The following is a 57671-nucleotide window of genomic DNA, read 5'->3' as shown; positions in this document are numbered from 1 at the left end:
CACACTCGGACACCCCTTGCAGTTCCGCGCCCACTACACCCAGGACGTCGGTGCACTCGGCCGTGTCCTGAGCGGGTGGCGGGCCAAGAAGGGTGCAGGAGGCTCCGGAGTTACCGGAGACATCGGCTCGCACATCATCGATCTCGCGTCCTACCTCGTCGGTGACATCGATTCCGTCACCGCCATCATCGGCGCCAAGGATCCCGCCGAGAACACCGCCTGGCTGCCCGACGACGAACGCCGCCAGGGCGAGTACCTCGACGACGCCGCCCTGTGGATGGCCAAGTTCGCCAACGGGGCCATCGGCTCGTTCGCGTGCACCGTGTACGCCTCCGGCCGCAAGAACCGCATGTTCTTCGAGCTCGAATGCACGGGCGGCACTGTCGAATTCGATTGGAACCACTCCGATCACATCAAGCTCAGCCTGGTCAGCGATGAGCCGGCCCAACAAGGCTTCCGGACCATCACCCTCAACGAGAGCCACGAGGACTACCGCTACCCACTCGGCGGCATGGGGTCGGGCTACGTCGACGACGCTGCACTGCAGCTGCAGAAGTTCGTCCGCGCCATCGTCGACAAGCAGGCCGGCTCTCCCAACTTCGCCGACGCCACCCGCACCCAGCGCGTCATCTCCGCGGTCATGCAGTCCGCCGACAGCCACCAGTGGGTCACGATCGACGAGGTGACCGCATGACCCTGGACCTGCGGTGGAGCACCGACATCGTCACCTTCTTCAACCCCACCTACTGGGATCTACCCGCCGATCTCCCCTACCCTGAGTGGGAGAAACGCGTTGACGTCGACCCTAAGCCCTTCTTCGACCGCATGCTCGACGGCGCAGCGACCGCCGGCCTGAGCGGCATCGAACTCGCCCCGGCCCCCGGCGGTTGGGTGAACGCCCTGAACTCCTATGGATCCGCAGCAGCATTCAAGAAAGAACTCGACGCGCGCAACCTCGTGCTCTCGTCCAGCTACGCACTACCCGTCCACCTCAAAGCCGTTCTGGACGCACCCGACGAGTCAGCCAAAAAAGCCGCCCGCCAACAGCTTCACGACGACACCGCCGCCCATGCCGAGTTTCTCCGGGAAGTGGGCTGCCCGACGCTGATCACCAGTACGATTCCCCGCGCCGAATTCTCCGAAATCGAGGGCGTCGACGCACCATCGGCGGATTTCGACGCGCCCACAGATCCAGAACTAATGGGCGAGGTCGCTGAAGAACTGAACGGCATCGGCAACGTCGTGTCGCAATCCGGGTTGCATCTCGCTATCCACACCGATGCGTACTCGCTTGCCTCGCGCACCGCCGACATCGATGCTCTGATGGCGCAGACCGATTCCGCGCGGGTCAAGCTGTGCATCGACGCCGGGCACATTGCTCTCGATGGCGGGGACCCACTCGCCGTCGCACGTGGCCACGCCGACAGGGCACCGGTGTTGCACTGGAAGGACTGCGCCGTCCATCTGCCGCCGCACACCCTCAGCGGTCCTCCTATGGTGCGGCACGACGAGATGATCAAGTACTTCCGCGTGATGGGATCCGGCGGTGTCGTCGATTGGCGCGAGTGGACCCGGATCCTGAAGTCCAAGCAGTGGAGCGGATGGGGCGTCGCGGAAATCGACATGTCCATCGATCCGCTGCGTGAGATTCGAGAAGGAATCGAGTACTACGACCGCGAACTGTCCACTCTCTGAAAACGTTCTACATCGCGCCGTTTCGATATCGCCGCTGCTGCGAAACAAGTGCTGAACACGAGAAAAGGTCGACGTCGATGGCTTACGAGGACATCATCATCAACAGGCTGATGCGAAGCTTGGAAGCAAAGGAATCAGCCGAGCGCACAGATGCACGCGCTGAGGGAGTCACACCCTGCTCGGACAGCAGCGACGACGACATTCGCCTGCTCGAATCGTGGCTTTCGCTGGAGAGCCCACATCCGCGGACCAAACGAAAGTTGTGGCAGGTCTTCAGAACTCGCCACTGAAACCAGGGAGCGGTGTCAACCCCGCCGGCTGGACCGAGTCGAGTGCGCGACCACCATTCAGGACGAGGTGGTCGCGCACTCAGTCGTATTCACAGCCGGACCCCTGTCGCGGCGGGCCGGCATAGGAACATCCACAGAAAGATTTGCATGTGAAGAATATGCACGAGACATCCGTCGTCGGTGTCGTGCGTGAGTCCGCGGACGGCGAGCGCCGAGTGGCCTTGGTACCCAAGGTCGTCGCGTCGCTGATCGGTAAGGGCGTCGAGGTCGTCGTCGAGTCCGGTGCGGGTTCGGGAGCGTTGATTCCGGACGAGCTGTATGCCGCGGCCGGAGCAACGATCGGGGACCCGTGGTCCGCCGACGTAGTGGTGAAGGTGGCCCCGCCGACGGATGCCGAGATCTCGAAGTTGTCGTCGGGTTCGACGTTGATCGGATTCCTGGCGCCGCGTAACGCCGACAACAAGATCGACGCACTCGCCGCCGCCGGGGTGCAGGCGTTCGCGGTCGAGGCGATCCCGCGTATCTCCCGCGCACAGGTGATGGACGCACTGTCCTCGCAGGCCAACGTGGCCGGGTACAAGGCCGTTCTGTTGGCCGCGTCGGAATCGACTCGCTTCTTCCCGATGCTCACCACCGCCGCAGGCACGGTCAAGCCGGCGACCGTGCTGGTCCTCGGCGTCGGTGTCGCGGGTCTGCAGGCGTTGGCGACAGCGAAGCGTCTCGGCGGCCGGCCAACCGGTTACGACGTGCGTCCGGAGGTGGCCGATCAGGTTCGTTCCGTCGGTGCGCAGTGGCTCGATCTGGGGATCGACGCTGCCGGTGAGGGCGGATACGCACGTGAGCTGACCGAGGACGAGCGTGCCCAGCAGCAGCAGGCACTCGAAGAAGCGATCAAGGGTTTCGACGTCGTCATCACCACCGCGTTGGTGCCGGGTCGTCCGGCTCCGCGTCTGGTGACGGCCGCCGCTGTCGAGGGCATGAAGCCCGGCAGTGTCGTCGTCGACCTCGCCGGTGAGACCGGCGGCAACTGCGAGCTGACCGAGCCCGGCCAGACCGTCGTCAAGCACGACGTCACCATCGCCTCGCCGCTGAACTTGCCGGCCACCATGCCCGAGCACGCCAGCGAGCTGTACTCGAAGAACGTTTCCGCACTGCTGGAACTGCTTCTCGACGAGAACGGCGCACTCACGCCGGACTTCTCCGACGAGGTCGTCGCGCAGTCCTGTGTCACCAGCAGTGTCGTTTCAACTGAAGGGCCTGACGCCTGATGTACACCGCTCTTCTCGCGAACATCGCGATTCTCGTGTTGGCGGGCTTCGTCGGATTCGCCGTCATCTCCAAGGTTCCCAACACGCTGCACACGCCGTTGATGTCCGGCACCAACGCCATTCACGGCATCGTCGTGCTCGGCGCGCTCATCGTGCTCGGCCGTCTGCCCGAGGATGCGTCGTGGGGTGTGCGGATCATCGCGTTCGTCGCGCTGATCTTCGGCACGCTCAACGTCGTCGGCGGCTTCCTGGTCACCGACCGCATGCTCAGCATGTTCAAGTCCAAGAAGGCACCCGTTGCTTCTGATCCTGCGGCGTCGTCTGATTCTGGCCAGAAGGGTGCCGATTCCTGATGAACAATGTCGTCAACATTCTCTACATCGTTGCGTTCGCGATGTTCATCTACGGTCTGATGGGCCTGACGGGCCCGAAGACCGCCGTCCGCGGCAACTGGATCGCCGCTGTCGGTATGGGTATCGCCGTCGTCGCGACCCTGATCGAGGTGCGCGACGCCGCCGCGATCAACTGGATTCTCATCGCCGCCGGTCTCGCGATCGGTGTGCTGCTCGGCGTTCCGCCGGCCAAGCGCACCAAGATGACGGCCATGCCGCAGCTGGTGGCGCTGTTCAACGGCGTCGGCGGCGGCACCGTCGCGCTCATCGCGTGGGCGGAGTTCATCGAGACCGACGGGTTCTCGGCGTTCCAGCACGGTGAAGAGCCGACGGTGCACATCGTCGTCGGATCGCTGTTCGCCGCAGTCATCGGTTCGGTGTCGTTCTGGGGTTCGCTCGTGGCGTTCCTCAAGCTGCAGGAACTGCTGAACAAGAACGTCGAGAAGGCGTTCGTGAAGAATGCGCGCATCTTCCAGCTCACCAACATCGTGCTGCTCGTCCTCGCCGTGGCGGTCGCGATCTACATCGGTGTCAAGTCGACTCCGGGTGAGGGCACCTCGGTGTGGTTCATCGTGCTGGTGCTCGTCGCAGCCGGGCTGATGGGTCTGTTCGTGGTGTTCCCGATCGGCGGCGCGGACATGCCCGTCGTGATCTCGCTGCTCAACGCGCTCACCGGACTGTCGGCAGCGGCTGCCGGTCTTGCGTTGAACAACACGGCCATGATCGTCGCGGGCATGATCGTCGGCGCATCCGGTTCGATCCTGACCAACCTGATGGCGACGGCGATGAACCGGTCCATTCCGGCGATCGTGTTCGGGTCGTTCGGTGGCGGTGGCAGCGATGCCGGACCGGGCGCGGACGCATCGGGTGGCACGGTCAAGTCGACATCGGCCGCGGATGCAGCGATCCAGATGGCGTACGCATCGCAGGTCATCGTCGTGCCCGGGTACGGCCTCGCTGTCGCGCAGGCTCAGCATGCCGTCAAGGACATGGCGTCGATCCTCGAGAGCAAGGGCGTCGAGGTCAAGTACGCGATCCACCCCGTTGCCGGCCGTATGCCGGGGCACATGAACGTGCTGCTCGCCGAGGCCGACGTCGAGTACGACGCGATGAAGGAAATGGACGACATCAACGGCGAGTTCAATCGCACCGACGTCACCATCGTCATCGGCGCCAACGACGTCACCAACCCGGCGGCGCGCAACGACCCGTCGAGCCCGATCCACGGTATGCCGATCCTGAACGTCGACGAGTCGCGGTCGGTGATCGTGCTCAAGCGATCGATGAGCTCGGGTTACGCCGGTATCGACAACCCGCTGTTCACCGCCGATCGCACCTCGATGTTGTTCGGCGACGCGAAGAAGTCCGTCAACTCGGTGATCGAAGAACTCAAGGCATTTTAACCATAACGAAGTAAGGAAACCCGTATGACAATCACGACGGCCTCCGTCGCTGACATCCCTGACAGCGAGATCTTCCTCGGCCATCTCGGTGGGAAGCTCTCCGTCGAGCTCGCCGCACCCCTCGAGACGCAGCGCGATCTGTCCATCGCCTACACCCCCGGTGTCGCCCAGGTGTCTCGCGCGATCGCGCAGGACGATTCGCTGGCCAAGCAGTACACCTGGACCGACCGCCTCGTCGCCGTCGTCACCGACGGGTCCGCCGTTCTCGGCCTCGGCGACATCGGCCCGCGCGCATCGCTTCCCGTCATGGAAGGCAAGGCGGCGTTGTTCAAGAACTTCGCCGGACTCAATTCCATCCCGATCGTCCTCGACACGAACGACGTCGACGAGATCGTCGAGACCATCGTGCGTCTGCGCCACAGCTTCGGCGCGGTCAACCTCGAGGACATTTCGGCGCCGCGCTGCTTCGAGATCGAGCGACGCGTCGTCGAAGCGTTGGATTGCCCGGTCATGCACGACGATCAGCACGGCACCGCCATCGTCGTCCTCGCTGCCCTCAACGGTGCGGCGAAGGTGCAGGGCCGTGACACCGCAGGACTGAAGGTCGTCATCTCGGGTGCAGGTGCGGCAGGAGTTGCGTGCGCGAACATTCTTCTCGCCGCGGGCGTGTCCGACGTCGTCGTGCTCGACTCGAAGGGCGTCGTCTCGTCCGATCGCACCGACCTGAACATCGTCAAGACCGAGCTCGCGGCCCGCACCAACCCGCGCTGCGTCACCGGCACCGCGGCTGATGGGCTCGCCGGAGCGGACGTGTTCCTCGGTGTCTCGGCCGGCCAGATCGACGAAAGCTTCATCGCGTCGATGGCACCGGAGTCGATCGTCTTCGCTCTGTCCAACCCGGACCCGGAGATCCACCCGGACCGCGCGGCGCAGTACGCCTCGATCGTTGCGACCGGACGTAGTGACTTCCCGAACCAGATCAACAATGTGCTCGCCTTCCCCGGCGTGTTCAAGGGCGCACTCGACGCCGGAGCACGCCGCATCACCGAAGGCATGAAGCTCGCCGCTGCCGAGGCAATCTTCTCGGTTCTCGGCGACGAGTTGGCGACGGACAAAATTGTCCCGAGCCCACTCGACCCGCGTGTCGCCCCGGCCGTTGCGGACGCAGTTGCGGCAGCAGCGCGAGCAGAAGGCGTCGCGTAGCAAAGGCGAATCGATTTGGGGCGCAACAAGGTCAGAGCGTGTTGGACGCCGTCGCACGCTCTGGCCTCGCCGCAACTTACCTCTCCCATCCTTCCCGTAATTCGCACTGGAAGGCGAGCGTCAGACTGTGAGTCTGGGTGGCTTGATTTGGTCTTGCTTCCGGTGCACACATCCTGTGCCCGAACGAATCCGAGCCTGCACGAACGAAATTCGAGTTTTCGAGCTCGAAACGTCTGCGAAACAGATCCTCGATAGGCTAACGTCCGTTCGTAAGCCTGAAATGTCCGGATGAAGCCCATATTCATGCGTCTCATCGGTACAACACGTTCCGGGGTTGCACTACCGTCGCGCAACCGACCCCCATCTATCGAGGATGAACTGTGAGAAAAACCAGAAGCACGCACCCTGCGGTGTCACGCCGACTCAAATGGTCGCGGTTGGCAACATTTTTTGGATTCTTCCAATTGGGCGCCGTCATCGTCATGTGGTCGACGAGCACCACATCGCTTCGGTTCAGCCTCGGTTGGGAAGGCGATGACGGTGACGCGAGCTTCGGCTCACTCGCGTTCGCACTCGGACTCGGCTTCGCTATCGGTTGCGCGATATCGGGTCCGCTGATCGACCGTTGGGGATGCCGCAACGTCGCGATTCCGTCGTTGACGATCTACCCTCTCCTGTACTTGCCCCTGGCATTTCTCGACGGCATGGTTGTACTCCTCGCGTTCGGGTTGCTCGCAGGCACACTGCGCGGGTTCGTCGACATCGTCATCAACGTCAACGGTGTTCAGCTCGAACGCCACTACGGTCGACCGATAATTTCGTCCTTTCACGCCGCCTACCCCGCTGGCGGTTTCCTCTTCGGCTTCGTCGGCAGCGCTTTCGCCCGATCCTTCACCGAAAGCGCCGTAGTCCCCTTCCTCGCTATGGGACTTACGATGTCGATCCTCGGCTATGTCTTCGGACGAATGTATCTTCGCCAAGACGAAGAAATCGACGTTCCGGCCGCCGACGCACCTCAGGAAGCTGCCGAGTCTGCACCCAAATCGACGTCGCCCGCCGCCAAATACGTGGGCATCTCCGTCATGGTCGGATTCGGTCTGTTGGCCTTCGTCTCCTACCTCGCCGAGAACGCAACCTACGACTGGGGCCAAGAGTTCGTTCGCCGAACCCTCGACACCACTGCCGGGACCGCTGCGATGGCCGTGACCGTGTTCTCCGGTGCGCAATTCGTCGGGCGCATGATGGGCGACAAGCTCACCGAACGGTTTGGCCAAAAGGCGGTCATGGGTGGCAGCGGGGCTGTGGGTGCACTCGGAGCTGCGTGCATGATGACCGCAACCTCCCCGGTGCAAGCACTGGTGGGATTCGGTCTAGTGGGACTCGGGGTATCGTGCATCGTCCCGATCATGCTGTCGGCTGCCGGGCGTATGGACCCTCAGAACTCCGGCCGAAACATCGGTTTGGTCAACGCGATCGGCGTGTCAGGAATGTTCATTGGTCCAGCAGCTATTACCGCTGTCGTCGACACCATGGGTATCGCCTGGATGCCTCTCCTTCCACTCGTGCTGTTGATGTTCATCGCGATGGTCGGTCCTGTTCTTGTGCGCAAAGCACCCCGCTTCACGGCATTCGAGACGCCCGGACAGGCCAAGGAAGCTATCGACAAGTGACTTTGCGTCTCTTGCTGTTTCGACGCCAGGACTGGCCGGTGATGCCGGATAAGTGTTCTGTACAGGGACATCTGGCCGGGTACCGTCATCGGATGGGGTTGATTTTCCGGTGATTCGCACCGTGATCGCAGTGTCGGCGATCACGGTGCGATGTTGCTGGTGATTCGAGGGCCGACAAGAGCTTCATTCACTGTCAGGTTCACCGCCCGAGACCTGCGCGGTGTGAACGCGCTCTCACACCGCGCAGGTGGATCGGTCACTTCGTGGCGGAGTCGTGGAACGGGGCTACTCCTCCCAACTTCTCCAGCACGTTCCGGGTGATTTGGCGGGCTTCGAAGCATGCGGGGTTCACCGGTCGCGGGGTGGTGTAGATCTCGGTGTAGTCGTTCAAGTCGATGAGCGTGTGCGCCCAATCCGTCACCGGTGCATTGAAAATCTGACCCTGGCCGCGCTGGGCATGAATCATCGTGACGAATCCGCCCGCCGATGCGACGATGTCGCGGCCGTTGACGCCGGGCGGCATAGATTCCAGGTCGTCGGCGGTGATTTCCCAGTCGCTGCAATCGGCGTAAGCAAGGATGGTCGTGTCGGTGGCCACGTCCGGGCGCAACGGCACCGGCACATCGCGATCGAGCCATTCGACGTCGAGACCGTCGCATTCGAATCCGACGATTTTTTGCCTCTCGCCGAAAACCTGGCCTTTCTCCAGCCCGGTGCCTGCCAAAGCCCAGTGTTCGGGAACACTGACGGTGAAGCCTTTCGGAGGTCTGGGTGGACCATAAAAGTTTTCCCACCACCACGCTGCACCGACGGTCGGGACGCGAGCACCGTCCCCGTCGGTGGCAAAGGCCCTCATTTCGGTGCCGATCGTGCTGATGGGTGATCGGTCTATCGGGTCGGTCCAGAATTCGACGGTCACGCCGCTGTTGTCGTACCCGGGGTTCTCATCCGGCGCACGGTATATCGGGTCGAGCGGCTCTCCTCCAGAGAGGTGGGTAGACCGTTTGTAGCATTCGTAGCTGGCGAGGTCATCGGCGTAGCGGATCTGCCAAAAGCACAAGTTGCCGCCGAAATATGCTGCATTGCCACCGCGTGCCAGGAACGCATCGACGGCATCGCGCTGAGGACCGGACCAGTACTCATCGTGTCCTACTGTCAGCAGGAGATCGTAATTCGATAAGTCGACGGCGCCGGAATGAATATCGATGCCAGTGCAGTAGTCGATGTCGATGTTTTCTTGTCGCAGAAATTCGATGAACGGCACCGTGTACTGGAACGCGATCGGTGGGAAGGTATGAATCCGGCTACGCCCGGACAACCCGATCCCGGGGCGTTGAAACGAGACGATCGGTGTGCGCAGTTCGTAGCTGTCCTCACCGTGGATGTCACCGACGTCGCCCATGTACAGGTTTTGATCGTTCCAGAGATGGTAGGCATTCCACGTAGCCACACCCAGCTGAAGCAGAACACGGTGCTTGTGGTGGCCACCGCGGACGACGAACAAGGCGCATGCGCCTCCGGGCCCACCGGCCGCACGCGGGTTCGGTGACTGCATCGTAAAGGTCCGAGCCGGCTCCGCTTCGGTGGTCATTCGTGCCAGATACAACCCCGATTTCCAGTCGCGCGCGACAGCGTTGAGCACGCGCTCCCCCGGCCAACCACAACCGTGAGCATCGGCGCCGCCCACCGTCGGCGGGCCGGGCTGAGAGGAGGAGTATCGGACGGGATTTATCGGAACTCGAGCCTGCCATTGCATGCGGGGATAAAAGCTGGTTCCCTCGTTTCCGACGATCCGATAGATGTCGAGATGCCACGTGTCGTGGCCTCGCGCCGCGGAGTGGACGGTGAGTGGTTCACCGGGGGCAACGCTCATTGAGCTGAAGTAGCACGCCGCCCGTTCGTAATCATCGGTCACAGCAAATCCTTTCTTGCATGCGTCGTCATCAGTTGTGTGCCCGTGGCCGTCCGGACATGAGGTCGATCAATTCATGCTCGGTCAGCGCGTCGACCGGGCCGTCGTGGACTTTCCGACCACGGGCAAGGACGACGACGCGGTGGCAGATCTTCTTCACAGAGGCCACATCGTGAGTGACCATCAGAACTGCGGCACCTTGCCTGGCAGTGGTTTGCGCCAGTCTCAGAACGTTTTCGGTTTGTGTCACCCCCAGCGCGGCGGTCGGTTCGTCGAAACACACGAGCCTCACGTTGTCGCCGATTGCGCGTGCGATCGCCACGGCTTGGCGTTGACCTCCGGACAGGGCATCGACCTGCGTGAGCGGGGAGAACGACCGAGTTGCCAATTTGCTGAGCTTGGCTGCCGTCTCGGTGGTGGCCTGCCGATCATCTCGTATCCTGACTCCGAGCCGACGTCTCGTCGCCTCCTTACCCAGTGCCATGTTGTGGACGATGTTCAGATTGGGGCACAGCGCCAAGTCTTGATAGACCGTCTCGATGCCGACCCGACGGGCGTCGGCGGGTTCGGTGAATTCGACCGGCTTGCCGTCGAGCACAAGCGAGCCCGCACTAGGCTGCACGGCCCCGGAGATGATCTTGGTCAGCGTGCTCTTGCCCGCCCCATTGTCGCCGAGAAGCGCAACGATCTCCCCCTTGCGCAGGGACATCGAGAGGGGCTCTAGAGCCTGCATAGCGCCGTAGCTCTTGCAAACGTCCTTTACCTCGAAGACGACCTCGCCGGGAGCTTGCGAGTCGGGAGTCAACGGTGCGGAGGCTGCTGCGGTGGTCTTGGTGTTCTGGCTTCCAGCGACTGATGAGGAACTTGGTACCGGCCCACGTGCGGACTTGCGAGCTCGGTGAGCCGTGCTCGCCTGATCTGCTGCCAGTGCCAGTAGGAGAATGGAACCCTTGGCCACTTCCTGCCACCAGTACTGCAAGCCTTCGAACACCAAACCCGCGTTGAGAACACCGATGGTCAGGACTCCGATGACGATGCCGATCGGTCGTCCGGACCCGCCGTCGAACGCGACGCCGCCCAGAATCACTGCGGTCAGAACGTCGAACGAGAAGTTCGCACCCAGCGCAGGTGATGAGCTGCCCAGCTGTGCGGTGGTGAGAATTGCGGCCAGACCGATCAGGAGCCCGTTTGCGGTATAGACCGCCAGGACTGTACGTCCGACCCGAACGCCGGAACGCTGGGCAGCCAATTTGTCGCCGCCGACCGCGTACAGGCGCATTCCGCCGACAGTGCGGGTGAGGTAGAAGCCAACCAGGATCACGGTCACGATAGCAACGATCGTGGGAATAGGTATCGAGGCCAGACTGCCGCGCCCGATTGCCAGGAACCCGTCGCTGAATCCGAAGATGGACTGGCTGCTCACTACATACGCAGCGCCCCCGTACACGGACATCAGGCCGATCGTCACGATCAACGGACTGATTTTCAGCAGACGAACCAGGGCTCCGTTGGTGAAACCGAGGCACGCGCCTACGAGTAATCCCGCCAGTACGGCTGCGGTCATTCCGGCGTGTACTGCAACGAATGCGACAACCATCGAGATCAGCGCATACATGCCGCCGATCGAAAGATCGATGTGGCCGCTGATCAACAGCATTGCCGAACCCATGGCAGCGATGGCAATGCTGGTGATGTTCAACAGAGTCGTTTGTGCATTGTCGAGTGTCAGGAACGAGCTGTGGCGAATGCTGAACAGCACCACGAGTAGTGCTACGACGACGAGAAGCCCAAGTCGTCGTGTATTCGGGCCGGGCGCGATCGTCGAGGGTGTCGTCCGGGCGAGGAAGAGAGCGTTCATGTTCGTTGACCTCTCGTCTACTGGTCGCCGCACGTGGTGGGCGTCCAGGTGTCGGTGAACCACTGATCTCGGGTCTGGTAGGAGATGGAACCGAGGAACGTCAGGTATTTCGAAAGTCGTTCGGGGTTTTCGTACGTGCCCTTGAGGTCATTCATGTCGTTCTCGAAGGCAGAGACCGCGGCTGGGGAATCGAGTACCAACGGAACGATGCACATGCCCTGCGGAATTGCCTTGCCGTCGACCCAGTCGGCCGCGTGGCGTGCCATCGAGTACGCCATGATTGCGGGTGATGTACTCACCACCGCTCGGTATGCCGTTCCCTTGGCAATGTTGTCCCGTGGTTCGTTCGACGCGTTCGTTCCGCCGATGAACACCTTGCTCAAATCACGTCCACTGGCTTGCATAGCTGCCAAGGCGCCGACTCCGAAATAGTCTTCGCCCAATACGACGTCGATCTGTGGATCTTTCTGCAACAAAGTCGACGTCGTTTCGTACCCTGCCTGGCTGTCCTGTGTTGCCGGCTCTACGTCTCCGACGATGTTCGCACCGGGGATATCACCGAGAACGTCTCGAATTGCCTGGTAGCGCGGTCGAACAGATTCCACAGAATCGATGTTGAGAATCGCTACCGTCGCTTCACCATTGAGTGAGGTCTCGATGAAATCGCGGGCAGCCAGCGCAAGCGCTTTTCCGATTTCGTATTGAGGTGCGTTGGCTGTCGACGTCGATGGGCCCATGACCACTGTCTGGACAGCCATGCCTTGTTCGATGGCGGCGAGCAGACCAGGTTCTTGCGCAGCCGGATCGAGGACACTCGTCACGATCGAGCCGACACCGGAGGTCCGGAACTGGTCGGTTATTTGCGTATGGCGTTGGGGATCGCCATCGCTTACCGCTGCCTGAAGTTCCATCCCAGTGTCGGCGGCACCAGCTCGTAGACCGGTGGCGATATCGTTGTCGTATTCATTCGTGGTGGACTGCGGAAATCCGATGCTGCGAGGCAAGTTGGTCGGTTGCCTCTCATCGGCCGATGAGACGAACGGTGGGAGGGCGGATGGTGCCGAAATACCCACTCCTGAACCGGAATCGGATGGCGCCCCGGTGCTGCACGCCGCCGTCACGAGAATTGCTGCCGTCAGCGAAGCCCACAGCACTCTTTTGCCGGTCTTCGAAAGCTCGCCTGCTCGGTGAGCCGATGAATTGTCCATTGTCTGTAACCCTTCTTTCATGAGTGTCTGTCGTCTCGACCGTCCGACAGCGGTGTTTTTCACCCGAAGTGGGTTGTTCGTAGCGAGTGGTGGGGTTTCGTCACTCCTGCGATGTCAGAGCACTTCGAGACCGCGCTCGGCAGTTGCGGCAGTGAGCCCACCGTCGACGGTCCACACCGCTCCATTGGCGAATGCTGCGAGGTCACTGGAAAGGAATGCAATGACCTGGGCTATTTCAGTGGGTAGCCCGATTCGCCCCATCGGATAAATGGCGGACAGTCGTGACTCCACCATGTCCTCGCTGTGGTGGCCGATCCACGATGCCAGACCCATTTCGGTTCGAATGGACCCTGGGCATACAGCGTTGACTCGAATCCTGCCCCCGTATTCCAGTGCGGCGAGTCGTGTCAAGTTCACGACAGCGGCTTTCGACACTGCGTACACACCGGTTCCGAGTTCGGCGCCGAAGCTCATGATCGAACCGAGATTGACAATCGCTCCTTCGTACCCCCGCGAGGCGAATTCTTGCGTGAAGAACAGCGGCGCAAACACATTGACTTCGAAGACCTGCCGTGACTCGTCAGGTGTGGTGTCCGAAAGGGTCCGCTGAAGTGCAATTCCAGCGTTGTTGACCAGGATGGCGTCTTTCGGTGCTGATGCCAAGAAATCCAGTGCCCGACTTCGCACCGCGATGTCCGTGACGTCGCCCTCGACGAATGCGTCGGCCGATGTCGAGGTAGGGGTTGTGAGATCGACTCCCACGACTGTTGCACCAGCAGCTTTGAGGACATCGACCGTGGCTGCGCCGATGCCGGACGCGGCGCCTGTCACCAACGCATGCCGTCCCTTGAGGTTGATGATGGTTCGCGAATCTTGTTCAGCAACAGTGCTCATCGATGTCTTCCTTTCTGAGGAGCAGGCTCGGGGCCTACTTCGATCTGTGGTTCGAGTGCATTTGGTCAGCGCGCAAAAACTGGGCACCTGTGGCCGAGAGCTCTTGACGCCGTCGATGCCGGCTGAAGAGGAATGCCAGTCGCCTACAGCGTCGAAGATTCGCGGCCGGGACCTGTGGCGTGATCGTGGTGCGAGAATGTACTGCAACCGGAGACAGCAGCATATTCGATCAGACCTGGAGGTCAGCCGATACGAGGTGCGTGGCACTCCGCGTAGCGGAAGATCGAGTACTTGCCTACGCTTCGTGGGCGGACGGGAATTGAGGTGGAATCAAATTCAATCCATTCTGGACGTTATGAGTCGCGCTCGGTCAAGTTGTCCCCTGACGGGGTTGTTTCACTGAGCCCCACCAGCTCGGTCGACGGCGTCCGCTGGGGTTCTGGTAGTTCAGAACTTAGCACCGAATGAAACGGTATGGGCTAATTTTCGTTAGCTTCTTACAGCGGCGTAACGAGCGGCGTACGAGCCGCCCGTCGCCGGAACCGAACGAGATGTGGCGCGACGCCGCAACGAGCAGGGATGCAGCTCGATCCTGGCTTCGTCCGCGGGGCTTGCGAGTCGGGGCACAGGAAGGTTAGTTACGTGGCGCTGCGGAGTTCCTCTGCGGTCGAGTGCGCTGCAAGTACAGCTCGGACGGTAGTCAGCGCGGCATCCGCAGCAGCGTCATCTGTCATGCCAGGGCTATTACGCGTCCAGGAACTCACCCCGTCGAGCACCGTGATCGCGATGTCCCCCACGAGAGCGACCTCACCGACGAAGCCGATATCTCGGATGGCGGCGAACAACGTACGGCGGTAGACGTCCGACAGGTCGAGTACCTCATCGCGGATGCTCTCGGGAAGAGTAGTTCCCGTGATTCTGTCGGACGCAACGATGAGGTCGAAGATGTCATTCTGAACCAGTGCGAACTGCTGCAGTGCATGGTTGCGCACTAGTGCATCGAAAAACTCGTTCGGATCGTTGATGCCGTCGACCGCTTGCACCGCACTCTGGGCGAATGCGAAGCAGTTCCATCGCAATGCTTCGGCGGCGATTTGGTCACGGCCCCCGGGAAAGTGGCTGTACAGGCTCGGCGCCTTCATGTTGAGAGCGCCCGCCAAGCCACGCATCGTCACCCCGCTGTAACCGTCGACCACAGCGATCCGCATGAACGAGCTGAGCACGGCCAACCGGGACGGTGACATCGGAGTTGTTGCGTCCACGGATTGATGTCGGAGCCGCACGAGAGCGGCGGATCGAAGATTCTCCGGCTCTGGCCAGCGAATACCCCTCAGCTCTAGGGCAGTCTTGCGATCGAGCAGACCGACCGAGACCGCCTTATCGATCGCCCCCGTCAAGCAGTCAATGTCCATACCGTCGGCAGCGCAATCACGCACAGTGCGTTCGATGGTCGTAACTACAACGCCGACATGTTCAGTGACGTCGGAAGCATTCAGATTCCTACGGCGGATACGATAGCGGTCCGATCCTGCCGATCGTGGGTAGTTATCGCGCGGAACGGTGATGCAGATTGGAGTAGGGCGCTCCTTGAGCAGTCCGTACAGGTGCAGCGCGGACGCATGGGACACGACACCACGTCCGAGCGACCACGCGACCGCTTCTGCCAAGTCGTCGTGAGCTGCGGTTGGCGTTGAAAGAACGCGGTAGACCCCGCGAGCATGGTGCTCGAGTTGACCCCGAGCCGTCAGCAACCTGAGCTGAGTCGGGTCGATACCAATATGCCTCGCCTGACGTGTGGTGATGTACCCGCGGCGGTCCGCCGTGAATTCGACGATCCGATCGAGGATGGTTGCCATGCGTCGAAAAGTATCACACTGATACGGATCTGCACACAGTGGTACGCGTATCGAACACGCTTGTGTTGACACATCCGTTCGTTCGCGAGCCACATGTAGCGAACCTGTGGTGTCTTGCGCGCAATCACAGCGCCGACCGGTTTCTCCGCCCGCCCCGTCCGCAAAGAAAATTTCCGAAGGTTGGCAGGGATGCCTATGGTGGTCGAGTCGACAGCCACCTCCGACCGCGACGTGGCCTGAACCAGGTCTCCATCAGATCCAGGGTGGTTCACCAACACCAACCCGTCGCCGCGGACGTCGCACACGGTGAACAGCACAGGGTGTGCGCCCGCGGTGAAGGCACACCGGTCGCCGATGTGCATTCGTACCCTAGCTGGATCGCGCTTGAGCCGCGGCTGGTAAGCACAGTTACCGCACTGTCAACAGTGGCTCGGCAACCAGAGGCCACCGCGAGGCGCAGACCCATCGATCTAGCTTTCGCCTACCCGTCGCGGAGTTCTTGATCAAACGGCTGGCCAGCTGTGCCGGTCAATCAAGCTCCAGAGAGAACCTGCCAAATGTCTCTTAGGTCGGATCCGGCCAAGAGCGATCCCCGAGGAACGTGCCGGTTCCATTCGGCGTCGCTGAGCTTCGATAAGAACACCCGAGCGTCTGATGGGCGGAGCGACCCCGCGTCGCGGTGTCGAGCGAACTCCTCACCGAGCGAGTTCGCCACAGTTCTAGGAACCGAGCTCATACGCATGACGACACCTGCCTCAGTGTCGACACCGTGGTAGAGCATCGCTCCTAACAGATTTATTCTCCGTAGGTCGGATTCGTTGACGTTTTCGAAGTCGATCCCGCTGGTGGGTAGTTTAGACAAGGCTGAGATCCCCCACGTTCCGGCAGTCGCCAGGTTCCGGTAGATCGCCTTCGTCGCTGCTGTCAAGGCCGCAGTTGGCGTCGATTCCTCGCTGAAGTAACGCTCTGCAATAGTCCTAAGAGACACGCCTGCAACCCAATCGGTCGCGATTTTCGACGCGCGATCGCCAATGCCGGAGCCCACACCGGCGAGTTCGTCGATGCTGTCTCGGATTTGCGGCAGTTGGAGCATTACGCGCATCAACTCGGGTAGGGCGCTCGTGCCAGCGTCTCCAAACAGGCTGTCTGGTTGCCAATCACTTGCGTCGAGTGCTTTGTTCATCCTCCGCATCTCACCCATCGCCGAACGGATTCCTTCAGGTGTGAAGCCAGTGCTGTCTGCGAGGGTCGCCGTTTCAACGTTCTCGGCGAGTTCAGCCGCGTAGGAGCGCGTGGCTTCAAGGAGCCTGAACCCTTTCTGTCGCTCGGCAGGACTTGCCTCTGCCAGGGAGGAATATCCATAGGTGTTTCTGAGTAAAAGCTCAGTCTCAGAAAGCACCGCATCCAGATTCTTCTTCTGCGCGAAGAGATGGGCGACATAGCTGCGAAAGTCCGCCCATTGATCGTTGTAAAGCGAGCGTTCCAAGTTAAGAAGTCGTCCGGCATCCTCGAGTTCGTCGAGAAGAACTACCAATCGCGAGACGAGGTTGTCGGCCTGTTTGGACAGAAACTCGGCGTGAGACTCTCGATCTCCCGCTTTGCTGGAGATCCCGACAAACCCAATACTATCTTGATCAACCCTGCCAGCCCTGCCAGCCAGGTTCCAGAATTCACGAGAATTCATAGGACGGTTAAACTTCCCGCTGGGCAGGTTTCGACTAGCGAGTAGTATTGATGTAACGGGAAAATTCAGCCCCTGCGAAAGCCCCGTGGTCGCCACTAGAATCCGCAGCTTTCCCTGCTCGGCCAGCCACTCCATCAGCGCTCGGGTTTCATCGGACAGTCCAGCGTGATGGACGCCAATTCGGCGATCTAGCAATCGTATTAGACTATAGTCTGGACTGACTTCTGTGGCTAAGTAACGTTGCACTAACGAAATTTCCGAGTCTTTCGATTCGGGCAACTGGATGGACAACTCTTCGGCAATCTTCCATACAGTCGGGATCGTTGGGCAGATTACGATTGCGGTTCCACGTTCGGATAGCGTGATCGCGGAAGCCCCGGCGATACCGGTGAGGTTTTCCTTGATATTCGAGTAGGTACGATCCAGTTGTGGTGCGTCGCCAAGACGATACCGTCCGGAAACCTTCATGGACGAGCCGCTAGTAAGCAGTGGTTCGAAGGACAACCCCCACTGACGGCCTCTCCCTCCTATGGGCGGGACGACGGAGACCAGACCTATCAGGCGATCGTTCGGTTGCCAGGGTGTGGTGGCCAGGCTGATGCTCTTCCCTGTTCTGGGCGCGAGCCATCGGGCAAGGTCATTACCGTTTGGCACGTGAGGCATCATCAACAAAAAGTTCGCCTGAGTGCAGTCACGTTTTACAGTTGCCAAAAGGAGTTCGATCCGAATACCACGATCCGCGTCTTCAATATTGTGCGCTTCATCAAGTACGAGCAATGCAAGTGGTCTAGATACAGCAGCGTTTCTAATCGCAAGATGCAACTTCTCAGGTGTTGCGACGAGAACGTCGTAGGACGACTCGCTAAGCATTCCCGCTTCGATATCATCAATCTCGACCGCAGAGGTCAATTGTTCTACTCGGATTCCGCCAGGTTCGAGATCGCGGCGCAGACGTCGCGTTAGTTGAGCAACTAGAGCGCGAGTCGGAGCCACATAGGCTACCCATCCCTTATCCTGTTTGAATTGGCTAACCGCTTGGACAATTTTAAATTCGGCTAGCACTGTCTTTCCGGCGCTGGTAGGTAGGTCGACGACTACCGCGGCGCTTGCCGGATCTAGTAGGCCCTGTTCTTGGATAGCTATCCGCTGCGGGGGCAGCATTTCGAACATTGAACGGTATCGAGTAGCAGACTCGACGATGCTGCGAACTGCTGGCCCAAGTCTGGTTACCGACCACAGTGCGCCGGCAACCATGCGATGAGCCATCGCGCGCTGCCACTGAAGAACGACGACGAATGCGGGGTCCGCAGACTGCTGCGCTGCGGAGATTGCCCGATCGAAGTGATAGTCCAACTGCGTCGCGATATCCGCTGGTTCACCTTGCATGAGGTAGGTGGCCACAATTTCGGATAATTTGGCCCAGTGGTACAGCGCAACGAGGCGCCATCCGGCGGATTGCAGGTCCTCGGGACGAGATACCGCGTTGAACAGCAGCCCCTCGTTCTCGCTTTGCTCAGCGCGAAGACGTGCGACTATCTCCGCAACTCCTTCGAGGTCGCCCCACCCATCTTTACGCAGAAGACGGGTCCAAACCTGTCCAAGGTCGCGTAGCACACGCGAGTCCCAGGATTCTGTGCTTTGGAAAATTTCGGGATGCACATCGCGCTCGCGCATCCACGCACGGAATTCCGCCCACCGGTCCGAACAGTAAGCAAGCGCACCAAGTTGCAAAACTTGGTGGACAAGTGCTTCCATCGATTTAAGGTTCAGCGGAAGAGCCCGGAGGAGGCTGAAGGCTTCGTAGGCAGCAGCCTCCGCAACGTCGCCTTCCGTCGTGGCGTTTGCAAGCGCGTCGATTCCTTCACTTGCCACAATTTCATAGGCGAACGCCACGTCTTTTATAAGGGCCTGAGCGTTAGGATTCTGCTCTTGATTCAGATGAAGCTGCCGCCCTAGGTTTGAGTTCACGTACATTTCGCTCGCAGCGTTATGTGCTGCGTTTACGCGGTCGCGCCCAATCGCTTCGAGCACCCAGTGCGTGTTGACGCGGGTAATTGCCTCACGGGAAATCGTCATGCTGCGGTTTCCAGCACGACCGGTGCAGCAGCGAGCAGACTTAGATGTTCGGCCTTCAGATATATTGCTATCAGCTGCATAGTCGTCGGATTCACGACCGTGCGCGAGAGGCTGGAAGCCTGAGCTCGTAAATCGGCGCGGTTTGGCTCAGTTGCGTGGATGAGGACGCCGTAAAGGACGACGTCCAACCCATTTGCTAGATAAGTCACCATCGCCTTGCGAAAGTCGGCATGCCATGGCTTGCCGACCGAGTTCAGCGCGAGGTACCGAATGGCCCATCTGCTTCGTGCGTCACCCGCGTTCAGTCCGGACAGCTGAGTGTGCAGCCCATGTGTGCGGCTCGTCAGAAGACTAGGGGGCCATGCTTGCTGATGGCTGGTCTTGACTTCGGCGAGAACGAACCGGACTCGATCACCGGCATGGATGCCAATGAGATCGACACCACCGCTGCTGCTATTTGGGTTTCGGGTAGAACGACTATCTGGCCACGGAAACATGCACCCGACCTCCTCTGTAAGGTGTCGTTCAGCAAGTGCTTCTCCCACCCTCCACTCATCGAAGGAGCTGGGAGCTGCGAGCAGAGCCTGTAGCCGATCGCTAGCAAAATCTGTCGTTGCCAAATCTGCGAGTGCATCGCGTGCTTCTTGAACACCGGTGTCATCGCGCAGTATAGATTGCACATCGTCAGCAATTGCTTTGACGTCTGCATCGTCGAGCAAGTGACCGGAAGCACATACCGAGCCGTGGTCTACCGTATAGGCCACTGAACCAGCCACTACACCGCCTTTCGATTGCGCCAAGAGGGAACAGTTCTGCGTTGCGCAGATCCTACAGTTAGCCCGCTAAGGCCATCAGAAAGGCAACGCATTGTAGGCTTTTAGAGCCCGATGTCAATAACTGCGTTGCCGATCAGAGGCGCGTGCTCGCGGCGGTACACCTCGACGGAATCGAGTCGGGCGTGTCCGGTCTGGCGGGCGATGGCATGGCCGTCAGCGCCGTTACGGGTGCTCTGGGTCACGAACCCAGCGCGCAGCGAATGTCCGCCGAGCCTGGTGAGGGCGGTGGGATCGTAGCCGGCGTGCGCGGCGCGCCTCCGGATAGTCTTGTGGATCGCCGCCCCGGACAGCGGGGTGGCGCTGAGGTTGCCGTTCTTTAGGACCGCTCGCAGCAGCGGTGCCCGGGCGGCGGTGCGGGTTGTTCCCGCACGGCACACGTGGCCGTCGAACGGTTCCCGTGCCCGCAGCAGTCGGATGACGGATGGGCGTCCGCCAACGTCGTAGGCGGCGACAACCTGCACCCAGCGGACGTAGGCGCAGGGCGGGCAGGTCTCGTGGGAGTCGGTGTACGGCAGTGCTTTCACCGCTCCCCTCCCCTCTTGGTCGGTCTTCGACTTCCGCATTCGGATGTGCAGGCCGTCGAGGCGATGCAGCGTGACGTCGCCGCACTGCAGATCGGACAGTTCGCTGCGGCGGTAGGCGCCGGCGAACCCGAGCAGCAGGATCGCCGAGTCCCGGCGTTCGAGCACGTCGTCGGCCCAGCCGCGGCAGCGCTCCCGCGCCGTCTCGACGAGGATCTTGATGTCGTCGACCAGCAGCGGTGCCCGCCGACTCTGCGGGCGGTCGCCGGAGGTCGCGTATTCGCGGCGGATCCCCGACAAGGTCGCGGTCACCAACTCATGAGTTGTCGGGGACAGGTGCCCCGTGGCGCGGTGCCGAGAGTTGATCGCCGCGACCCACGTGCCGAAGGTGGCGGCAGCGTAGGCCCGCTCCCCCGTCTCGGTGCGGTTATCGGCGGCATCGACAAGGTAGGCGGCGACGGTGACCGGGTGCGCCGGCAGCGCGATGTGTCCTTCTCGCTCGCACCAGGCGGCGAAGCGGCGCCATGCAGTCGCGTACGTCCTCTGGGTGCCCTCCGAGCGGGACGACTGCACCGCGCTTTCGATCCGTTTGGCCACGGCAGGCGGAATCTCGGGCTCCACGGCCGTCGATACCGGCTCTGCTTTGCCTGCTGCAGGCATTCGGGCTGGTCGAAAGTCCATTCGCGCAGCCTAGCGCACGTCTCCGACATCTTTACGGAGTGAAAACCGTGCTGAACTGGCGTTTCGGGGTAGACGGCGCGGAAAATGCAATTTGCGTAGCCAACATCCACAAACTCATGGGTGACCATGACTGGATGGAAAGAGCCCAAGAACATCGTGGTGCTGGACGAATGTTTGCTACCGAATGTGAATCGCTTGACTTGCGGCGTTCCTAACGCAGTCAGCGCAGTTTCCAGCCGGTGTCAGTAACAACGATCTGTTGCCTGAGGTATGAGCTGGGGGTTTCAGGCGGTTAGACGCGTATTTCAGGTATCAGCCGCGGAATGGCCGTGAAACCTACCAGGGCCGCACTACCTGTGTGGCTGGGGTGCATCCGAGCAAGCGTGAATGCGACGTTGCGAAGCCGGCTCGGCATCACGCATCCCGGCACCGGCCGCACCACTTCGCATAGGCATCGCATGCAAAAGCCCGAAGCCGGACGCTGCTGCTGATCGTGTCGACGAACAGGCGACTATCGAGTCACGCCACACCTGTAAAAAAATGGCGGCGCGCCAGACCCGATCAGAATCTGACCGGTGCCGGAATCATATGTCCCCCAGGACGAGAGCGCGCGGCGGCGCCTACATCAACGGAGAGTATCGCGTCGCTCACGATGGCTCTGAGAGGGTTGTTAGTGAAGGCGTGCTAGCAGGCAGTTGGACGATAAGCCGCATGATTCGTCACTGTGACGGTATGTATCCGACGCGACCCCTGGTCCAGCGCCCCACATGAATTTACCGCTTGGTCTCGCTTGCCGCATGTATACAGATGGTTACCATCCTTTTTGTAAGCCCATATGCAAGGCCATACACTAGGCGATACGCCAGCACCTACGTACGGGCTGCAACATGGCCGTAACCTTTCGCCGGGAGGTCCTGCCGGTGCGCGCTTCGTAGCCGTAAGCACGCTTCGACTGGGGGTCGCGATCGCCGCTCCGGGCGACAAATACTCAAGCCCATACAGACCGCCATACGTATGCCCATGCGTACAGCAGTAGCGTCCCAATTTTTCGAAGCTAACTCATCGGTTGTCGGAGTTTATCTGCGCAGCTCTCGCCTCTAGTCAACCGACGCTCTGGCGCGTATCAACCTTGTCTTCTCGGTTTGCTGCTTGGTATCTCCACTAACTGGGTGCGCAAGTTTGATGCGCTGAACCGAAAACGCCGTCGTTGGTGTAGACCGTCTCGTCATTCTCATCCGGAGGTACCTGGCACCAGTCGTTGTCCGAAATGATCTAACTAGTCTGCGATCAGTGATCATCGTGGGGATGTGCGGTTCTAGTTGTCCGCCAACGAACCCGCTCAAAGTAGAGTTCGCGACGAGATATGACTGGCATTGGCATTCTGTTTCCCCCGCTCAGTTGTCGCCTGCGGCATCCGGGGCGCGCTGGGTGAGCTAGATCTTGCGGCGCGGAGGGTTCCAGGATTACGTCTCGCCGAAGCCGCGATTCTCTGGAGTTGGAGGTGGCGCATTCGACCTGGCTCCGCTCCTTCCGGCGGTGCTACAATTTGTACCGGTTAGTGCTCCTGAGCTGCTGGTTTGCTTGCTCCCAAACGGATCGCCATACCTAAGACCATACTCACTTCCATATAGATTCCCATCTCTATGGTCATACGAAAGGGCTGAATATAGGACGTAGCACGGGTGCTGCAACTGGCCGGTCATGTTGCCATATCACTGGGCAGTGATGCGCTCATTGTTATGTCCATGTAACCGCCCATATCCCGATCCGCACGCAGGACTGTAATTACAGTTATTTAGAGGGTCGGTGCAGCGTCCAACCAAATGGACGTTGATATGTGCATCACAACGTCTGTATCACAGGCAGGTTTTCAGTCTGTGCCTAAGTCTCTATCTGCAGCCGCAGCTACAGCATGCTCAACGTCCGCGTGACCAGACGTGCAACCGGACCGTAGTTTGGCTGTGCGCAACGCTGTTCTGTCGGCTAGTTCCAAAGCACCACACCTTGACGGTGGTCGGGCTGCAACCAAAGCCAGTGGCAAGTACGTAGAAAATGTCGAGGCAGTGGCTGTACCTCCGATCGGCCGAACGACCTGACAGCCAGCTGTTTTCACGACCGACCAAAAAGCCGCTGTGACGTCCGTACAAAAAGTCGTTGAACAGCGCGTGTCGCAGGACCCGTGACTTGCAGCTCTCCGGTACCTTCATGCGGGTGACGACAACCGGAACCTCTCGGACAGTGCTGGTCGCCAACCAGAAAGGCGGCGTCGGCAAAAGCTCAATCGTCTCCGCCGTAGCGGGCATGGTCGCCGCCGCAGGAAGGCGCGTACTAGTCGTAGACGCGGACCAGCAGGCCAACGTCTCGGCATCCGACCTGGGAGTCGAAGGGGACGGTGGACGCGGTCTCAGCATGACGCTGCAATTCGCGCAGGCACTTACCCCCGTTCGGGATGTCCGCCCAAACCTGGATGTCATCGCTGGCGGGCCAGCACTGGCCGTCGTCGCATCCGTCGCAGCGACCGCCGCACAAACAGGAATCGATCTGCGAAGCAATCTGACTCAAACACTCAACGATCTGAACGACGCTGAAAACTACGATCTGGTGCTTATTGATTCCGGACCGGGTGACGCACCACTCCTTGAAGCCTTGCTAGGAACAGCCCGCTACCTCGTCGTCCCCACGAAGGACGATGACGCCAGCTTGTCTGGCGTCGAACTGTTAGCGATGCGGTACCTAAAAGCACGGAAAGCCGGGTCGTTGATTCAGCTGCTGGGCGTGGTCCTTTTCGACACGAACCCCCGCGCAACTGCGCGCAACCGTGAGGTATTCGAGCAGGTACACGATCTCCTCGAAGGCAGCGGCGCGGACCCGTTCGAGACATTCATTCGATCTGACCGTGCTGCTGCGGTTGACCTGCGGACCCGCCATCTCACTCCATTGGAACTCGTGGACGTCGCCGAATCAGACCAGAAGAGTCGATTGCAAAGGCTACGTCAGAAAGGCAAGTCCAGTGATCGGTTGTGGTCGCGAGATCCATCCGGCCTTGCGTTGGACTATCAGGGGCTTACCCGCGAGATTTTGAGCCGTGTTGCAAACGCTGAACGTGACACGGTTGCAGGCGGTGCCGCATGAGCACAAGGAAACGGCGTGCCGCGTTTGATCCGAACGCGCTTAACGATCTTGACGACCTACTTCCGCCCCTCAACCTAGTCCGTGATGCCGCTGCGGCTGGCGGGAGTAGCGCTCCGCAATTGGCTGAGAATGCAGACGCCGACCATCAGAAGGCAAGCGAGGGCCGAAACACCGCTGATGGGCCCGCAAAGTCCGATCCTCCCCGCAAGGAGCAACCCCAAGCGCTAGCGATCGTGGGGGCGGACGAGGCTCATGTAGCCGTGGAAGGCACTTCGGTTGTCGTCGAAGACGAACCTGCGGCGAGCGACAAACCAGCCCCGAGTCCGCAAGAGACTAGCCCCTCCGCCGTCGGAGAAGCCGCTTCACATGAAGCTGTGTCCGAAGTCAACGACGATAGACAAACCGTCACCCCACGTCGGGCAGATGCGCGGCGGAGGAACACAAAACGAGAATCGACGGCAAACGCAGTTCGTGTAGCTCCACCTGAAGTGGCACTGCCACACGAGGTCTACAGCGCTCTCCGGACGCTCACGCTTGAAGAACGGGGCGCAAACCCTACAACAGCGCGTTCTTACGGACAGGTCGTACTCGATGCGGTCGAAAAGCACGCCGACGACCTGAAGGCGCACTGGTCAGCCGCTGCCGCGACAGCGGGCACAGGCATGTTTAGACGCGCGGAGGCGGGAAGGCCCACGCGCAGGCGGCACAGCGCACCGCTATCTCGGGTTCCGCTCGCGGGCGTAATTAACTCGGACGCGGCGATCCTCGACCAGTTAGCTGCCGATTGGGGCGCTGGCAGTCGAAGCGCACTCGTCGAGCAGGCGCTGCGTCTGTACCTGCAGCAACTATGAGCGCACATCTCGCCGCCTGGTTTGACCTACAGATGACAACCGCGAAGCAGTGCGGCTTACGACGAACGACCGCCGCAGTGAACAAGAAACCCGCAGCCGCGCGTCCCAAGAGCCTACCTGCGCTTGTTTAGCCATCCCATTCACGCACGCCGAATGGGACTCGGGACGTAGGAGGTCTGCGAAGCTCCCACCTCGGAGCAAGCAGCCGACGTCTAAGACTTGTTCGAATGCGCAAATCCGTTGAGAGGCAATACATCTACTGGATCCCTAACCCGACTGGCAGCAATGTACGCACTGATCCTCTAAAACGCTGCGGGCGAACACAATTCAACCTTGCGCATCCATCCAAATCAGGCGGGCCATCACAACGTAAATTGCATTTTCCGCACCATCTACCGCAAACCGCCAGTTCAGCACAGTTTTGCGCTGGGGGACCGTCGGTGACCTGCACTAGGCTGCCCGTATGGACATTCGACCAGCCCGGACATCTGCGGTAAGCACTCCGGACGGCGCTGCAGGGCTCGCGTCAACGGCTGTGGAGCCCAAGATCCCACCGGCGGTGGCCGCGCGAATTGCGAAAGCAGTCGAGTCGTCTCGGTCCGAGGGCACCCGGCGCACCTACGCCGCAGGATGGCGACGCTTCGTCGGTTGGTGCGAGCGGGAGGGGCATGGCGCGTTGCCGGCGCACCCGGTCACTGTCGCCGCGTATCTCGTCGACGCCGCCGACACCCGCACCGAGGCGGGGGAGCGGGCCTACGCTGTTGCAACATTCGGTACTTGGATCGCGGCGATCAACCATCAACACCGCACCACCGGCCACCTGTCCCCGTCAGCCCATGAGCTAGTTACCGCCACCTTGTCCGGGATCCGGCGTGAGTACGCCGCGGCGGGGGACCGGCCCCGCACCGCGCGGGATCCGTTGTTAGTGGACGACATCAAGGTCCTCGTATCGACGGCACGGGAACGGTGCCGGGGATGGGCCGATGAGGTGCTCGAACGCCGTGACTCTGCGATCCTGCTGCTCGGCTTCGCGGGCGCCTTCCGCCGCAGCGAGCTGTCCGACCTCGTCTGTGGCGACGTCACCGTGCACCGCCACGACGGACTGCACGTGCGGCTACGGAAGTCGAAGACAGACCAAGAAGGCAGGGGAGCGGTCAAAGCCCTGCCGTACACCGACTCACACGAGACCTGCCCACCCTGCGCCTATGTCCGCTGGGTACAGGTCGTTGCGGCATTCGATGCCGGCGGACGGCCGTCAGTGATCCGCGTACTCCGCAGGCGAGAACAGTTCACCGGGCACGTGTGCCGTGGGGGAGTGCCCCGCACCGCCGCCCGCGCACCGCTACTGCGGGCCGTCGCGAAGAACGGCAATCTAGGCACCTCACCGCTGTCCGGGGCTGCGATCCACCAGACCATCCGCCGTCGCGCCGAGCACGCCGGCTACGACCCCACTGCACTCGCCAAACTCGGTGGGCACTCCTTGCGCGCAGGCTTTGTCACCCAGGGCACCCGCAACGGCGCCGACGGATCCGCGATCGCTCGGCAGACCGGTCACGCCAGCCTCGACTCAGTAGAGGTGTACCGCCGCGAACATGCCCCACTCGTCGGAAACGCAGTCACCGAAATTGGACTCTGACGGTCAACCAAGCCCCTCGCGCGACTGCGTTGCTACCCGGGCGCTGGAAGCCAGAGTTGGACAAGACCGGGTCTATAGGGTTACTTTTAAAGGCAAAATTTGACCATTGTCCGTTAAGGGAGCGCACATGACCTCGATCGACCCAGTTAGATCGTTCGTCGCCACGCAGACCGCGCTACTCGCGCCCACTATGCACGAGGCAATGTCGTCGGCTATCCACGGTGCACGGACACGCATGCATGGTCTGGACCTCACGAAGTATCCAACGCAGTTCTCTGGCCTAGTCAGAGCCGAACTGCGCGAAGACCTTGAAACCCGCTCTCTACTCGACGGATGGACAGTCGGGGGCGACCCCCGTCAGATGGCACAATTAACCTTGGTTAACGACGAAAATGCTCTCGTATTCCGCTTTTTGAAAGAAAACCGAGGTAACGCCGGCGGCGTACCGCACGCGGGTCCCAGCCGAGCGCGGCAACGTGCATGGAACCAGCTACATCTACCCTTCGACCCTGATCCGGCGGTCGAACCCTCTTCTCGGGCGTCTGGGCAACCCGCGACATTTCTTCTTCTCTGGGCGTTGAAGAACGCTCACGATCCCGAACTTGGATTCACACTTCGCCTCGTCCATACGATCGATTCTGGTACGCACAGGCACGGTGCGACGTGCGACATGGAGATCGAACTTCGACCCGGTGGCTCGATTTTCGATCATCTGGCGTTCCGCGGATCGGACGAGTCGGGCGACCTGTTCACGATCGAAATCGCTGAGGAGAACGATGGTGGGTGACGCACCCAACGGCGAACGCCTGCTGACGTTGCAGCACTTACGCGGTCTCACCCAGGGCGAACTTGCGACACGATTGGGAGTCTCTGGCGGGTTTCTTTCCCACGTCGCCAAGGGCACGAAGGCGTTTCCAGCAAGCCTTGTGCAAAGTGCGAGCTCGGAGTTTAGGGTTCCGCAGTCATTCTTCTACGTCCGGTTGGCGCCTGAAGACGTAGGACCAGTGACCTTCAAGAAAACGTCTACGGCCAAAGTTCGTGACGAGAAGCGGGTCGTGGCTCTCTATACCGAGGCATCCCGACTCTTCAGGCATGTGTCGGATCGTTCCGGATATCACGTCAGCAAACTCCCAAGCGTTGAGTCGCATGAGGATCCGGAAGACGTGGCGGCAACCGTTCGATCTATAGCGGGTTCTCCACCCGATGCACCGATCACCAACACGACACGCCTGATAGAAAGGCTGGGCGTCGGAGTCGTTCACACCCTGGATCCCGACGGACACGCCGACAACGCACATGCTGGCGCCTCGCGACCAAGCCGCATATCAACGCGTCCTCTGATCGCGCTTGCGTGCCAACTGCCCGGGGCGGAACAGCGGTTCACGCTCGCACACGAACTGTTTCACGTCATGGCAGATCGAGATCTCGACCGAGGATTGACTCTGATTCGTGATCCGCGCGAACTGCGCGCCAACAGGTTTGCCGGCGCGTTGTTACTTCCTCCGGGGATCGCGAAGAAGCAAGTCAGCGAAACACTCACTCTCCATGGCTATTTGAAAATCAAGGCTGAATTCGGATTGTCTGTTGGCGCCATAATCCATCGCGCTCACGATCTTGGTCTCATCAGCGATCATCGAGCGAAAATGCTATATATTCAGTGGTCATCCGCTGGCTGGCGCCGCAATGGCGAACCTGTGCCAGTGCCCCAAGAAAGACCGTTACTGCTCGACCAGGCACTTCAACGCGCGTACGGGCGTAGCTACGCAGCCAAAGCCTCCCACGATACCGGTGTATCGGCTGATCTAATCTCGTCGTGGATCGAGAAATCGAGCGAAGTCCAAGCCGGCGTCGCTGAGGTGATCAACTTGTCAGACCGACGTAATTGAACTCGAACACTGTCGAATCTGAACCAAAAGCACGCCCCGTCCCGACTGGTACATAGTGACCCGCGGGGCATACGAAGGGAAAGTAGATTGGCACGTTGGGCAGCCGACAAACGCCTGGTTCCATACTCACTGCGAGTAGAGCTCGACAAACGGTTCGCTCAGGCGGACCCAGAGGGGGAACCCTTCGTAGCCAACTTCAACAGTGCCGGCGCCGACCTGCTCCATTTCATGAGTGCTTTCGTATCGGCACTGCCGGCAGATGAACTGATCGAACGTGACACGCGGCATTTTGGCCAGCCGACGGACGTGACTCGTGGAGGTAGAACTCTTCTGTGGCGTATGGATGGAGGAGAGTCTGGGCGATCGTCGACGATTAAGTTAAAGAAGACTGGACGTAGGCGAACTCGTGACCGGAGCGGAATCGAGTGGGCTCCCTTCTGGGTGATGGCCATCGTTCCCAAGAACAGCAACCAGGGCTGGCTTTTGATCGAGAAAGACGGCCGTTATACCTTGCCGAGCGAATGGCGTACAGAGCTGACCAGGGTCTTTAGTCGTACTTATCCAGGCTATCGACTGGTTCTCAGCACCATCCGCGATGCGTCTCTATGGAACCAGGTCGAGAACTCGACCGAAGAGCGCCTGCTCAGATTCGAGGTAGCGTTAAGGTCAGCCGAGACCACTCCAGCGAACAAGGGAGCGGAAGGATTTTCTCGAGGGATGGTCGAAGTTCAGAAACGGATCTTTCACCCCGTGCAAAGCAAAGCGGAGGGACGCCGGCTCAGAGAGTTGCGTCGGGCGTTCACGCGCAACCTCACCCCGCAAGGCCTCGTTGAGATCGCACTACCCCTCGAAGCGGATGATCTGAGCGATGACCGTGTCAAGATCCGACTCCGCGACGACGTCCACGAGATCAAGGCAACGGTCTTGAACGACGACGGTATAGAGAGGACCATTGTCTTCGAAGGACTTGATGCTCAGCAGACGTTCGTGATCGAGAATTCGGGAGGTCTAGACCTTGGTAGCGACCAGTTCGCTCAAGAGTGTCGTACAGCGGTGAAAGACTTAGCTACGGCAGGCGGGGTCACTCTCCCACCACACTGGGAGGCTGGCAGATGGACGCATCCGGTAGACGCGCCGGCAGTTCGGATCTACAGCGATGACAACGTGGACCCAGAAACAACCGGGTAGGTCGTACGTCGCGCTGACGCGATGGGCGATCCAAGGACTCGGCCGTCCCAAGGACGGAGTCCTGACGAGAACGCGGTTTCTCGCAGCGTTCGTATTTCCCGCATTCGTGCTGGGCTATGCAGCCTCGGCACAGCCGGAAGTCGAGACGTCGACTCTTTTGTCTGGGGCCTCGATTATATCCGGCGTCCTGCTCGCTCTGTGTACGCTCAGCGTGACCCGTGTCAAAGATCTAGCCGCAACGGACTTGGATGGTTCCTACGTCGGTTCGGACCCAATGGTCGCGGGATACGGATTCGCCCGGTCGGCCACCGCTGCAGCGTACGTCTCGGTGTCACTGACTGCTGTCGTCTTTGCCCAGCTGCTGGTCAGCGACGGGCCGATACTCGTTGCGTTGACTATTGCTACATTCACCGCCGCCGCGCACCTGGGAGCGAGGATTTGGTTTCTTCTTGGCGCCATTCGCTACCAAGTCGACTCGATGGCAGGTCAGAGGGCCACCAAGCCACAGAAGTTGCGACGAGCCGGTTGACACGGCCTTTCAGCCATACTTCGCCGATAGTCCCGACCAGATTTCTTTCGCCAACTGGTCGCACTCGCAGCCCTAGCCGTCAGTCGTCAACATGTCTTGACGGTGCGGTAACTGCGTTTCGTGTCAGTGTTGGTCACTCGCTGCAGCTCAGCGACGTGTGGCGGCGCACGTCACACGGCCACTCACCTGCATGACGGTTCTGACAGCACGTGCCCCTGGTCTGAGAGTTGGCGAGACGGCACCGCCACAGTTTCTCGTGCGAGTATTGAACCGATGAGTGCACGTGAGGATCGGGTCGAGCCCACTGGATACGGCGACCTGCTCGAACAGATCAAGACGCAGGTTCGCCACGCCCGCGTACAGGCCGCACGGGTAGTCAACTCCGAGCTCATCACGCTGTACTGGCGAATCGGTGCGTCGATCCGGCAGCGCCAGGCCCATGAGGGGTGGGGTACGAAGGTCATCGCCCGCCTCGCCGACGATCTACGGACCGAGTTTCCCCACATGCGCGGACTCTCACAGCGGAACCTCGTGTACATGCGCACTTTCGCCGGCCGATTTTCCGAACCAAGTGCGCAACACCCTGTTGCGCAATTGCCGTGGGGCCATGTGACCGTCTTGCTCGACCGGGTCCCAGACGCTGAGGCGCGCAACTGGTACGTCGAGCAGGCCGCGCATCATGGGTGGTCGCGAGCTACGTTGACCCATCACATCACGTCAGGGCGACACCTGCGGTCCGGGAACGCACCCAATAACTTCCCTGCCACGCTGGCCGCGCACGAATCCGATCTGGCCCAGAGCATTCTCCAGGACCCGTACAACCTCGACTTCCTCAACCTCGACTCCACGCACAGTGAACGCGAACTCGAAGACGCCCTGATCGGTCGCCTCACGCACTTTCTGAGCGAACTCGGAGCCGGGTTCGCGTTCGTGGGACGCCAATACAAGATCACCACCGGTGATCGAGACTATTTCTTGGACCTGCTGTTCTTCCACCTGGGACTGCGTAGGTTCGTGGTGTTCGAACTGAAGGTAGGTCAGGCAGAACCCGAACACATCGGCAAACTGAATTTCTATGTCAACGCTGTCGATGATCAACTCCGCAGACCGGAACACGGCGACGGAGCGACCATCGGCATCTTGTTGGCCGCCACCCGAGACGACATCGTCGTCGAGTACGCCCTACGGGGGATCGGATCACCTCTGGCGGTGAGCACCTACACCACCTACGGGGCGCTTCCAGATGACATCCGTCCGTCGCTGCCCACGGCCGATGACCTCGCGGATGCTCTCCGTGATGTGGCGCGCCCCTAGCCGCTGGAGCAAACAGAACAGCTGGGACATCCTTCCGTCCTGTAGATGCCTATTGGTCCCACCCAAAAAATGAGGCGCATCGGGCGAGGAACGGTTCGACAACAAGTCCACACCAAGGCGGCGACAGGCGACGGGGACGCGGCGACGTGCTGTCACCGAGCAACGATTACCGCCGCACCTACTTCGCGCGGCAACTCTCGGCCAGTATCGGGGACGTGACCGTCGGTGCAGACGCGCCACGAAGTGCTCTCGACATGCTCCCGGCGCGCTACCGCCGCGAACGGCACCGTTACTGTGGCGACGCCGACGGTGTGCGTGGTATCGCTGCATTCCCCCAGCACCTCATCGTACGAGTATCGACCCAACGTGGACACCGACTACCCTCAGCGGCGGTAGCTCGACCGATTGTGATGCACAGGTGAGGTGATCACCCTGTACGGCGGGGCCGGACGTCGATCCGATGACGGCGCGGCGGGGCTCGGTAGCCTGGAGTTTCATTCGTAGGACAGGAGAGACCGGCCATGGCACCAGTACACGCTGACGTCCGTGTCCCTCAGCAGCGTCGTGCCCGCATCACTCGTGAGGTGATCGTCGAGGCCGCTGCAGCTGAATTCTCACGTCGCGGCTTCGGCGGTGCATCGGTGAACGCGATCCTCGAAGCGAGCGGCCGCACCAAAGGTGCGATGTATTTCCACTTCCATTCCAAGCATGATCTTGCCGTTGCTGTCGTCGATGCAGCCGCGCACCGCTACACCGCCATCGCCGAGCCGTGGCGCACGACACCGCAGGATCCAGTGAACGCACTCGCCGGCCTGATCGGCGAGCTCACCGCCGCCATCGCTGAAGAGCGTGTCCTGCGCGCGGAGCTGCGGCTCGGGATCGATCCGGACTTTCCCTCCGACACCGCGACCCACGCGAGCCAGGGCTGGGAGACAGTGGCCCACGAACTCGCCCACGCCGCCGAGCACGCGGGATGTTTCACCGCGCCGTTCGGTCCCCCGCGGTTCGTTGCCGCTATGGGCAGCATGCTCGCCGGGTGCGGCATCATGGCCGACATCACCGACGACCCTATCGCACTGCGAGGCCGGTTCCACGAAGCGTCCGACGCGGTTGTGGTAGCAATGACCACCCCGGACACCGCAGCACGCTACCGATCCCGAACACCCCAGGCTGCATCCACCGCCTGACGTGCGGCCGCGTTCGTGGACTTACTCCGGACGGCCCGATGCAGCCCAGGTGGGTCACACTCGCGGTGCCGTCACGAATCCTCGCCGCTCGTGCGGCACATGCAGCGGGCGCAGGCCAGATTCCATCGACCGCATCACCAGATCGATGCTGCGAGCAGCTTTGCCGTTGGAGTCCTGGCCATCGCGCCGCGTCGCGGCGATGATCCCAGCGAGCGCATCGACCACTACCCCGGCCATGTCCGACCCCTGCGTCATCCAAGCATCGCCCGTCCCCGTCCCGGTTCCTGTTCCTGTTCCTGCGGATGGCACGGCATCGGCCTGGAGTGCGGCGACCAGAGCATGGGCCAGCCAGTGCTCCCACACCTGATAGATACTGGGCAGGCCGGTCGCCGCCGCGACCGGCGACACTTCGAGAGCATGCATGGCCTGGACCAGCGGGTTCGATACCGCTGATTCGATGGCTGCGTGCGCGAACGCACGGACACGGTCGAGGCCGGCGCCGATCGGCACTCCCGCCCCGGCGCCGAGACCGGTCGACGAATCAAGATCTCGCAGTGTCGTGCTCGGCGATGTCGTCTTCGGTGATGTCGTGCGCGGCGCGGATGTGTGTGAAGCAGTTGTGGATGACGCTGGTCTGCAGAGTGCGCCTGCGTGGTGGTGCCCGCGCCGATACACCTCGGCGAGGAGCTCGTTCTTGTTGGGAAACAACCGGTACAGCTGGTCGCGGGCCAGTCCGCTCTCGTGCTGCACCATGTTCATGGTGACTGCGCCGTAGCCTCGGGTGACGATGGCGTCGGCGCACACGTGGAGAATCCGGGTGCGTTCGAGGGTGCGCTGCAGACGGTCGGATCCAGGTCGACGATACGGAGCCGTCGGCTGATTCTGCCAGTTCGTCGAGGTCATGGTTGTAGCCGATCGAACCGGACGTCGTCGTCTTCGCCGTCGTGAGCGAGATCAGCCGCAGGTGCGCCTGTGCCCGCCAGCAGCGGCGATGCCAGTCCGCGCCGGCGAGTGCCTGCGGTACGCGGCGCGGCAGGGGGCCAGGTGACCACCACGGGATCTGCCGTGTATGCGCGGTCGCGGCCACCGGTTTTCGCGTGGTAGAGCGCCCCGTCGGCGGTGCGGCCGACGATGTCGATGACGGTTTCCACAGGGTCGAGTGATCCTTCGTTCGGCTCGCAGAGTTGCATGTCCGGCTGCCGGCGGCCCGATGGCGGCGGCTGCATCGACCCGTCGGCAACGGGAGATAGTGCGGCGGTGACGGTTCCGATGCTGGCAGTGACGGCGGTGTCGGCGCGAACACGACCCAGGATGCGGCGCTCAAGCGCCTGATCGAGGTCGGCAGGGACGAGGACAAGAAATTCTTCGCCGCCGATCCGGGCGAGCACAGAATCGAGCGGAGCGAAATCACCCAGGACAGCGCCGATCGTGTTCGCCACGGCGATGAGGACTCGGTCGCCACCGGTGTGGCCGAGGGTGTCGTTGACCTGTTTGAAGTGATCGATGTCGATCACCGCAGCGCGGATCCCGGTTCCGCGGCGATGCACGGCGTCGAGCAATGCCCGGGTGGGGGCGAGCATGCCGCGCCGATTCAGCAGACCGGTGAGGGGATCGGTATCGGCGAGGGCCTGCAATTCGAGATTGACCGTACGCAGTGAGCGGGCGAGACCGCTGATCACCGTCACCGGTATCAGGACGGTGGTCACAGCGGCACCGATGGCGATGAGAGAGACCAGGGGCCCGGTCGCGGCGAGATCGGTGGCGGTGACGATCGTGGCCATGACGACCGAGAGCGCCGTCAGGCTGGTGGTGACCCGCGGCGGGGACCCCGATGCTGCGATAGCGGGCACGATGGCGAGCATCGCGGTGACCGACCGGGTCGCTGCCGGGTCGGCGATCACGTAGGCCGAGGTGGCAACGCCGAGCATTCCGCCGGCGCCGAGCACGGTGAACTGCCGATCGGTGAGCCTTCCCACTGCCGCCGCGATGAGCACGGTCACCGCGGTGAAGAAGGTGATCAGGCTGAGCACCGGTAGTGCGCCGGGTTTGAGGAACGTCGGGGAGATCACGGCGATGATCAACATCGGGAGGGCCCCGGACGCGCTGACGATGACCATCCTGGTGCGCATGTCCCACCGTGGTCCGGCGGGCGGCACGGTTGCCGCGGTCACCTTATGATCGCCTGGGATGGCGGCGGGTACCTCTGGTGCGTTGCCGGATGCGCTCATCGTCGAGACCGGTCCCGCCTGGTGTTTTCGGATGTCCCGTGAGCTGAACGCGCCGTGATCGACCGTCCTCGCACTGCCTGCACTAGTGCAGCCACCGCGAAGGCGGCAAGCCCGGCCAGTGACACCACCAGAATCACCAACGCGGTGACGAGGACCGGAATCAGAATCGAGTACACGGCGGGCTCATCGCCTGTCCGTCCCGGCTGCCGGGACGATTCTGCTCGCCGCGCCGGAGTTGGACGATGTCACCGTCGATGCCATCAGTCGTTGTGACCGGACACAACCAATTCATTCGTGCATTACAGCAGATGCCGAAACGTCACGGTTGTCGGAGCCTCCGGCCAACCGATCCCGCAGATGCGCCGGCTACCTGCACACCTGTCCCTGTCGGAGGCGGGTGGGTGTGAGATTCGTCAGGCGATCCGCGCGCTACAGGTCCTGTGGCGCGGAGGTGGCGGCCTTGGCACCACGTACGAAGTGTTCGCAGCGCGGCGTGCACCCTCCGTCAGCGCTGCGAGGATGGTGTCCGCGGCGGTCCATGGCGGGTCGATCGGTGCGATCATGATCGGCCTGACCGGTCCTCGGGAGATGCGCAGTGTGCGTGGCGGACGTGTGCGTCGGTTCGGCCGCACTGCGCGTTATATAGCGCGGCCGGGTCGCCGCAGCGCGGCGGCGGAACCGCGATGTCAGCACGAGCGCGGTGAGGGCGGCAGTGACGAGGGCGGCCTCGCGGTTGCCGGCGATCGCCCCGAGCACCACGAACATCGACACCGCCCCGGTGCCGTCCAGGACGAGCTGCACCGCAGGTATGTCGAGGAGGATTCGTGCGCCAGGGCTTGTCGGCGCGCTCACGACCCTGTCGGGCAGCGCGGCCGTCACGGTGTGTCGGCGAACTCGGTATCACCGGCAGTGGCGGCATCGGTAGCGGTGGTGTGAGGGGCGGCGGTGAGATCGTCGTCGTCGGCGAACATCAACGTCCCGTCCGCGGCGGCGATCGCCCACCGCTGCGGTGATGCCCAGTCCCGCCCGAGCCGGTCCGCCGGTACGAGATGGTCACCGAAATCCTCGACGAGTCGGCCCGTCACCACGATGCTGCGTCCGCGCCGCAGTTGTACGAGGTCACCAACAGAGAACGTCGGTGTGGTGAGATCTCTCGAATCGTTCACTGCGTCAGTGAAACAGATGCCCGCAGAGGTCGTGGACATCGCCTGGCCGAACCTTGCTGACAGAGACGATTTTACTGTCTCCGCGTCGACGCACGATCCATGCTGGACGCCCGCTACCGTTGGCCGCGTGCACAACGAGACCGGATGCTCTGCGGGCAGGTCTTACCGTTACGAGTGGGCCCTGTTCGCCGACTGGTGCGCCGCCGCAGACATGACCCCGCTCCCGGCGACGCCGGTGACTCTCGCGGAGTTCCTCGGTGACAATCCCGCCGGTGACCGGGCCCAGATACGGCGGGTCTCGGCGATCAACCGTGCTCACCGCGATGCCGGCCACCCGGAGCCGGGACTGGTGACCGCGCTGCGGCTGGCCGTCGATTCGGTTCGGGCGCAGCGCCGACGCGACCTCGCGCAGGTGTTGGCGGCCGCCGCCGCGGATCTACCGTTCACCGGTTCGACCGACGCGCTGTTCGGGCGCCGCGACACTGTCCTTCTGTTGCTCACTGCCGCCGGGTTGTCCTACCGGGCGATCGCCGAGCTTCGGTCCACCGACGTCACAGTCGACGACGAGGACAGTCTCTGGATCGGCGGAAGGCACCGGGTGCGGATCGACGACGTCGCCGTGCCCGGCTTTCGGCCCGCGCAGGTGTGGCGACGGTGGAACGAGGTGCTGGTCTTCGCCGACCGCTACCCCTCCACAGCCCTGATTCTTCAGCATCTACGCCGAGACACGTTTCCTGATACGACCGGCTGGCCGGGGCGACAGTCTCCGGTAGCGGTATCGATCGACCGGTGGGGACACCTGCCGTTGCCCGCCGATGCGATGACGCCGGCGGCGATCGCCGGTGTCATCGCGGCGCACCGCGTTGGGGCGCCGCCGCGCCGCACCCTTATCCGACTCCGTGGCCACGATCGCGGCCGCAGTGACGACGACACGGGCCATGTCGTCGAACCCGCCAGGCCGGAGTGGGATTCGCATGCACTTGATACCGGGTACTACGAGAGCGGCGTCGCGGCCCGCCGCAGCGCGCACACTGCCCTGGCCGAGATACCCGAGCTGTACGACGAGGTCGAGGACCGCATCGATGCCCTCCTCACCCGCACTCTGGAACTGCTCGAACAGCACAACAGCACTCCCGACCCACGACATTGACACCGCCGGAGAAAGCCGCGCCAGGCGGCGTGCCGCACATCGGCACCGGATGGGTTCGAGGGAGTCGGCCGGTGCTCGTGGTTCAGTGGGCTGCGTCGAACGCGTCGACGATGTCGGCGGGAATCCGGCCGCGATCGTTGATCTCGTACCCCTGGTCCGACGCCCACTGCCTGATGGCGCGTGTCTGCGCCGGATCCCGCTTCGCTGCCGCTGAGTTCGACTGCGACGCAGTGGAGGACTTGGCGGCCGAGGACGCCCTGCGTTTTCGGCCACCGACCCGTGTCGCATGCTCGATGTAGTAATCGAGTTTACGGTGAAATTCGGTGGCATTCTTGGACTTCAAGTCGATCGAATATTCGACGCCCGATACCGCGAATTCGATCGTCTCACCGGATTCGTCGTTGATGATCGAGCCGTCGATGTCGTCGACCAACTCGGTGAATACTCTTTTCGCCACGGTAGTTCCGATACCTTTCTACGCCCACGGTTGTGAAGAAATGTCCCAGCCGATGGTTGGTGACTGCTGCCCTGCGCGGGGAGTTTGAGCCTTTACACCGGACTGACCGTATCGCTTTCAGATGCCGAAATCAATTTGCGTCAGAGGCATCCGGTTCCAATTCTTTCTGGGCGCAGGTGCTGGGGCCGGGCATCCGTGCGTCCAGTGTACGAGTTACCCGCATCGGGTCGAACAGACTGTTTCTCACCCACAAGTTGAATAGGCCAGATCTATCGTAGATAAGCGCATCGAAGACGTGGCCGCTGCACTTCGGGGGATGGTAGGTCGCGGCATCAGGTGAATCCTTGGGGGCTTGTCAAAAGCGTCGGTGCGGGTTCCGAGACGGTCTAAGGTCGATGTAGGACAGGGTTTTGTAGCAGCGGTCGGCTGAAATCTGATCGACCATTCAATACGATCTATACCCCTTGGAGAAATGGATTTGGCGCGCAGAGGCGCGACTTCCGGGGCCTACAGATTCGAAAGCAGGATCTACTGGAGTATCTGTTGAGAGGCTTGTATGCACGGAGACCCCCAGCGACAAGTGGTAGAAACTCGTCGAGGCTTTAAGAAATTTTGCCCATAAGGCGGCTTTCATCGAGGTATCTCCTCATGTGGTGATGGCTGCTGCCACAGGCTGAGTTTTCCTCGGAACGAATCCGTCGCTGCCGTCCTGGTCGACGATCGTCTATCGAGACACCCCGTACGTGATTTGAGTGTCAGTTTCAGAAGACGACTTCACTCTATGCACGCGTTTTGTGGGTGAGTGCACTTGTCTTCTGACATTCTGATGTCAGAAGTGCGCTGCACGGTCGCGCGTTCGGCTCTCGGTGACAGGGAGGCTTGAGATGGACCCCGACAAGCTCGACGTCATAGAGACCGGAGTGTTGACGGCGTCGGGGGAGCGGTGGTCCCAGGCAGAGACCCGCTTTGCTGTGCTCTCTCCCTTGTTGAAGACGTATCCGGTGCGTTCGGAAGCGGCCGATGATGCAGCGCACCGGCTGGGACTGTCCAGGCGGCAGGTTTACACGTTGCTCGGCAGGCTCAGGGACGGCACGGGGACGGTCACCGATCTTCTGACGAAGGTCTCGTCGGGTGGGCGTGGCCGCAGCCGAGTATCCGCTGACGTCGAAGAAGTGATCGCCGACCATCTGACTCGATACTTTCTTCACCGCCAGAAGCTCAGTGTCGCTGCGCTGCATAGACGTATAGCACTGGCCTGTCACCGTGCGGGTCTGCCTGTGCCGGCCAGAAACACCGTCACCGCGCGTATCGCCGCCCTCCATCCGGCGTCGGTGGCCAGGTCACGCGGGGGACCCGATGCCGCCCGGCCGCGTCAGTCCGCCGGCGACGTTCCACCGACGGTTGCGGGGATTCTCGATCAGGTCCAGATCGACCACACCGTCGTCGATGTGATGATCGTCGACGAGTACGAGCGTCAAACGATCGGTCGCCCCTACCTGACGATAGCCATCGATGTCTTCAGCCGTACCATCCTCGGATTCGTCGTCACTCTGGAGCCACCGTCGGCCGTGTCTGCCGGGTTGTGCCTGGGCCGGGTGTGCAGCGAGAAGCAGACGTGGCTCGAAGCATGCGAGCTGGCAGAACAGGTGCAATGGCCGATGGCAGGAAAGCCCAAGCGGTTATACCTCGACAACGCCGCCGAGTTCAAAAGCGAAGCGCTACGCCGCGGATGCGCCCAGCATGCGATCGCCCTCGAATACCGTCCACCTGGCCGGCCGCACTACGGCGGGATCGTCGAACGCATCATCAGAACGGCGATGACGGCTGTGCACGAGCTACCCGGCACCACCTTTTCGAACCCAGCGGACCGAGGAAGCTACGACTCGAACAAGCACGCGGCGTTGACATTGCGCGAGCTGGAGCGCTGGCTGGTCCTGGCGATAGCCAAGTATCACGCGAGCGTGCATTCAGGGGTGGGCAACACCCCGGCAGCCATGTGGGACGGCGGTGTCGCCTCAGCCGGTCATGCCCCTCGTGTGGTGCTCGGCGAAACAGCGTTCCTGGTCGACTTCCTTCCCGTTATCCGGCGACGTCTGACGCGCACGGGCTTCGTCCTCGATCACGTGCACTACTTCTCGAACGCGCTCAAACCGTGGGTCGCGCGACGAGAGGAACTGGGGCGGTTCGTGATACGACGTGACCCCCGCGATCTGAGCAGAATCTGGGTCCTCGAACCCGACGGCACCGGGTATGTCGAGGTGCCGTACCGGACGATGTCACATCCCGCAGTGACACTGTGGGAGCACAGAGCTGCCATCACCCGCCTTCGCGAACAAGGACGGTCGAACGTCGATGAGAGCGCACTGTTTTCGATGATCGAGCAGATGCGCGAGGTCACCGACCGCTCGAAGAAAGCCACCCGCAAAGCTCGCCGCAACCGCGCCCGCCGCACACACCTCACCTCAGCCGCGTCTGCACCGGTCCCTACGATTCACCCGCCGATGGAACCTCTAACGGATGGCGGCACCGCAGCGCCCGTCTTCAGCGACATCGAGGAATGGTGAGCCGATGACCGCCCCAGAAGGAAGTAACGAAGCCACCGAGCTGCCCGGTTCGGACCTGGAGCACCTGCGGGAAACGATCCGACCACTCACCGCACTCGACGACGCAGAGCGGATCCGGTTGATTCGGTCCGAGAGATGGATCGGGTATCCACAGGCCCTCACGGTCATCGACCATCTGGAAACATTGTTGTCGTGGCCGGACCGCCAGCGGATGCCGAATCTGCTGTTGCTCGGTCCGACCAACAATGGCAAGTCGATGATCATCGAGAAGTTCCGGCGCACCCATCCGCCGATCAGCTTGCCCGACCGCGAGCAGATCCCGGTGTTGTGTATGCAGATGCCCCCGGACCCCTCACCCGGCCGGTTCTACCTCGCCCTGCTCACAGCGCTGGGAACCCCGACCCGACCACGCAATCGGGTCCACGAACTCGAACAGCAAGCATTGATGCTGCTCCGCGCCATCGGCGTACGGATGTTGATCATCGATGAGCTCCACAATGTTCTCGCCGGCCGCGACAACGTCCGCCGCGAATTCTTGAACGTGCTGCGATTCCTCGGTAACGAACTACGCATCCCACTCGTCGGTGTCGGCACCCGTGATGCCTACCTCGCCATCCGCACCGATCCGCAGCTGGAGAACCGATTTCACCCCATGACCCTGCCGGTCTGGACCAACACTTCCGACACCAGATCACTGCTGGCCAGCTTCACCGCGAGCTTCCCGCTCCGCACACCTTCGCACCTTGCATCGCCGGAGATGACCGACTACCTCCTCACCCGCTGCGAGGGAACCATCGGTGAGCTGGCAACGCTGCTCACCGCCGCAGCCGTCACCGCCATAGGCAGCGGAGAGGAAGCGATCACCTCACCGGTGCTCACGCGCACTCCGTACGTCGGCCCCACCGAGCGACGCCGCCTGTTCGAACGCCACCTCGCGTGAAAACGCGGCTCGCGGCGATGCCCGGTGATGCATACGTTCGCCCGTGGCCGCTGCACCCGCCGCCACTGCCAGGGGAGGTCCTCTCGTCCTGGTTGGCCCGGACCTGCGAGCTGTATCCGCACATCAGGCCCTCTGACTTGCTTGCGGACCTCGATATCGATTGTGCTGTCGAGGATCTCGACCGCTACACACCGGAGCCGATCCTTGCCGCGTTGGCCGGTCGCGGCGCAGTTCCGGTGGAGAGGTTGCGGATGATGACGTTGGCGGGGTGGACACCGTGGCTGCTCGACAGCACCGACCCGGCCGACTGCGACTTCGACACCTTCGTCCACCAGTTCTCGATCCTGCTACCGGCCGACTTGGCGAGGGAGGATCAACGCCGCCGCACACGCACAGATGGCGCATGGATGCCGTGGGCGAGCACTCCACGTACTCGGGCATGCCCGGCATGTATCGACAGCCTCGAATCCACTGCCGACATCGCAGTGACTCTGCTGCAGCAATATCCGGTTCTCAGCAGCTGCCTCGAACACCGTTGCCGACTCGAACCTTGCTCTGCTTTCCCTGGTCATGCAATCTTCTGGGATCAGGTCCGGTTCGGTTCGGACGAACGGGTATCGCCCGTTTCGGTTCCTGCTGTGGTTGCGGACCTCGATCGCCGTACCAGCGAGGCTCTGACAACGGGATGGGTGGAACTGCGCCCAGGACGGGTGCATGCAGCAGTCTGGTTCCGACTTCTTCGCACCGTCGTCGACGAAGTGTCCACACCGCTGGTCCGCACCGGACGGTGGTCGACGAGGCTCGTTGCGATCTGGAGGGCCGCAGGTCGTTCTCGCCCGCTCCGGACAGCGTGGGTTCCGTTCGAAGAACTGCACTGGGACGAGCAGGCGACAGTTCTCGAGGCCGCAGCAATCGGCATTGCGATGATCGAGAGCGGTGAAATCGACGCCGGCGGTGCGCACGCATCGCTGCTGCGCCCACGTCCGTATGAGCCGGTCGATCCTGGAACAGCTCCGACGCGCTCGTCCTATCCCGCACCTGAGCGCGATGCATGGGCTGACGCGCACGCTGCGGCCGAGGCCGCCGTCGCGGCAGCGCGCGTCGATCCCGTATCCGCCCGGTCGTTGTACAACTTCCTGCGCTGGGGATGCCGCACAGCGAAGGAACTGGATGAAACGGTGCAACTGTTCGTTGACCACGGAATCCCACTGCAACACCCGCCGACGTAGCTCTCCCTCGGATGGGGCGGAGCTCGTCCCGCAACGTACACGCATCGACAGCTGAGAGGCCGCACAAAAGCGTCACCAGAAGGGCCGCACGAGAATGTCAGCAGATCCGCGTATGAACGCCGGGGCAGCTACTTCCAGAATGTTTCCCGGTCTTGAGCGCCGACCTGCTGCACATCCCGCCGACCCACTCCGCATTCGCACCCGAAGCGCACAACGTCACTTCAAATCTTCGGCGGCACATCATTGAGCAGGGACTCGTACAACCGTCTGATCGCCTTCAGGACTTCCGCTGGTTCGATCCAGTTATTCTTCTCGCGCAGAGCATATTCCAGCTCCTCACCGTTTCCGATGATCTCGGGTACCAGCACATGCCATTTGTATCCCCGCGGTTGCAGTCGCACGCCGGCTTCTGCCAGGTAGGAGTTCACGCCGTCATTCACCATTCTGAGATCTTGCTCGGTAAAAGGTTCGAACCAGACTTCCTCCGGTCCTTTGCTCGGGTCACCGCGGGTTACCTTCACGGGAGGGTGCTTGGATGCTGGATACGACGTCCGGTAGCACCGGCCCGGTCCCGCCAGCCAGGCAGTCAGCGCCCCGTGCCCGTTCGATATGACGCTGACGTAGCGGCCCGCGGGTAGCTCGCTGGGCACGCGGTCCTCAGCCTCCGCTATCGGATACTCACTCCAGTACTGCGCCATGTAGTCATTCTGGTCGATATGCCGCCAACATGCGGCGAACCAACCATGCACGAGTCAGATACCCGAGCCACTCGGCACACAGACGGAATCTTCCATAGAACCACCCGTCTCCCCAGCTCAAGCTGCGTCTTTGGCGACATCCACTGCGGCCTACCACTGACATCGAGCGAGGCATGCCCAGGTCAAACGACTGAGTTGTTGTGCGGCCTAGCAGGCAGCCGAGAAGGCCGTCCCTGCGCCGGCGTCATAGTCACCAACAGTTTTGGTGCGGTGACCGACGAGAATTTTCCTTCCCGCACCGTCTCCGCGGAAACGCCTGCTCAGCGTGCTTTCGGCCTGAGAAGTCTGTCGGGAGGGCCCGCTACAGTCCAGCCATGACAGATCGCCAGCTCGTAGACGGCCCGACCACGATCCCGGCTGTCGTGCCGGGTGCCGCGGCGGTGTTTCCAGACCTACCGCCCGAGGTTGCTGCTCGGATCGAGCGTTCCATGGCCGCGTCCCGCTCGACCGGTACCCGCCGGGCCTACACCTCGGCGTGGCGACGCTTCGAGACCTGGTGCACCGTCGCCGGGCACCACGCGTTGCCGGCGCATCCCGCGACAGTGGCGGCCTACCTCGTCGCCGCGGCCGACACGCTCACCGTCGACGGGACGCGGGCGTACGCGGCCGCGACGTTCGGCAAGTGGATTGCGGCGATCGCCGACCGCCACCGCGCTACCGGACACGACAACCCGTGCGGGCACGAGATGGTGCGCGCCACCCTCGCCGGTATCCGGCGGGACTACGCGTCGGCGGGGGAGCGGCCCCGCAACCCGCGCGCACCGCTGCTGACCTCCGACATCACCACGATCGTCGACCACGCCCGACGCACTACAGCGGGGTGGGCGTCGGAGGTGCTCGAACGCCGCGACACCGCGCTGCTGCTGATGGGATACACCGGCGCATTTCGACGCAGCGAACTCGTAGCGCTGGAATGCCGCGATGTGCGCCGCGACCGTCTCGACGGTGCGCACGTACGGATCCGAAGATCGAAGACCGACCAGGACGGAACCGGCATCGGAACGGTGAAAGCGCTTCCGTTCACCGACTGCCACGAATCCTGCCCGGTCTGCGCGTGGGTGCGATGGCTGCAGATCGTCGCCGCGTTCGACACCGGGGGCAGAGCCGCCGTCATTCGACTGCTTTCTCGCGCAGCACAATTCGACTCCCATCTCTGCCGCGGCACCCTGCCGACCGCCGAGAAACGGTCGCCGCTGTTCCGGTCTGTCCGCAAGAACGGCAACCTCTCCGACACTGTGTTGTCCGGGGCAGCGGTCCATGCGGCGATCCGCCGCCGCGCAGCTCACGCCGGGTACGACCCCGAGACTGTCATGCAGCTCGGCGGCCATTCCCTGCGGGCAGGATTCGTCACCCAAGCCTTCCGTAACGGTGCCGATGCACATGCGATCATGCGCCAGACCGGGCACACCACACCCGCAATGGTCGAGACATATGCCCGCGAGCACGCCCCTCTGGTCGGCAACGCGGTCACCGAACTCGGTCTATGACCGGGCGTGTGACTTCACCCGTGAACGCCGATAGGGCGACCGGGGTAGATGCTGACCACGACGACTGCACCGGTTCGATTCGACCAGCGGATATCACGAACGTGGCGGTGCCGAAGCGGGATCGGCACACGTGGTCACTGTTCGAGGACTGGTGCACCGCCCATGACGAAACACCACTGGCGGCCTCCCCGGATTCACTTGCTCGGTTCCTCTCGGCGCACCCCGCGGCGTCCACGACCCAGCGCCGCCGGATCGCGGTGATCGACGCCGCCCATTCCCGGCACCTGTTACCCCAGCCGGGCCGTGCGGAGGTCGTCCGGGCTGCGCTGGACGTGGCGCGTACGGCGCGCCTGCACGAGCTGGCAGCCGTGATCGGCGGCGTCATCGCGCGCCTCCCCGAATCCGGTTGGCCGTCCGAACTGTTCGCGCGGCGAGACGCCCTCGTCCTGGTCTTTGCCTCGACCGGTCTGCCGTACACCCAGATCGCGGCCCTGCGGCCCTGCGACGTCACCGCCGATCCGAGGATCGATGCCCTTCGTATCGACACAGGCCGCGGCGTTCGCACCGTCACTCCTCTCGCACTGATGGAGACGGGTATCTCGCCGCGGACGGTGTTCCAGCGCTGGTTGGAGGTGCTGGGCCATCACACGCGGTACCCGAACACTCGAATGCTCGCCGACGCTCTCGATGCCGTGGGCGGTACCGGGCTCAGCGGATTCGACCGGTACGTCGATCCGGCCGGTCGACAGCCGCTGTCGACCGCAATCGACCGGTGGGGTCACACCCCGCTGACTGCGACTGCACTTACCGCCCATGCGGTCGCCGACATCGTTCGAGCGCACCTGGACGGACGAGCACCTGTGCACCGACACCATTCGGTGCAGGCACGGCAGCCGAGCACAGATCTCGTACCCAAGCCCGCCTCGGCTTCGCTACTCGACCCCGGCTACTACGAACACGGGACTCGGGCACGCCGAGACGCACACCAGCTACTCGGTGGCGTCGATTCGACGCTCGACGACGTCGAAGAGCGTGCGGATTCACTGTTGAAGCGGCTTCTCGAATTCGTCGAGGCAGAAGTGCCGCCGTGAGGTCGGCCGTTCGTGCCGCGAAGATGGTCCCTGCACCCGTTCAGGCCGCTTCTGTGGCGTGGAGACGCTCGACGAGACCGGGATGAACCGATCGATCAGATCTCCGCTTGCGTGAACTCGACTGTGTCGCCCTCCGGTGCACCGACATTCCGGGAGCAATCGCCGGAGGGAACTTCGGTTCGGGTGAACCCCTCAGGCTCGGTGTGCGTACACCACAGTGAAGCCCACCGCTGGCGTGGGCACGAGGACAGGACACGTGATGAGCACTTCAAGGTTCCGTATGGCAACGTCGCTGCTCGCGTCGGCGGCGGTGATCGCCCTCGCCGGGTGCGGTTCCACCGAACCCACCGGTTCGGTGGCGGTGTCGAGCACTCCGGTGTCCACGTCGGCGGACGCGAAGGCTGCGACACCCGATGTGGCACCGTCCGAACCCGGACTGGTGGTGTACGCCAGTAACTACTCTGTGAGTGACACGGTCTCTCGGGTACAGCGCGCGCTGGAGACGGCGGGAGCTGTGGCAGCCACTGTGGATTTCGAGAAGTTGGCACAGGGAGCAGGTGAGACGATCCGCCCGACCACCGTGGTGATCGGGGGGAATCCGAAAGCGGCGTCGCCGTTGATCGCCGCGGACCAACGGGCCGCGATCGACCTTCCACAGAAGTACCTGGTCTGGCAGGCCGCCAACGGAACGGTGTTTCTGGCATACAACTCCGCCGAGTACATCGCGACGCTCGCAGGCATCCCGGTCTCGTCCGACGCCCTCGACGGACTCCGGGCCGGCTCGGCATCGACCGCGTCCGATGCGACGGGATCCTCGGCGGCCGCCGCAGAGGGCACCGATGTGTCCGCAGCGCCGGGATACCTGGTCGAGAAGACCAGTGATGCATCGGTTGCAGCGTCCATTGCCCGATACGAGGCAGCGTTCGCGGCCAAGAATCAGCCCACAGTCGCAACCGTCGATCTCGCGTCCGCCGCTGCCGAGACACCTCTGAGGCCCACCATGGTCACCTACGTCGGTAATCCTGCGGTCTCGACTGCGCTGGTCGGAGCGCAGCAGACCATGGGGATCGACCTCCCCGCCCGATACGTGGCGTGGCAGGATGCCGAAGGGATCGTTCACGTGGCTCACCCCGATATCCGTGTACTCGCCGCTCGGCATTCGATCTCGCCGACCAATCCTGTTCTCGACATGGTCGCCGCCGCCACGACCGGTTTCACCGATGCCGCTTCCGGCTCGGGCAGTTAGGTGGACGGTGTCGAATCCGGCTCACAGCACAACCACCAGCTCGTCGATGCGTCCGAAGTCGCCATGTCGGCGCTCTTCCGCGAGCACCAGCACGCAGTGACTCGATTCGTCAGCCGCTACACCCAGACCCGCGAGCAGTGTGAGGACATCGTCCAGGAGACGATGTTGCGCGCGTGGCGCGGGATCGACCGCATCGATGTGACGGCAGCATCGACGCGGTCCTATCTCATGACCATCGCGCGAAACGTACTCACCGATCAGTGGCGGGCGAGCACGAGCAGGCCGACTCTCGTCCACGATCAGATCGCACTCGCCGCCGAGTGCATCGACGACGAATTGGGCGGGGTCCTCGACGGGTGGCTCATAGACGAGTCGCTGCGTCGGTTGTCCGAGGAGCATCGAGCAGTCATCGTGCTCATCTACTACGAGGGTCGAACCGTCTCCGAAGTGGCCGCGCACCTCGATATCGCGGTCGGCACGGTCAAGTCCCGCTCCTATTACGCTGTGCGTGCCCTACGCCGGATCTTCGACGAGTTGGGATTGATTCCATGAGCTCAGCGCACGACGAGATCCGACCACTGCTCGGGGCGTACGTACTCGACGGACTCGAGCGCGACGACCGAGCAGCGGTACGACGACACCTCGACGACTGCCTTGCCTGCCGAACCGAAATCGACGTCCTGGCACCCGTCGCAGGAGTGCTTCGACGTCGCAGGCAGCCAGCAGATCTCTCACCGGTGCACTCGACGGCCGGTGCAGACCAGCGACTCGACCACCTGCTGAGCGCGATGAGGCATCAACGGACCTCCGAGAAGAGGCGGCGGCGAGTGTGGACTGCGGTGTCGGCGACCCTCGTTCTGGGAGTCGCTGCGGCGATCGTCCCGCTCAGTACCCTCGCCCGCTCCGACGATTCGACAACGGTGAACGATGCGGGTGCCCGCCCGCTCGTTCTGTCGAGCACCGTCGGGGCCACAGGTGACCTCGAGCTCACCACGAAAGCCTGGGGCACATCGATCGACGTCGACGTTCAACAACTCCCCGGCGCAGGCATCCTCACTCTGCAAGTGGTCGGCAACGACGGGACTCGACAACAAGCAGCTCAATGGTCGGTCACCGCGAGCCGAGCAGCAGCGGTGACCGGCGCAACGTCCCTTTCTGTCGAGGACATCCACTCGATCGTGATCGACGATCCGGCGGGCAACACGATCGCGCGGGCCTCTCGCTGAGACCGAGTCGTCACGGACACGGGCAGGTTTCGATGCGGTGCCTCGGACAGCGTGTCGGTCGCGTGGCCGCCCGAACGGCTGGACCGCGGTCGAGTGAGATCGGGACGCTGACGACGTACCCCGGATCGACATCCGAGTCCGAACGCGCTGGCTCTGCGTTCGCCGCACCGCATCGGTCCGTCGCTCGTTTTCCGGACTCATTCCAGAAAAGTCGTGCATACTTTCGGTCGGTTCGGTACCCACTGTGGCATATACCAAGGGGGGTATGTAAGTACCCTAGGGGGTATCCGACCTGATCTGGAATCGAAGTCGATGAGAAGACGGGTGCAATAGGCACCACACGGCCTGTCGTGGTTATCTCATAGGTGTGTTCAGGCAGCGGAGTCGTCAAACGCTCAGCAGTGGTCGTCGAGGCGAGCCACCGAGAGCTGGCGTCTACGGCTCACGGTGCGTTTCCCCATGGCCAGCAGTACGTGTGGCGTGGGTCAGCAGTGAGTGCGGCGTATGACAGATGATGACGTGTGGTCCGGAAAGCACGCCCGAGCGCACGATGCCCCGGTCCGCTCACTCAATGCGTCGGTGTTGCGATGGAGGATCGACACTGCACGGTCCATTCCACTGTTCGATCCCGACGACGGCGGCGACGCGGCTCGCTGTCTGGTGCTGTTGGAGTCTCCGGGGCCGAAAACGATACGTCCGGGCGGGACCAACATGTGTTCGTTCGACAATCCAGATCGAACGAACCCCGTGCTGAAATCGGTGTTCGCCGACGCGGGTATCGACCGGGTGCAGTGCGTCAAGTGGAATATTGTGCCGTGGGCAGTGCTCGATGACGCCGGTCATCCGGTATCGCCGACGGCATCCGTTCTCGGTGAGGCGGGCCCATATGTCGGCGAGCTTATGGCCTTGCTGCCGAAACTGGAGGTGGTTTTCGTTCTTGGTGCGAAGGCTCTCGATGGCTACATGCGCGTCATCACTGCATCTGCTCCCACCCGCCTCCTCCCGGTGATAGCGGCACCGCACCCCTCGGCTCGCAACGCACACGCACCGGCGGCTGCTCGCCAGCGGTTGATCAACGCAGCACTGTCGGTCGCAACGCACCTGGAGAAGGCACCTGAACCCCGCACTGTGCTGAGGTAGGGCGGATCGTGCTGCTGCTGCCTCCGACCGGTCAGTCCTGGTGGGGCTGGCGTTCGCCGGTGTCGGTGTCGATGTCGATCACCTCGTCCGGGCTGTCGGGGTGGTACTGGATGATGTGTGGTTCGGCGGCACCCCGGCGTGCACCGTCTCGATATGAGAACCAACATCCCGCGAACAGCACCACTGTCACGATCGCTGCGACGACGGTCCAGCCCTCGAACCCGCCGGCGAGGGCCGTGAGAAAGGCCCCCGCAGCAGCTGTTCCCGCCATCAGCAACAGCCAGGTCAGATAATTTTCGGTGACTCGTGCCCAGACGCGTCCGCGGCTGCCCCGTCTCGGGGTATCGGAAGTCGGTGTGTCTGCATTCGGTGTGTTCATCGTGATCGTGAGTCCTTTCCGGGGTCAGTGGTCGATTGGATCAACGCTGTTCGTTCGGTATCAGCGTTCCGAGTGGGTACTACCCGGCGGTCGGTTCAGCTGGGTTGAAAAAGTTTTCCTTGCACGCTGCCGCGGAGAGTGTGGGCGGCGACTGTGCCCCAGGCTGCGAGCAAGGCCGCATACAGTCCGATTGCAAGGGCCTCGACCGCGGCCGACCCCAGAGCGCCGCCGAGGGCAGTGGCACCGGTGACGCAGGTGCCGATGGGGAAGGTGAACGACCACCAGGTCAGTGAGAATGTCAGTCCCTTCTGGGCGGCATGGATGGTGAGGGCGGTTGCGAGGGTGAACATCAAGACGCCGAAGCCGCCCATCGTCAGTCCGTACAGAATGCCGAACACGTGCAGGCCGGTTGCGACGGAGGCGGTCTCGCCGGTGAACACCAAGGGTGCATCGTTGCCGAGCAGGTTCGCGGCGGTGATCGATTGACCGATCATGCCGAGGGTGATCCACACCGTCGGTGCTGCCTGGACCGGCGGGATTCCGCCGTGGACGAGCCGTCCGTAGATGAGCGTCATGGTCAGCATTCCGATGATCAGTGACAGCCCGAACATCGCGTAGCAACCGGACAGCATGGCCAGGCGCCATTGCCCATCCGCGATATGAGGGAGCAGCAGCGCACCGGTGGAGGCGGACACCATCGGCGGTACGACGGGCATCAACCACGCCGGGAGTGCGACGGCGGTCTGGTGATCGTGGGCGGTGATCATCAGGTAGGGCACGAGAATGCTGGTGATCAGCCCGAGGGCTGTGCCAGCGGTCCACAGGACGGCAAAAATCACGGTTGCGGGCGCCGCTCCGATGACGTCTTTGCCCAGCAGCATCGTCCCGGCACCGACGGTCAGCAGCGCCATGGGGGGTGCGCCGTAGAACTGCACCATCACCGGATGCGCGGCGTGCTCACGCGCATACTGCCGGTGTCGGATCCAGTGCACTGCGAAGGCACCGGAGAGTGTGATCAAGGCGACCGACGCTGCGATCCACACGATCGTTGCGAACACGTGCAGTCCGGGGATGTGGGCGGGCAGGGTGGCGGCGGCGTTGGCGACGATACCGGTGCCCATGACCGAGGCGAACCAGTTGGGGGTGATGTGTTCGAAGATCTGGCTCGGGTGGTCGAGGTCGGAGAGCACCGGCCACTTGCGCGGCCGCTCGGTATCGTCGCCGCGCCGAGACGTGATGGAGGAGCGGTGCAGAGCTGTCGTGGTCATGACTTCCAGCGTCCTCGCACACAGTCGTCACCGGTAGACACCGATTACCTGGCCGGTCCCAACCTCAGGTTATGACTGCGGGGATTTGAGGGCGACGACGAGCAGGTCGCTCGACGGTCCTCGCAGTTCACGGCCCGCGGGCCACACGGCACGCAGGAACCGGCGCAGGTCGAGCCCCTCTGTGTGAACGCGGGCCAGCGTTCCGGCGGCGATCTCGGCGGATACCGCGAGGGAGCTGAGTACGGCCGGTGCGAGGCCGCCGATGACGGCAGCTTTGATGGCAGTGGTGGAGGACACCTCGAGCAGTGGCGCGGCGAGTGGGCCCGCAGTCCGGAGCGCACGTTCGAGCGCGAGACGTGTGCCGGACCCGGGTTCGCGGGTGACCAGCGGTGTCGCGGCCAGTTCGCTCGCCGTGATCGTTCGTCGAGCCCATTGATGATCGGGGGCGACGACGACGACGAGTTCGTCGCGGGCAACGTCCTTCGAGTGGAGTCCGCTGGGCAGATCGGGGCTTTCGACGAATCCGATGTCGGCGCGGCCGTCGAGCACCGATGCGGCTACGTCGACAGAGTTTCCGGAGGTGAGAGTCGGTGTGATGGAAGTGTCGTGGGAGCGCAGTGTGATGAGCCATCGCGGTATGAGGTATTCGGCGATGGTGAGGCTTGCGGCGATACGAATGTGGCTGTGGCGGTCGGTGCGCAGCATTGCGATGCTCGTGGCGAGCTCGGCGGCTTCGGCGATGACGCGCTCGGCCCAGCCGGCGACCAGTTCGCCGGTTGCGGTGAGGGTGGCACCTCGCTGCCCGCGATGCAGGAGTGCTACCCCGATGCGGCTTTCGAGTGCTTTCAGGCGTGCGCTCGCCGCTGGCTGCGACATGTCATGCGCCTCCCCTGCGCGTCCGATGCTTCCCAGCTCGGCGACGGACAGCAATAATTCGTAGCTGATCAGGTCGGTCACATGGGTCGGCAGGGGCACGGTGCCAGCGTAGAGACTGCAGTCGTAGCGGGCGCGGAGCCCACAGGCGCGTTTGCCGGAAAAGTCCCCATTCGATGCTCAATGCTCGCGGGAAGTGGAACGGGGTCGCGGCACTGGATCCCGTGGTTCGTTCACCCTCACTGACGCCACCTGCTTTTATCCAGTTCTCGTCACCCAGGATTGCCTTGGTTCGTGCGAGTTGTTTCGAACTTCACCGGTGCTCTCGCAGCGTGAGCTGGGACAAGGCAGGGGATGAGTCGGACGTAGGCGACCATTCCGATCAGCTCCACCAGTGTCTGCGTCACCACGACCACGGCAGCAAGAGACAGTGCTGGTGGCAGCGCGAGCGCCAGCGGCAGAACGACCAACGAATTTCGGGTGGCACCGGAGAAGATCAAGGCCCGAGCGTCCGGGACGTCCAGGCGGGTCACTCTGGCCGTCGCCCATCCGACAACCGCCATGATGACCAGGAACGCGACGAAGATCGGCACCGCGGCAAACAGCTGGGAGCCTTCGGAGCGGACTGCGTCGATCTGCGACGCCACGACGACGGCAAGAGTGGCCATCATGACCGGCACCATCGCCGCGGCCATCACATCCATGATCTGGGTGCCGATACGCCGACGACGCGCAAGTGCTTGCGTCAGGGCCGCCAACACCAGAGGAACAACGATCAACAGCACGAACGCTTCGACGAACGGTGCAATGTCGATGATCTCCACCAGCTCGGACCCGACGAACAACCACAGGTAGAGCGGCAGGAACGCGATCTGCAACAACATCAACAGCGGCGCGCTCGCGAGGAGCCGTTCCGACGCTGCACCGGCCAACCCACTGAAGACGATGACGTAGTCGATGCAGGGAGCCAACAACACCAACAGCACACCGACGAGTACCGCCTGATCAGCAGCAACGAACCGGGTCAGAGCGAATACGACGATTGGAACGAGCACGAAATTCAGTACTACGACGCTGAGCAAGAATGTGCCGTCGCGCAGCGATGCGCCGATGGCGGAGAACGGAACCGCGAGGAACGTAGCGTAGAGCAACACGATCAGTACCGGATTGATAGCAATCTCGAACGCATGCGCCGACGACGGCGCACCCAAACCGACACCGCCACCGATGAGCAGGGCCAGCAGGTAGAGCGGGATCTGGAACTTCTCCAGCCACGCCACCACCGAGGTGGTGCTCGATATGTTCATGCGGTGCCCACCGCGGTGTTCGCTGAGATCAGCCAGGTGCAGTCCGGATTGCATGGCGTCGGCGCGTCGGGTGTGTCCCCGAGCCGGGCCAGCGCGTCGGTCAAACTCTCACGCAGAGCGGTCAATTGAGCGATCGATTCGTTGGCGTGCGCGATGTGGGACTCGATGGCGGGGCCGAGTTCGGCTTTGACTGCTGCGCAGGAGTCTTTCTCCCAGACACGAAGGAGAAGTTTGATCTCCGGCAGCGACAGGTTCAGGCTCTTGGCGGCGGTGATGAACGCCAAGCGTTGCCGAGCGCGGTCGTCGTAAACGCGGTAACCGTTCGCCGAACGGTCCGCCGGGAGCAGGCCCTCGCTTTCGTAGAACCGTAGCGTGGTCGCCGGGACGCCGGTCGCCGATGACAGCTGTGAAATGCGCAGAGCGGACATGCGCACGAGGATAAACCTTCGAGTCGGGTGGAAGGTCAAATCCTTGACCTTCCACGCAGGTGCTGGGGCTAACGTCGGGCCATGTTCCCAGCGAGACCGCGCCCGGACGTCCGGGCGCTCATCCGTCTAGACCTGACGCCTCTCAGCGAGATGAAGGCCCCGTCGGCGTGCACGCTCTCAACGGCTGACCAACCTGAGGGTATCGAGTTGTGGGCAACGATCCTCACCTGCGCTACCAGCCGCGGACGGTCGACGGCGGACTTGTATTCACCTTCCCGTCACGTAGTGCTCGGAGTCGGAGTGGGTCCGCGATCAGTCGGGTGAGGCTGCCTGAGGGGTCGGTCCGAGCCGGACATTGACCCAGTGTCGGACCGGAGGGATCGACCACATGGTCCACAGTGCGAGGAGCGCAGTGCTGGCGGCAAGAATGCTCGCGGCGACGTCGAGCGGGAAATGTACGCCGAGGTACAGCCGGGAGGCAGCGACGGCGAGCGCGAACAGCACTGATGTCGTGCGGGCCAACCGCCGGACAATTACGTGCGCCCGAGCGGTGAGCAGGACCACAAGCCCGATCATGGCCGCAGCCACCGCTGTATGTCCAGACGGGAACGACCACACGGTGTCGGGAGGAATCAGCCAGAACCGTTGCGGGGGACGGGGTTCGCGGATGCTGTATTTCGCGATTGTCGACACGACGAGGGTAGATGCCATCACTGCCAGGGCCCATGCCGCGTCGACCCGTCGGCCTCTCCACGTGAGCCATGCGGCGATACCGATCGCCACCACGATTCCGACGACCGGTTGTGCGCAGTCCGTGACAAATTCGGCGAGGGCAGTGGCCCAGCCGGCGCGATGAAGGGCGATACGGTCGTGGAACCGCAGACCCGCCTCTGTCACAGCAGTGGTGGAGGCGAGAGTGCCGGCGGCGAGCAGTGCGGCAAATGCGAGCAGAGCGGCGGCAAACGGCTGAATCCACGGACGAGCAGGAAACATAGGTGACTTTCCTTGGTTGGGTTGCGTGGGATGGACGGTGGGGTGCCAGGTGCGGCGACGACCGGTGGCGAGTAGGGCGGCCACTGCGATGACCTGGATTGCGGGAACGACGGTGAGCGACGCGGGAATCGAATGTCGTAGAGCAGATCGGTTTTCGGCTGGGGAACGGATGGCTTTGCCGCTCCGTTCGTCGATCACGAGAACGCAGACGCGCCAGTGCGCCGGCGATCCAGAGGAAGTGCACGGCGATGACGGGGTGGGCGTAACCGGAAACGTCGACGCCCAGAAGCGGCGGCTTGGTGTATGCCACCGGGCCGGAGACCGAGCGCACCATCAGCGCTGCGACCTCGTCGGATGCGGTGACCACACCCCGACGACGAAGGCGGTAGCCCCCCGCGAGGCGAGGGGGCCGGTGATCGAGCGGGCACCTTCGTAGACGAAGTCCGCGAGCATGCTGACCGTCCCGAACGCGACAACGAACCGACACGCCCCCCATCGATGGTCGTGGCGGTTCGGTGGATTTCTTTCTGGAAGCGCGCGGCGGGAACCCGGTGCGGCGGATGGGTCACCGGCGTGTTTGGGCTGCGTCACTATGCTGCCTATCGGTAGCGGGGACGAGGAGGACCGGGCGGTGGGCGTGGCGGGCGAGTGTCGCGGACACCGATTCGCCGACGGCCCTCTCCACCAGTGACATCATCCCGCCGCGGGTGGTACCGATGATGATCATCAGGGCGTCGTTGGCGTCGGCGATCGTGGTCAACAGTCGAGCCGGGTTGCCCCGCCTCGAGTAGAACGCCCAGTTCCCGGGGATGGCGGCCAGCATCGCGCATGCCTCGCGGCGCTCTTGTTCGACAGCGTCGGCGATGCGTTGTTCCCAGTCGTCGCTGTCCGGGTCGATCGGCAGGTCATCGGTGTCGACGATGTGCGCTACATGCAGGAACGCGTTCAGTCGACCGGCAAGGTCCATCGCGTAGGTCAAGGCAGCGTGGCTTGCTGGGTGCCGGTCGAACCCCACGACCAGGTGGCACACCGGTTCTACCGAGGCGGCGGGGCCGTCCACCTGTAGCGGAGCGCGCCAGTCCCCTAGGTCGTCGCAGGAGGCGTGGCTGGGATCGTCCTCGGTCATTGTTTTCTCCTCATATTGTTTTCTCCTCATACGGAAGCCAGGACGAGACCGGCACCGCCGGCGACGACAGTCACCAGCAGGGTGCCGACCGCGTTCAACACGCCAGCGATGTACTTCTGACGTTGGATCAGCCGCACCGTCTCGAAACTGGCGGTGCTGAAGGTGGTGTACCCGCCGCAGAAACCGATGCCCACGATCAGCTGAAGTTCCTGGGGTAGTCCGTGGAAAAGGATCAGTCCGGTGACGAATCCGAGGAGCAGTGATCCGGTCACGTTGATGATCGCTGTCGCCCAGGGAAAATCCGACGCCCGGCGGTGCCTGATGGCCCCGTCGAGCACAAAACGGACGATCGCCCCTGCACTGCCCGCGCAGGCGATCCAGAGTGTCGTCATTGTGTTGCCTCCGCGGGCCGTGTCCGCAGTCGCGCGGCGATCGCGATTCCGGCGGTGGTGGCGACCAGACCCACCAGTACGGTGCCGGCCGCGTAGCTGCCGGCGGCCCACCACTGATGGCTGCGCAGAAACAGATCGGTATCGACGGCCAGTGTGCTGTAGGTAGTGAACGAACCGAGCATCCCGGTGCCCACCAACAGCCGGACCCGCTGCCGCCACCCTGTGTCCGGGCCCAGGCGAGCCAATCCCTCCAGCAGCATTCCGAGCAGGAACGCCCCGACGATGTTGATAGCGAAGGTCGTCACCGGCCAGCCACTCGCGGCAGAGGAACACCACAGTCCGAGTTGGTATCGGAGCGGGGCCCCGACCAATCCACCGACACCGACGGCGGCGATCGCGGACGCTCGCGCATGCAGCGGGCTTGGGGGCGCACTGTCGGGATCGACCGGTAGGGTCGGATTCGGGTCGTGATGGCCGTTCATGGACAGACTCCTTCCACTCAGGGAAAGGAGCCATCAGCCCCAGGGTTGGGGCGGTTCAGACAACCCCCTACGGGGCGGTCTCGGCGGAGATCCATCGCCGGACACCACTATAGCCTGACCAGGGATCGACCCAAGCAGATCCGATGTACGTTCGAGATTCTCGGTCAGCAGGCCGAGGTGTCTATGTGCCAGCGCTGCAGCTCAACAACCGAACCCGGTTGTTGAGCTCGACTAACGGCCACGACGGCACCGGCCACGACGGCACCGGCCGTGCAACGGGTCGGATTGGACACCTGTGTTCGCGTATCAAGCCCGGTATTCCCGATCCGCCGACCACCGCGATCTTCTCAACACGGGTACGTGGCACACGGCGTCACCAAGACGCTGAACATTTCGCCGAACACAGCATTGTCGTCGAACTCAGAGCGGGCACCAGGCTCGGAACCGAGGTTCATTGCCACGCCGCATCGACACGCAGTCGACTAGACCACACTCGAACATGAACTGCGCCACCCAATTTAACCCCACTGCAGTAGGTCGAGAGTGAATCGGGATACTTCGAATCGAACGC

49 protein-coding genes and 1 riboswitch (1 of these 50 running past the window's edge) are annotated in these 57671 nt (G+C 62.5%); of the genes, 26 read left to right on the top strand and 23 right to left on the bottom strand.

Annotated elements, in window-relative coordinates:
• The 7 genes from ACFULT_RS22710 to ACFULT_RS22680 all read left to right on the top strand — a co-directional run.
• Window positions 1-694: the 3' portion of a Gfo/Idh/MocA family protein gene (locus ACFULT_RS22710; protein WP_378482581.1), read on the top strand. The gene continues 446 nt to the left of window position 1, outside the view; only the last 694 of its 1140 coding nucleotides appear in the window; its start codon lies off the left edge, out of view; the stop codon is at window positions 692-694.
• Window positions 691-1695 (top strand): sugar phosphate isomerase/epimerase family protein, encoded by a 1005-nt coding sequence (locus tag ACFULT_RS22705; RefSeq protein WP_378482580.1) that lies wholly within the window; start codon window positions 691-693, stop codon window positions 1693-1695. The genes ACFULT_RS22710 and ACFULT_RS22705 overlap by 4 nt, the downstream gene beginning before the upstream one ends.
• Window positions 1696-2143: 448 nt before the next feature.
• On the top strand, window positions 2144-3253 hold the full coding sequence (locus tag ACFULT_RS22700) for a Re/Si-specific NAD(P)(+) transhydrogenase subunit alpha (RefSeq protein ID WP_378482674.1): 1110 nt from the start codon (window positions 2144-2146) through the stop codon (window positions 3251-3253).
• Window positions 3253-3606: an NAD(P) transhydrogenase subunit alpha gene (locus tag ACFULT_RS22695; protein ID WP_019667175.1), complete on the top strand. Its 354-nt coding sequence runs from the start codon at window positions 3253-3255 to the stop codon at window positions 3604-3606. Before ACFULT_RS22700 ends, ACFULT_RS22695 begins: the two co-directional genes overlap by 1 nt.
• On the top strand, window positions 3606-5048 hold the full coding sequence (locus ACFULT_RS22690) for an NAD(P)(+) transhydrogenase (Re/Si-specific) subunit beta (RefSeq protein ID WP_378482579.1): 1443 nt from the start codon (window positions 3606-3608) through the stop codon (window positions 5046-5048). The genes ACFULT_RS22695 and ACFULT_RS22690 overlap by 1 nt, the downstream gene beginning before the upstream one ends.
• Before the next feature lie 24 nt (window positions 5049-5072).
• Window positions 5073-6251, top strand: a complete 1179-nt coding sequence (locus ACFULT_RS22685; protein ID WP_378482578.1) for an NADP-dependent malic enzyme — start codon at window positions 5073-5075, stop codon at window positions 6249-6251.
• Window positions 6252-6631: 380 nt separating this feature from the next.
• Window positions 6632-7921 carry an MFS transporter gene (locus ACFULT_RS22680; protein WP_378482577.1) on the top strand — a complete coding sequence of 430 codons (1290 nt, stop codon included), beginning with the start codon at window positions 6632-6634 and terminating at the stop codon, window positions 7919-7921.
• A gap of 256 nt (window positions 7922-8177) precedes the next feature.
• Here ACFULT_RS22680 and ACFULT_RS22675 read toward each other — a convergent pair whose 3' ends face one another.
• The 8 genes from ACFULT_RS22675 to ACFULT_RS22640 form a co-directional block, all read right to left on the bottom strand.
• The gene (locus ACFULT_RS22675; RefSeq protein ID WP_378482673.1) at window positions 8178-9677 is read right to left on the bottom strand and encodes a N,N-dimethylformamidase beta subunit family domain-containing protein; all 1500 of its coding nucleotides are present in this window, start codon (window positions 9675-9677) and stop codon (window positions 8178-8180) included.
• A 187-nt stretch (window positions 9678-9864) separates the two neighbouring features.
• On the bottom strand, window positions 9865-11691 hold the full coding sequence (locus ACFULT_RS22670) for an ATP-binding cassette domain-containing protein (RefSeq protein WP_378482576.1): 1827 nt from the start codon (window positions 11689-11691) through the stop codon (window positions 9865-9867).
• Between the two features lie 17 nt (window positions 11692-11708).
• Window positions 11709-12899 carry a sugar ABC transporter substrate-binding protein gene (locus ACFULT_RS22665; RefSeq protein ID WP_378482575.1) on the bottom strand — a complete coding sequence of 397 codons (1191 nt, stop codon included), beginning with the start codon at window positions 12897-12899 and terminating at the stop codon, window positions 11709-11711.
• Between the two features lie 114 nt (window positions 12900-13013).
• A complete protein-coding gene (locus ACFULT_RS22660; protein ID WP_378482574.1) occupies window positions 13014-13793 on the bottom strand; it encodes an SDR family NAD(P)-dependent oxidoreductase in 780 nt (259 codons plus the stop codon).
• Window positions 13794-14431: 638 nt separating this feature from the next.
• A complete protein-coding gene (locus ACFULT_RS22655; protein WP_378482573.1) occupies window positions 14432-15649 on the bottom strand; it encodes a type IV toxin-antitoxin system AbiEi family antitoxin domain-containing protein in 1218 nt (405 codons plus the stop codon).
• Between the two features lie 532 nt (window positions 15650-16181).
• Window positions 16182-19409, bottom strand: a complete 3228-nt coding sequence (locus ACFULT_RS22650; RefSeq protein ID WP_378482572.1) for a DEAD/DEAH box helicase — start codon at window positions 19407-19409, stop codon at window positions 16182-16184.
• The gene (locus tag ACFULT_RS22645) at window positions 19406-20209 is read right to left on the bottom strand and encodes a hypothetical protein (RefSeq protein ID WP_378482571.1); all 804 of its coding nucleotides are present in this window, start codon (window positions 20207-20209) and stop codon (window positions 19406-19408) included. Before ACFULT_RS22645 ends, ACFULT_RS22650 begins: the two co-directional genes overlap by 4 nt.
• Window positions 20210-20286: 77 nt before the next feature.
• A complete protein-coding gene (locus ACFULT_RS22640; RefSeq protein ID WP_378482570.1) occupies window positions 20287-21447 on the bottom strand; it encodes a tyrosine-type recombinase/integrase in 1161 nt (386 codons plus the stop codon).
• 2205 nt (window positions 21448-23652) lie between these two features.
• On the opposite strand from ACFULT_RS22640, the gene ACFULT_RS22635 reads away from it, so the two are divergent.
• The 9 genes from ACFULT_RS22635 (at window position 23653) to ACFULT_RS22595 (ending at window position 33170) form a co-directional block, all read left to right on the top strand.
• Window positions 23653-24579, top strand: coding sequence for a ParA family protein (locus tag ACFULT_RS22635; RefSeq protein ID WP_378482672.1), 927 nt, complete (start codon window positions 23653-23655; stop codon window positions 24577-24579).
• Window positions 24576-25430, top strand: coding sequence for a ribbon-helix-helix protein, CopG family (locus tag ACFULT_RS22630; protein ID WP_378482569.1), 855 nt, complete (start codon window positions 24576-24578; stop codon window positions 25428-25430). Before ACFULT_RS22635 ends, ACFULT_RS22630 begins: the two co-directional genes overlap by 4 nt.
• A gap of 463 nt (window positions 25431-25893) precedes the next feature.
• On the top strand, window positions 25894-27066 hold the full coding sequence (locus tag ACFULT_RS22625; RefSeq protein ID WP_378482568.1) for a tyrosine-type recombinase/integrase: 1173 nt from the start codon (window positions 25894-25896) through the stop codon (window positions 27064-27066).
• Between the two features lie 127 nt (window positions 27067-27193).
• Window positions 27194-27853, top strand: coding sequence for a hypothetical protein (locus ACFULT_RS22620; RefSeq protein ID WP_378482567.1), 660 nt, complete (start codon window positions 27194-27196; stop codon window positions 27851-27853).
• Window positions 27843-28952, top strand: a complete 1110-nt coding sequence (locus ACFULT_RS22615; RefSeq protein WP_378482566.1) for an XRE family transcriptional regulator — start codon at window positions 27843-27845, stop codon at window positions 28950-28952. Before ACFULT_RS22620 ends, ACFULT_RS22615 begins: the two co-directional genes overlap by 11 nt.
• Before the next feature lie 444 nt (window positions 28953-29396).
• On the top strand, window positions 29397-30140 hold the full coding sequence (locus ACFULT_RS22610; protein ID WP_378482565.1) for a hypothetical protein: 744 nt from the start codon (window positions 29397-29399) through the stop codon (window positions 30138-30140).
• Window positions 30109-30669, top strand: coding sequence for a hypothetical protein (locus ACFULT_RS22605; protein ID WP_378482564.1), 561 nt, complete (start codon window positions 30109-30111; stop codon window positions 30667-30669). The genes ACFULT_RS22610 and ACFULT_RS22605 overlap by 32 nt, the downstream gene beginning before the upstream one ends.
• Window positions 30670-30942: 273 nt before the next feature.
• The gene (locus ACFULT_RS22600; RefSeq protein WP_378482563.1) at window positions 30943-31983 is read left to right on the top strand and encodes a YhcG family protein; all 1041 of its coding nucleotides are present in this window, start codon (window positions 30943-30945) and stop codon (window positions 31981-31983) included.
• A 521-nt stretch (window positions 31984-32504) separates the two neighbouring features.
• On the top strand, window positions 32505-33170 hold the full coding sequence (locus tag ACFULT_RS22595; protein ID WP_378482562.1) for a TetR family transcriptional regulator: 666 nt from the start codon (window positions 32505-32507) through the stop codon (window positions 33168-33170).
• Between the two features lie 54 nt (window positions 33171-33224).
• Here the strand turns inward: ACFULT_RS22595 and ACFULT_RS22590 are convergent, their stop codons facing one another.
• The 4 genes from ACFULT_RS22590 to ACFULT_RS22575 form a co-directional block, all read right to left on the bottom strand.
• Window positions 33225-34073 carry a TetR/AcrR family transcriptional regulator gene (locus tag ACFULT_RS22590; RefSeq protein ID WP_378482561.1) on the bottom strand — a complete coding sequence of 283 codons (849 nt, stop codon included), beginning with the start codon at window positions 34071-34073 and terminating at the stop codon, window positions 33225-33227.
• Entirely contained in the window at window positions 34070-35341 is a 1272-nt protein-coding gene (locus ACFULT_RS22585) for a GGDEF domain-containing protein (RefSeq protein ID WP_378482560.1), read from the bottom strand. The genes ACFULT_RS22590 and ACFULT_RS22585 overlap by 4 nt, the downstream gene beginning before the upstream one ends.
• 486 nt (window positions 35342-35827) lie before the next feature.
• Window positions 35828-36250 carry a hypothetical protein gene (locus ACFULT_RS22580; protein WP_378482559.1) on the bottom strand — a complete coding sequence of 141 codons (423 nt, stop codon included), beginning with the start codon at window positions 36248-36250 and terminating at the stop codon, window positions 35828-35830.
• Window positions 36251-36273: 23 nt separating this feature from the next.
• Window positions 36274-36564 (bottom strand): hypothetical protein, encoded by a 291-nt coding sequence (locus ACFULT_RS22575; RefSeq protein WP_378482558.1) that lies wholly within the window; start codon window positions 36562-36564, stop codon window positions 36274-36276.
• 127 nt (window positions 36565-36691) lie between these two features.
• Between ACFULT_RS22575 and ACFULT_RS22570 the strand changes: the two genes are divergently transcribed.
• Complete coding sequence (locus ACFULT_RS22570) at window positions 36692-37714, top strand: hypothetical protein (protein ID WP_378482557.1); 1023 nt, start codon at window positions 36692-36694, stop codon at window positions 37712-37714.
• A gap of 82 nt (window positions 37715-37796) precedes the next feature.
• Here the strand turns inward: ACFULT_RS22570 and ACFULT_RS22565 are convergent, their stop codons facing one another.
• Entirely contained in the window at window positions 37797-38171 is a 375-nt protein-coding gene (locus tag ACFULT_RS22565) for an Lsr2 family protein (protein ID WP_378482556.1), read from the bottom strand.
• An 884-nt stretch (window positions 38172-39055) separates the two neighbouring features.
• Between ACFULT_RS22565 and ACFULT_RS22560 the strand changes: the two genes are divergently transcribed.
• From ACFULT_RS22560 to ACFULT_RS22550, 3 genes are read left to right on the top strand one after another with little or no spacing between them, the layout of a single operon-like run.
• Window positions 39056-40735 (top strand): Mu transposase C-terminal domain-containing protein, encoded by a 1680-nt coding sequence (locus tag ACFULT_RS22560; RefSeq protein ID WP_378482555.1) that lies wholly within the window; start codon window positions 39056-39058, stop codon window positions 40733-40735.
• Between the two features lie 4 nt (window positions 40736-40739).
• The gene (locus ACFULT_RS22555; protein ID WP_378482554.1) at window positions 40740-41675 is read left to right on the top strand and encodes a TniB family NTP-binding protein; all 936 of its coding nucleotides are present in this window, start codon (window positions 40740-40742) and stop codon (window positions 41673-41675) included.
• Window positions 41672-42904, top strand: coding sequence for a TniQ family protein (locus ACFULT_RS22550; protein WP_378482553.1), 1233 nt, complete (start codon window positions 41672-41674; stop codon window positions 42902-42904). The genes ACFULT_RS22555 and ACFULT_RS22550 overlap by 4 nt, the downstream gene beginning before the upstream one ends.
• Window positions 42905-43125: 221 nt before the next feature.
• On the opposite strand, the gene ACFULT_RS22545 is transcribed toward ACFULT_RS22550, so the two are convergent.
• Window positions 43126-43602, bottom strand: a complete 477-nt coding sequence (locus tag ACFULT_RS22545) for a DUF5956 family protein (RefSeq protein ID WP_378482552.1) — start codon at window positions 43600-43602, stop codon at window positions 43126-43128.
• Window positions 43603-43976: 374 nt separating this feature from the next.
• Here ACFULT_RS22545 and ACFULT_RS22540 point away from each other — a divergent pair, with 374 nt between their 5' ends.
• The 6 genes from ACFULT_RS22540 (at window position 43977) to ACFULT_RS22515 (ending at window position 49852) form a co-directional block, all read left to right on the top strand.
• Complete coding sequence (locus ACFULT_RS22540) at window positions 43977-45149, top strand: site-specific integrase (protein WP_027494235.1); 1173 nt, start codon at window positions 43977-43979, stop codon at window positions 45147-45149.
• 101 nt (window positions 45150-45250) lie between these two features.
• Entirely contained in the window at window positions 45251-46240 is a 990-nt protein-coding gene (locus tag ACFULT_RS22535; RefSeq protein ID WP_052059180.1) for a hypothetical protein, read from the top strand.
• A 259-nt stretch (window positions 46241-46499) separates the two neighbouring features.
• Window positions 46500-47486, top strand: coding sequence for a DUF302 domain-containing protein (locus tag ACFULT_RS22530; RefSeq protein ID WP_080729192.1), 987 nt, complete (start codon window positions 46500-46502; stop codon window positions 47484-47486).
• Entirely contained in the window at window positions 47487-48038 is a 552-nt protein-coding gene (locus ACFULT_RS22525) for a sigma-70 family RNA polymerase sigma factor (RefSeq protein ID WP_027494238.1), read from the top strand.
• Window positions 48035-48712 (top strand): zf-HC2 domain-containing protein, encoded by a 678-nt coding sequence (locus ACFULT_RS22520; protein ID WP_027494239.1) that lies wholly within the window; start codon window positions 48035-48037, stop codon window positions 48710-48712. Before ACFULT_RS22525 ends, ACFULT_RS22520 begins: the two co-directional genes overlap by 4 nt.
• A gap of 504 nt (window positions 48713-49216) precedes the next feature.
• On the top strand, window positions 49217-49852 hold the full coding sequence (locus ACFULT_RS22515) for a uracil-DNA glycosylase (RefSeq protein ID WP_051364861.1): 636 nt from the start codon (window positions 49217-49219) through the stop codon (window positions 49850-49852).
• A 31-nt stretch (window positions 49853-49883) separates the two neighbouring features.
• Here the strand turns inward: ACFULT_RS22515 and ACFULT_RS22510 are convergent, their stop codons facing one another.
• The 9 genes from ACFULT_RS22510 to ACFULT_RS22470 form a co-directional block, all read right to left on the bottom strand.
• Window positions 49884-50231, bottom strand: coding sequence for a hypothetical protein (locus tag ACFULT_RS22510; RefSeq protein WP_051364864.1), 348 nt, complete (start codon window positions 50229-50231; stop codon window positions 49884-49886).
• A gap of 95 nt (window positions 50232-50326) precedes the next feature.
• A complete protein-coding gene (locus ACFULT_RS22505) occupies window positions 50327-51499 on the bottom strand; it encodes a TDT family transporter (protein WP_080729195.1) in 1173 nt (390 codons plus the stop codon).
• 69 nt (window positions 51500-51568) lie between these two features.
• On the bottom strand, window positions 51569-52474 hold the full coding sequence (locus tag ACFULT_RS22500; protein WP_230074817.1) for a LysR family transcriptional regulator: 906 nt from the start codon (window positions 52472-52474) through the stop codon (window positions 51569-51571).
• Between the two features lie 170 nt (window positions 52475-52644).
• Window positions 52645-53679 carry an arsenic resistance protein gene (locus tag ACFULT_RS22495; RefSeq protein WP_051364866.1) on the bottom strand — a complete coding sequence of 345 codons (1035 nt, stop codon included), beginning with the start codon at window positions 53677-53679 and terminating at the stop codon, window positions 52645-52647.
• Entirely contained in the window at window positions 53676-54107 is a 432-nt protein-coding gene (locus tag ACFULT_RS22490) for a MerR family transcriptional regulator (RefSeq protein WP_027494242.1), read from the bottom strand. The genes ACFULT_RS22495 and ACFULT_RS22490 overlap by 4 nt, the downstream gene beginning before the upstream one ends.
• Window positions 54108-54419: 312 nt before the next feature.
• Window positions 54420-55298 carry a phosphatase PAP2 family protein gene (locus ACFULT_RS22485; RefSeq protein WP_378482551.1) on the bottom strand — a complete coding sequence of 293 codons (879 nt, stop codon included), beginning with the start codon at window positions 55296-55298 and terminating at the stop codon, window positions 54420-54422.
• A 367-nt stretch (window positions 55299-55665) separates the two neighbouring features.
• A complete protein-coding gene (locus ACFULT_RS22480) occupies window positions 55666-56226 on the bottom strand; it encodes a universal stress protein (protein ID WP_027494243.1) in 561 nt (186 codons plus the stop codon).
• A 26-nt stretch (window positions 56227-56252) separates the two neighbouring features.
• Window positions 56253-56618, bottom strand: coding sequence for a fluoride efflux transporter CrcB (gene crcB, locus ACFULT_RS22475; RefSeq protein ID WP_027494244.1), 366 nt, complete (start codon window positions 56616-56618; stop codon window positions 56253-56255).
• Window positions 56615-57100 carry a CrcB family protein gene (locus ACFULT_RS22470; protein ID WP_027494245.1) on the bottom strand — a complete coding sequence of 162 codons (486 nt, stop codon included), beginning with the start codon at window positions 57098-57100 and terminating at the stop codon, window positions 56615-56617. The genes crcB and ACFULT_RS22470 overlap by 4 nt, the downstream gene beginning before the upstream one ends.
• 17 nt (window positions 57101-57117) lie before the next feature.
• Window positions 57118-57208: riboswitch (Fluoride riboswitch) on the bottom strand.
• Between the last annotated feature and the right edge of the window lie 463 nt (window positions 57209-57671).

Origin of the sequence: Rhodococcus sp. NPDC057297 (assembly GCF_042667435.1) — a bacterium.
In the GTDB taxonomy this organism is placed as follows: Bacteria; Actinomycetota; Actinomycetes; order Mycobacteriales; family Mycobacteriaceae; genus Rhodococcoides.
The sequence above is the reverse complement of the archived record's forward strand: the minus strand, read 5'-3'. Positions and strand labels throughout refer to the sequence as shown.

Bases quoted from the DNA above. Each gene is read 5' to 3' on its own strand.
- ACFULT_RS22640 (WP_378482570.1), bottom strand. From the start codon at position 21,447: ATGGACTTTCGACCAGCCCGAATGCCTGCAGCAGGCAAAGCAGAGCCG.
- ACFULT_RS22685 (WP_378482578.1), top strand. From the start codon at position 5,073: ATGACAATCACGACGGCCTCCGTCGCTGACATCCCTGACAGCGAGATC.
- ACFULT_RS22540 (WP_027494235.1), top strand. From the start codon at position 43,977: ATGACAGATCGCCAGCTCGTAGACGGCCCGACCACGATCCCGGCTGTC.
- ACFULT_RS22505 (WP_080729195.1), bottom strand. From the start codon at position 51,499: ATGACCACGACAGCTCTGCACCGCTCCTCCATCACGTCTCGGCGCGGC.
- ACFULT_RS22510 (WP_051364864.1), bottom strand. From the start codon at position 50,231: ATGAACACACCGAATGCAGACACACCGACTTCCGATACCCCGAGACGG.
- ACFULT_RS22610 (WP_378482565.1), top strand. From the start codon at position 29,397: ATGGCCATCGTTCCCAAGAACAGCAACCAGGGCTGGCTTTTGATCGAG.
- ACFULT_RS22560 (WP_378482555.1), top strand. From the start codon at position 39,056: ATGGACCCCGACAAGCTCGACGTCATAGAGACCGGAGTGTTGACGGCG.
- ACFULT_RS22695 (WP_019667175.1), top strand. From the start codon at position 3,253: ATGTACACCGCTCTTCTCGCGAACATCGCGATTCTCGTGTTGGCGGGC.
- ACFULT_RS22515 (WP_051364861.1), top strand. From the start codon at position 49,217: ATGACAGATGATGACGTGTGGTCCGGAAAGCACGCCCGAGCGCACGAT.
- ACFULT_RS22665 (WP_378482575.1), bottom strand. From the start codon at position 12,899: ATGGACAATTCATCGGCTCACCGAGCAGGCGAGCTTTCGAAGACCGGC.
- ACFULT_RS22520 (WP_027494239.1), top strand. From the start codon at position 48,035: ATGAGCTCAGCGCACGACGAGATCCGACCACTGCTCGGGGCGTACGTA.
- ACFULT_RS22625 (WP_378482568.1), top strand. From the start codon at position 25,894: ATGGACATTCGACCAGCCCGGACATCTGCGGTAAGCACTCCGGACGGC.
- ACFULT_RS22670 (WP_378482576.1), bottom strand. From the start codon at position 11,691: ATGAACGCTCTCTTCCTCGCCCGGACGACACCCTCGACGATCGCGCCC.
- ACFULT_RS22660 (WP_378482574.1), bottom strand. From the start codon at position 13,793: ATGAGCACTGTTGCTGAACAAGATTCGCGAACCATCATCAACCTCAAG.
- ACFULT_RS22690 (WP_378482579.1), top strand. From the start codon at position 3,606: ATGAACAATGTCGTCAACATTCTCTACATCGTTGCGTTCGCGATGTTC.
- ACFULT_RS22630 (WP_378482569.1), top strand. From the start codon at position 24,576: ATGAGCACAAGGAAACGGCGTGCCGCGTTTGATCCGAACGCGCTTAAC.
- crcB (WP_027494244.1), bottom strand. From the start codon at position 56,618: ATGACGACACTCTGGATCGCCTGCGCGGGCAGTGCAGGGGCGATCGTC.
- ACFULT_RS22480 (WP_027494243.1), bottom strand. From the start codon at position 56,226: ATGACCGAGGACGATCCCAGCCACGCCTCCTGCGACGACCTAGGGGAC.
- ACFULT_RS22600 (WP_378482563.1), top strand. From the start codon at position 30,943: ATGAGTGCACGTGAGGATCGGGTCGAGCCCACTGGATACGGCGACCTG.
- ACFULT_RS22620 (WP_378482567.1), top strand. From the start codon at position 27,194: ATGACCTCGATCGACCCAGTTAGATCGTTCGTCGCCACGCAGACCGCG.
- ACFULT_RS22595 (WP_378482562.1), top strand. From the start codon at position 32,505: ATGGCACCAGTACACGCTGACGTCCGTGTCCCTCAGCAGCGTCGTGCC.
- ACFULT_RS22700 (WP_378482674.1), top strand. From the start codon at position 2,144: ATGCACGAGACATCCGTCGTCGGTGTCGTGCGTGAGTCCGCGGACGGC.
- ACFULT_RS22675 (WP_378482673.1), bottom strand. From the start codon at position 9,677: ATGCAATGGCAGGCTCGAGTTCCGATAAATCCCGTCCGATACTCCTCC.
- ACFULT_RS22545 (WP_378482552.1), bottom strand. From the start codon at position 43,602: ATGGCGCAGTACTGGAGTGAGTATCCGATAGCGGAGGCTGAGGACCGC.
- ACFULT_RS22590 (WP_378482561.1), bottom strand. From the start codon at position 34,073: ATGACCTCGACGAACTGGCAGAATCAGCCGACGGCTCCGTATCGTCGA.
- ACFULT_RS22655 (WP_378482573.1), bottom strand. From the start codon at position 15,649: ATGGCAACCATCCTCGATCGGATCGTCGAATTCACGGCGGACCGCCGC.
- ACFULT_RS22495 (WP_051364866.1), bottom strand. From the start codon at position 53,679: ATGAACATATCGAGCACCACCTCGGTGGTGGCGTGGCTGGAGAAGTTC.
- ACFULT_RS22530 (WP_080729192.1), top strand. From the start codon at position 46,500: ATGAGCACTTCAAGGTTCCGTATGGCAACGTCGCTGCTCGCGTCGGCG.
- ACFULT_RS22615 (WP_378482566.1), top strand. From the start codon at position 27,843: ATGGTGGGTGACGCACCCAACGGCGAACGCCTGCTGACGTTGCAGCAC.
- ACFULT_RS22635 (WP_378482672.1), top strand. From the start codon at position 23,653: ATGCGGGTGACGACAACCGGAACCTCTCGGACAGTGCTGGTCGCCAAC.
- ACFULT_RS22555 (WP_378482554.1), top strand. From the start codon at position 40,740: ATGACCGCCCCAGAAGGAAGTAACGAAGCCACCGAGCTGCCCGGTTCG.
- ACFULT_RS22470 (WP_027494245.1), bottom strand. From the start codon at position 57,100: ATGAACGGCCATCACGACCCGAATCCGACCCTACCGGTCGATCCCGAC.
- ACFULT_RS22490 (WP_027494242.1), bottom strand. From the start codon at position 54,107: ATGTCCGCTCTGCGCATTTCACAGCTGTCATCGGCGACCGGCGTCCCG.
- ACFULT_RS22705 (WP_378482580.1), top strand. From the start codon at position 691: ATGACCCTGGACCTGCGGTGGAGCACCGACATCGTCACCTTCTTCAAC.
- ACFULT_RS22650 (WP_378482572.1), bottom strand. From the start codon at position 19,409: ATGACGATTTCCCGTGAGGCAATTACCCGCGTCAACACGCACTGGGTG.
- ACFULT_RS22605 (WP_378482564.1), top strand. From the start codon at position 30,109: ATGACAACGTGGACCCAGAAACAACCGGGTAGGTCGTACGTCGCGCTG.